This window comes from Streptomyces lacrimifluminis (genome assembly GCF_014646095.1).
In the GTDB taxonomy this organism is placed as follows: domain Bacteria; phylum Actinomycetota; class Actinomycetes; order Streptomycetales; family Streptomycetaceae; genus Streptomyces; species Streptomyces lacrimifluminis.
In genome coordinates, this window is record NZ_BMMU01000036.1 from 1 (window position 1) to 57,671 (window position 57,671).

The 57,671-nt window shown below is 69.8% G+C and carries 47 protein-coding genes and 7 pseudogenes (1 of these 54 running past the window's edge); 21 read left to right on the forward strand and 33 right to left on the reverse strand.

What is annotated here, in order from left to right; genetic code table 11:
- The first annotated feature begins 1,075 nt into the window (after positions 1-1,075).
- A complete protein-coding gene (locus IEY89_RS34585; RefSeq protein WP_189151501.1) occupies positions 1,076-1,555 on the forward strand; it encodes a hypothetical protein in 480 nt (159 codons plus the stop codon).
- 146 nt (positions 1,556-1,701) lie between these two features.
- Here IEY89_RS34585 and IEY89_RS34590 read toward each other — a convergent pair whose 3' ends face one another.
- The 3 genes from IEY89_RS34590 to IEY89_RS34595 all read right to left on the reverse strand — a co-directional run bounded on the left by IEY89_RS34590 (position 1,702) and on the right by IEY89_RS34595 (position 3,953).
- Positions 1,702-2,547: a UbiA family prenyltransferase gene (locus IEY89_RS34590; RefSeq protein ID WP_189151502.1), complete on the reverse strand. Its 846-nt coding sequence runs from the start codon at positions 2,545-2,547 to the stop codon at positions 1,702-1,704.
- A gap of 329 nt (positions 2,548-2,876) precedes the next feature.
- Positions 2,877-3,116 (reverse strand): hypothetical protein, encoded by a 240-nt coding sequence (locus IEY89_RS41745; RefSeq protein WP_308437475.1) that lies wholly within the window; start codon positions 3,114-3,116, stop codon positions 2,877-2,879.
- Positions 3,117-3,197: 81 nt separating this feature from the next.
- Positions 3,198-3,953 carry a polyprenyl synthetase family protein gene (locus tag IEY89_RS34595; protein WP_308437476.1) on the reverse strand — a complete coding sequence of 252 codons (756 nt, stop codon included), beginning with the start codon at positions 3,951-3,953 and terminating at the stop codon, positions 3,198-3,200.
- Positions 3,954-4,639: 686 nt separating this feature from the next.
- On the opposite strand from IEY89_RS34595, the gene IEY89_RS34600 reads away from it, so the two are divergent.
- From IEY89_RS34600 to IEY89_RS34620, 5 genes and pseudogenes are all read left to right on the forward strand, one after another.
- Positions 4,640-4,846 carry a hypothetical protein gene (locus IEY89_RS34600; RefSeq protein ID WP_189151503.1) on the forward strand — a complete coding sequence of 69 codons (207 nt, stop codon included), beginning with the start codon at positions 4,640-4,642 and terminating at the stop codon, positions 4,844-4,846.
- Between the two features lie 332 nt (positions 4,847-5,178).
- Positions 5,179-5,541 (forward strand): ArsR/SmtB family transcription factor, encoded by a 363-nt coding sequence (locus IEY89_RS34605; protein WP_229695578.1) that lies wholly within the window; start codon positions 5,179-5,181, stop codon positions 5,539-5,541.
- Positions 5,538-6,071: an SRPBCC family protein gene (locus tag IEY89_RS34610; protein WP_189151505.1), complete on the forward strand. Its 534-nt coding sequence runs from the start codon at positions 5,538-5,540 to the stop codon at positions 6,069-6,071. The genes IEY89_RS34605 and IEY89_RS34610 overlap by 4 nt, the downstream gene beginning before the upstream one ends.
- Before the next feature lie 2 nt (positions 6,072-6,073).
- Positions 6,074-6,631 (forward strand): TIGR03086 family metal-binding protein, encoded by a 558-nt coding sequence (locus tag IEY89_RS34615; protein WP_189151506.1) that lies wholly within the window; start codon positions 6,074-6,076, stop codon positions 6,629-6,631.
- A gap of 42 nt (positions 6,632-6,673) precedes the next feature.
- Positions 6,674-6,938 (forward strand): annotated as a pseudogene (locus IEY89_RS34620) (carbonic anhydrase); the annotation flags it as partial.
- A 316-nt stretch (positions 6,939-7,254) separates the two neighbouring features.
- On the opposite strand, the gene IEY89_RS34625 reads toward IEY89_RS34620, so the two are convergent.
- Positions 7,255-7,458 (reverse strand): hypothetical protein, encoded by a 204-nt coding sequence (locus IEY89_RS34625; protein ID WP_189151507.1) that lies wholly within the window; start codon positions 7,456-7,458, stop codon positions 7,255-7,257.
- A gap of 229 nt (positions 7,459-7,687) precedes the next feature.
- On the opposite strand from IEY89_RS34625, the gene IEY89_RS34630 reads away from it, so the two are divergent.
- Positions 7,688-8,293: a dihydrofolate reductase family protein gene (locus IEY89_RS34630; protein ID WP_189151508.1), complete on the forward strand. Its 606-nt coding sequence runs from the start codon at positions 7,688-7,690 to the stop codon at positions 8,291-8,293.
- A gap of 350 nt (positions 8,294-8,643) precedes the next feature.
- Here IEY89_RS34630 and IEY89_RS41115 read toward each other — a convergent pair whose 3' ends face one another.
- Positions 8,644-9,198 carry a hypothetical protein gene (locus IEY89_RS41115; protein ID WP_229695588.1) on the reverse strand — a complete coding sequence of 185 codons (555 nt, stop codon included), beginning with the start codon at positions 9,196-9,198 and terminating at the stop codon, positions 8,644-8,646.
- Between the two features lie 58 nt (positions 9,199-9,256).
- Between IEY89_RS41115 and IEY89_RS41120 the strand changes: the two genes are divergently transcribed.
- Complete coding sequence (locus IEY89_RS41120; protein WP_229695589.1) at positions 9,257-9,421, forward strand: hypothetical protein; 165 nt, start codon at positions 9,257-9,259, stop codon at positions 9,419-9,421.
- A gap of 24 nt (positions 9,422-9,445) precedes the next feature.
- Here IEY89_RS41120 and IEY89_RS41125 read toward each other — a convergent pair.
- Positions 9,446-9,706, reverse strand: a pseudogene (locus tag IEY89_RS41125) (ISL3 family transposase); the annotation flags it as partial.
- Between IEY89_RS41125 and IEY89_RS41130 the strand changes: the two are divergent.
- Both IEY89_RS41130 and IEY89_RS34640 read left to right on the forward strand, forming a co-directional pair.
- The gene (locus tag IEY89_RS41130; RefSeq protein WP_229695590.1) at positions 9,678-9,836 is read left to right on the forward strand and encodes a hypothetical protein; all 159 of its coding nucleotides are present in this window, start codon (positions 9,678-9,680) and stop codon (positions 9,834-9,836) included. The pseudogene IEY89_RS41125 and the gene IEY89_RS41130 overlap by 29 nt on opposite strands.
- A 348-nt stretch (positions 9,837-10,184) precedes the next feature.
- A complete protein-coding gene (locus tag IEY89_RS34640; RefSeq protein WP_189151547.1) occupies positions 10,185-10,535 on the forward strand; it encodes a hypothetical protein in 351 nt (116 codons plus the stop codon).
- A gap of 140 nt (positions 10,536-10,675) precedes the next feature.
- Here the strand turns inward: IEY89_RS34640 and IEY89_RS34645 are convergent, their stop codons facing one another.
- From IEY89_RS34645 to IEY89_RS34655, 3 genes are read right to left on the reverse strand one after another with little or no spacing between them, the layout of a single operon-like run.
- Positions 10,676-11,299: a TetR/AcrR family transcriptional regulator gene (locus IEY89_RS34645; protein WP_189151509.1), complete on the reverse strand. Its 624-nt coding sequence runs from the start codon at positions 11,297-11,299 to the stop codon at positions 10,676-10,678.
- A 4-nt stretch (positions 11,300-11,303) separates the two neighbouring features.
- Positions 11,304-12,431, reverse strand: coding sequence for a hypothetical protein (locus IEY89_RS34650; RefSeq protein ID WP_189151510.1), 1,128 nt, complete (start codon positions 12,429-12,431; stop codon positions 11,304-11,306).
- A gap of 15 nt (positions 12,432-12,446) precedes the next feature.
- Complete coding sequence (locus IEY89_RS34655; RefSeq protein ID WP_229695579.1) at positions 12,447-13,955, reverse strand: FAD-dependent oxidoreductase; 1,509 nt, start codon at positions 13,953-13,955, stop codon at positions 12,447-12,449.
- Positions 13,956-15,401: 1,446 nt separating this feature from the next.
- Here IEY89_RS34655 and IEY89_RS41135 point away from each other — a divergent pair.
- The 4 genes and pseudogenes from IEY89_RS41135 to IEY89_RS34670 all read left to right on the forward strand — a co-directional run bounded on the left by IEY89_RS41135 (position 15,402) and on the right by IEY89_RS34670 (position 17,540).
- Complete coding sequence (locus IEY89_RS41135) at positions 15,402-15,668, forward strand: hypothetical protein (RefSeq protein WP_229695580.1); 267 nt, start codon at positions 15,402-15,404, stop codon at positions 15,666-15,668.
- Between the two features lie 78 nt (positions 15,669-15,746).
- Positions 15,747-16,115 (forward strand): annotated as a pseudogene (locus IEY89_RS34665) (transposase family protein); the annotation flags it as partial.
- Between the two features lie 396 nt (positions 16,116-16,511).
- Positions 16,512-16,847, forward strand: a pseudogene (locus tag IEY89_RS41140) (helix-turn-helix domain-containing protein); the annotation flags it as partial.
- 120 nt (positions 16,848-16,967) lie between these two features.
- A complete protein-coding gene (locus IEY89_RS34670; protein ID WP_189151512.1) occupies positions 16,968-17,540 on the forward strand; it encodes a MarR family winged helix-turn-helix transcriptional regulator in 573 nt (190 codons plus the stop codon).
- Positions 17,541-17,762: 222 nt separating this feature from the next.
- Here the strand turns inward: IEY89_RS34670 and IEY89_RS41750 are convergent, their stop codons facing one another.
- From IEY89_RS41750 to IEY89_RS34750, 17 genes and pseudogenes are all read right to left on the reverse strand, one after another.
- A complete protein-coding gene (locus tag IEY89_RS41750) occupies positions 17,763-18,317 on the reverse strand; it encodes a SpoIIE family protein phosphatase (RefSeq protein ID WP_308437477.1) in 555 nt (184 codons plus the stop codon).
- A 73-nt stretch (positions 18,318-18,390) separates the two neighbouring features.
- Positions 18,391-18,588: pseudogene (locus IEY89_RS41755) on the reverse strand (SpoIIE family protein phosphatase); the annotation flags it as partial.
- A 253-nt stretch (positions 18,589-18,841) separates the two neighbouring features.
- Positions 18,842-19,099, reverse strand: coding sequence for a hypothetical protein (locus IEY89_RS34680; RefSeq protein ID WP_189151513.1), 258 nt, complete (start codon positions 19,097-19,099; stop codon positions 18,842-18,844).
- Positions 19,100-19,301: 202 nt separating this feature from the next.
- The gene (locus tag IEY89_RS34685) at positions 19,302-19,748 is read right to left on the reverse strand and encodes a hypothetical protein (protein ID WP_189151514.1); all 447 of its coding nucleotides are present in this window, start codon (positions 19,746-19,748) and stop codon (positions 19,302-19,304) included.
- Between the two features lie 6 nt (positions 19,749-19,754).
- Positions 19,755-20,477 (reverse strand): gamma-glutamyl-gamma-aminobutyrate hydrolase family protein, encoded by a 723-nt coding sequence (locus IEY89_RS34690; RefSeq protein ID WP_229695581.1) that lies wholly within the window; start codon positions 20,475-20,477, stop codon positions 19,755-19,757.
- The gene (locus IEY89_RS34695) at positions 20,474-21,964 is read right to left on the reverse strand and encodes an aldehyde dehydrogenase (RefSeq protein ID WP_189151515.1); all 1,491 of its coding nucleotides are present in this window, start codon (positions 21,962-21,964) and stop codon (positions 20,474-20,476) included. The genes IEY89_RS34690 and IEY89_RS34695 overlap by 4 nt, the downstream gene beginning before the upstream one ends.
- 118 nt (positions 21,965-22,082) lie before the next feature.
- Complete coding sequence (locus IEY89_RS34700; protein ID WP_373287332.1) at positions 22,083-23,540, reverse strand: APC family permease; 1,458 nt, start codon at positions 23,538-23,540, stop codon at positions 22,083-22,085.
- Positions 23,541-23,710: 170 nt separating this feature from the next.
- Positions 23,711-24,634 carry a TIGR03619 family F420-dependent LLM class oxidoreductase gene (locus IEY89_RS34705; protein WP_189151545.1) on the reverse strand — a complete coding sequence of 308 codons (924 nt, stop codon included), beginning with the start codon at positions 24,632-24,634 and terminating at the stop codon, positions 23,711-23,713.
- Positions 24,635-24,712: 78 nt separating this feature from the next.
- Positions 24,713-24,925 carry a ferredoxin gene (locus tag IEY89_RS34710; protein ID WP_189151517.1) on the reverse strand — a complete coding sequence of 71 codons (213 nt, stop codon included), beginning with the start codon at positions 24,923-24,925 and terminating at the stop codon, positions 24,713-24,715.
- A 41-nt stretch (positions 24,926-24,966) separates the two neighbouring features.
- Positions 24,967-26,163 (reverse strand): cytochrome P450, encoded by a 1,197-nt coding sequence (locus IEY89_RS34715; RefSeq protein WP_189151518.1) that lies wholly within the window; start codon positions 26,161-26,163, stop codon positions 24,967-24,969.
- Between the two features lie 231 nt (positions 26,164-26,394).
- Positions 26,395-26,997 (reverse strand): TetR/AcrR family transcriptional regulator, encoded by a 603-nt coding sequence (locus tag IEY89_RS34720; protein WP_189151519.1) that lies wholly within the window; start codon positions 26,995-26,997, stop codon positions 26,395-26,397.
- A 48-nt stretch (positions 26,998-27,045) separates the two neighbouring features.
- A complete protein-coding gene (locus IEY89_RS34725; protein WP_189151520.1) occupies positions 27,046-27,891 on the reverse strand; it encodes a fumarylacetoacetate hydrolase family protein in 846 nt (281 codons plus the stop codon).
- A gap of 10 nt (positions 27,892-27,901) precedes the next feature.
- Entirely contained in the window at positions 27,902-28,837 is a 936-nt protein-coding gene (locus IEY89_RS34730) for a 3,4-dihydroxyphenylacetate 2,3-dioxygenase (protein ID WP_189151521.1), read from the reverse strand.
- Entirely contained in the window at positions 28,830-30,293 is a 1,464-nt protein-coding gene (locus tag IEY89_RS34735; RefSeq protein ID WP_189151522.1) for an aldehyde dehydrogenase, read from the reverse strand. The genes IEY89_RS34730 and IEY89_RS34735 overlap by 8 nt, the downstream gene beginning before the upstream one ends.
- A gap of 33 nt (positions 30,294-30,326) precedes the next feature.
- Positions 30,327-31,133: an acetoacetate decarboxylase family protein gene (locus tag IEY89_RS34740; RefSeq protein ID WP_189151523.1), complete on the reverse strand. Its 807-nt coding sequence runs from the start codon at positions 31,131-31,133 to the stop codon at positions 30,327-30,329.
- Positions 31,134-31,147: 14 nt separating this feature from the next.
- On the reverse strand, positions 31,148-32,365 hold the full coding sequence (locus tag IEY89_RS34745; protein WP_189151524.1) for an NAD(P)/FAD-dependent oxidoreductase: 1,218 nt from the start codon (positions 32,363-32,365) through the stop codon (positions 31,148-31,150).
- A 2-nt stretch (positions 32,366-32,367) separates the two neighbouring features.
- Positions 32,368-32,556 (reverse strand): ferredoxin, encoded by a 189-nt coding sequence (locus IEY89_RS34750; protein WP_189151525.1) that lies wholly within the window; start codon positions 32,554-32,556, stop codon positions 32,368-32,370.
- A 359-nt stretch (positions 32,557-32,915) separates the two neighbouring features.
- Between IEY89_RS34750 and IEY89_RS34755 the strand changes: the two genes are divergently transcribed.
- Positions 32,916-34,235, forward strand: a complete 1,320-nt coding sequence (locus IEY89_RS34755; protein ID WP_373287333.1) for a glutamine synthetase family protein — start codon at positions 32,916-32,918, stop codon at positions 34,233-34,235.
- 17 nt (positions 34,236-34,252) lie between these two features.
- On the forward strand, positions 34,253-35,539 hold the full coding sequence (locus IEY89_RS34760) for a cytochrome P450 (protein WP_189151527.1): 1,287 nt from the start codon (positions 34,253-34,255) through the stop codon (positions 35,537-35,539).
- A 297-nt stretch (positions 35,540-35,836) separates the two neighbouring features.
- Here IEY89_RS34760 and IEY89_RS34765 read toward each other — a convergent pair whose 3' ends face one another.
- Together IEY89_RS34765 and IEY89_RS34770 are read right to left on the reverse strand one after the other, a co-directional pair.
- Positions 35,837-36,328: an SRPBCC family protein gene (locus IEY89_RS34765; protein ID WP_189151528.1), complete on the reverse strand. Its 492-nt coding sequence runs from the start codon at positions 36,326-36,328 to the stop codon at positions 35,837-35,839.
- On the reverse strand, positions 36,325-36,717 hold the full coding sequence (locus IEY89_RS34770; RefSeq protein ID WP_229695582.1) for an ArsR/SmtB family transcription factor: 393 nt from the start codon (positions 36,715-36,717) through the stop codon (positions 36,325-36,327). Before IEY89_RS34770 ends, IEY89_RS34765 begins: the two co-directional genes overlap by 4 nt.
- 73 nt (positions 36,718-36,790) lie before the next feature.
- Here IEY89_RS34770 and IEY89_RS34775 point away from each other — a divergent pair.
- Positions 36,791-36,991 (forward strand): annotated as a pseudogene (locus IEY89_RS34775) (DUF6207 family protein); the annotation flags it as partial.
- Between the two features lie 474 nt (positions 36,992-37,465).
- Here the strand turns inward: IEY89_RS34775 and IEY89_RS34780 are convergent.
- The 4 genes from IEY89_RS34780 to IEY89_RS34795 form a co-directional block, all read right to left on the reverse strand.
- Positions 37,466-38,101, reverse strand: a complete 636-nt coding sequence (locus tag IEY89_RS34780; protein ID WP_229695583.1) for a DUF6461 domain-containing protein — start codon at positions 38,099-38,101, stop codon at positions 37,466-37,468.
- A gap of 376 nt (positions 38,102-38,477) precedes the next feature.
- Positions 38,478-38,816 carry a thioredoxin family protein gene (locus IEY89_RS34785; protein WP_189151531.1) on the reverse strand — a complete coding sequence of 113 codons (339 nt, stop codon included), beginning with the start codon at positions 38,814-38,816 and terminating at the stop codon, positions 38,478-38,480.
- An 83-nt stretch (positions 38,817-38,899) separates the two neighbouring features.
- A complete protein-coding gene (locus IEY89_RS34790; protein ID WP_189151532.1) occupies positions 38,900-39,049 on the reverse strand; it encodes a hypothetical protein in 150 nt (49 codons plus the stop codon).
- A gap of 220 nt (positions 39,050-39,269) precedes the next feature.
- Positions 39,270-40,409, reverse strand: a complete 1,140-nt coding sequence (locus IEY89_RS34795; protein ID WP_189151533.1) for a PucR family transcriptional regulator — start codon at positions 40,407-40,409, stop codon at positions 39,270-39,272.
- Between the two features lie 86 nt (positions 40,410-40,495).
- On the opposite strand from IEY89_RS34795, the gene IEY89_RS34800 reads away from it, so the two are divergent.
- From IEY89_RS34800 to IEY89_RS34810, 3 genes are all read left to right on the forward strand, one after another.
- Positions 40,496-41,554: a ferredoxin reductase gene (locus IEY89_RS34800; RefSeq protein WP_189151534.1), complete on the forward strand. Its 1,059-nt coding sequence runs from the start codon at positions 40,496-40,498 to the stop codon at positions 41,552-41,554.
- Between the two features lie 7 nt (positions 41,555-41,561).
- A complete protein-coding gene (locus IEY89_RS34805) occupies positions 41,562-42,680 on the forward strand; it encodes a fatty acid desaturase family protein (RefSeq protein WP_189151535.1) in 1,119 nt (372 codons plus the stop codon).
- Positions 42,681-43,533: 853 nt separating this feature from the next.
- On the forward strand, positions 43,534-56,094 hold the full coding sequence (locus IEY89_RS34810) for a non-ribosomal peptide synthetase/type I polyketide synthase (protein ID WP_229695584.1): 12,561 nt from the start codon (positions 43,534-43,536) through the stop codon (positions 56,092-56,094).
- 245 nt (positions 56,095-56,339) lie between these two features.
- Here the strand turns inward: IEY89_RS34810 and IEY89_RS34815 are convergent, their stop codons facing one another.
- Positions 56,340-57,083, reverse strand: coding sequence for a YqjF family protein (locus tag IEY89_RS34815; RefSeq protein WP_189151537.1), 744 nt, complete (start codon positions 57,081-57,083; stop codon positions 56,340-56,342).
- Positions 57,084-57,265: 182 nt separating this feature from the next.
- Between IEY89_RS34815 and IEY89_RS34820 the strand changes: the two are divergent.
- Positions 57,266-57,671: pseudogene (locus tag IEY89_RS34820) on the forward strand (IS5 family transposase); it runs 382 nt beyond the window's last position.

Here is a 57,671-nt window from a genome sequence, read left to right on the forward strand (position 1 = left end):
CCCAACACCACCAACACGACCGCCGGATGATCGGCTACACCACGACAAGGGACACGACCCCGCATCTAAGCCAGGCGTGGGACAGATTCGCGCAGAACGGCCTTGATCCCGCACGCGGCGACACGTCTTCCTTCGGGTTGGGGCTCCCCCTGCGGGCTGCCGCTCGAGCCTTCCATTCCAGAGGGTCCGGCATGTCAGGATCCCTGAGCCGCTCGCCACCGGGCTATGTGGCGGCCGGGAGAGGTTCAGTGAGGCGGTCCTTGCGCGGAACAGGCGGCTTGTCGCACCCCTCTTCACTGGGCTTCACCCCTGTCGTGCGGCCATGGAACCACCCCGCTGCCAGGACGAGTAGGGACCTGCACGCCGCTGCTCACCTGCTCAGGTTCGATTCCGCGTCGTCTGATTCGAACGATCCCACTCGAATTCGAGCGAGGCGGTGGTGTGCGTGCTGTCCTCTGTCCCTGGGCTTGCACCGCCTCACCGGTCACCGGCGAAGGTGGAGCGGTTCAGCCATGTCTTCGCAGATGCTCTGAGGGGTCCGCAGGTATCCCAGCTCCACCAGGCGCCTCATGCTGTGACGCGTCTCCTCGGGAGGTAGCGACAGTTCCCTGATGAGCCACTCCCCATCTGCTTCGGGTCCGCACGCATCAAAGAGCGAGAGGCATTTGATGTAGATGGCCAGGTCAGTGAACGACAGCCGGCGGTTGGTCGCGACCTTCGTGCCCGACCGTGAACGCGTACGGTGCACAGTCCTGATGGCGGATGCGTGAAAAATCGGAAAGTTCCGCCATACCTACCCCAACGAGACGGCGCCCCAGCGGGAACGAGCGAGTCCCGTTCAGGTATGCAGCCGGGTGTTGGGGACGGGCTTGCGGTGGTCGGCCATTCCGGCTCCGGGTCCGCGCGTCTGACGGGTGCGGCGACCGTACCGCTCCCTTTGTTCTCCTCCCCCGGTCTTGAGCGCACTTCACCCACGGGGGTGGATTTACATAGTTCTTTCATAGTTTGACCGGTTGCACCGCGATGCACGTTGCTTGCGTGGACAGTGACGTGACGACTGATCAGGGAGGGCGCGATGGCGAACGCTTCCGCCGGAAGAACGGCCAAGACGACCTGGCACGAGCTGTCCGCGGTCACCGACGCCAAGCGCAGGCTGTGGCTGCTGAGCCGGAACCGCACCGGCTGGGCGGTGTGCGGCCGGGAGTGGGACGCGGTGGCCGTCGAACCGATGGCGGCCGGGCTGGAGGCGCTCGCCGCGATGCGCGCGGGCACCCGGCGCGGCTGCCAGGTCCTCGCCGACCACCTGAGCGACCGGCTAAACGTCGCGGTGCCGGCCGACTCCGCGGGCACCTTCGAGGACATCCCCGGTGTCCGGGTGCTGTCCGGCGGGCACCAGCTGCTCACCCCGAGTACGCCGCAGGACGGCACGATCGCGGCCGACTGGGTCAGCCACCCGCACGGCGACGCACCGCCGGCGCTCGTTGCGGCCGACCGGTTCGCCGCCCACCTGCGCAAGCCCGCCTCCCCCGCGCAGGCGAAGGCGCCCGTGTCATGAACGGCCACACCGTGCTGTACGACCCCGAAGGCCGGATCGACACGGAGCTGCCGCTCGATCACGCGACGCACGAACGCGTAGTCCGTCCGCTGCGTGTCCTTCGGGCCGGGGCGTGCTTGGACGTACCCCGCGTGAATGCCATGCCGTCACAGGAGGGCGAGTCCTGCGGTGAGGGAAAGGCAGTAGGCGTACGTGTACATCAGGTAGGTGGTGCGGTCAGCTTTGACGGTGTGGATTGTCAGGGCGCGGATGGCGGTGGTCCAGCTCAGTGCGGCCAGGGCGATGTCGACCATGACGAGGGAGAACGTCGAGGTGCTCGTCGGCGCATAGACGAAGAAGTGCAGGATGGGTGGAACGGCCGCCATGGAGAGTGCGAACCAGATCCTTACGGGCCGGTCGCCGATGATCAGGGCAAGTGTGCGTCGGCCGATTCGGTTGTCGCCGTCCATGTCGCGGACGTCTTCGAAGGACAGGGGGAGGTTGAGGGTGGCTGCGATGACGATGACCCATTTCCATCCGACTGCGTCGAGCGGGTGGACGAGGGACCAGGCGGCCGCGAGCTGGGCGACGGTGCCTGTGAAGGTGACGACCGGCTTGGCGAGGAAGTAGTAGCGGGGTGGAGACCAGAGGTTGAGGGTCACGACAATGACTTGCCAGAGGACGACCCAGGGCAGTGTTCCGGTCAGCCAGCCCAGCAGGGTGTAGACCGGCATCGCGCCCCACAGGCGGCGGTGCATTCCCTGGACGGTGGTCATTCCGGCGGGGATGGGCCGGTAGGGCTTGTTCGTCTGGTCTTCCGCGACCCCGCTGATCTGGTTCGACGCGTCGCACACATAGAGATAGAAGAAGAACAGGAGGGCACTCGCGGCGAGATTTTTTGCCGTGGCCGTGGCGTCGAGGTGGTAGTGGTGGCTGGCTACCGCCGTGAACAGGATTCCGGGTGCGATCGCGGCCGTCGCGTTGTCGCCGAGCATCCGGACGGTGAGTTCCATTTCGAACGCGATGCGGGCGAGAGGGGTGCTCCGGGTTCTCTGGATCGTTTGGTGAGTGCGATTCACGTGGACCTCCGAAGGGGTGAGGTGCGGGGGTGCCAGGTTGTTCCGTTCACCGGCGGGGTCTGGGTCGGCCGGCTGCGACGGTGCGGTTGCCGCCGTTCCAACCGGTGCGGGAGGACCGAAGGACCGAAGCCAGCACCTGGGCCCGGATGCCGAATGCGCGCACGCCCAGTACTTGCCGAGTCCCACGGGTCCTACGCCGTCGCCGACAGCGTGTGCAGGCGATCGCTGCGTCGTTGGCGGTGCAGCGCGGACCGGGGATGGGTTTACGTGGTCCTGGCGGTCGCCGCCCGGGCGATGCGGCGCAGTGCGGCTGCCGCGGCGGGTGGGACCGGTGACTGTTCCAGGATGGTCAGGGCCTGCGCGCGCCGGGTGTGGATCATGTGTTCGACCTCGCGGCTTGCACCGGTCGCGAGCAGTACCTCGCGCAGGCGGCCGGCGCCTTCTTCGTCGAGGCCGGGATCGCCGAGCAGGGTGTGCAGGATGGCGGCCTGGTCACGGCTCACGCTTCGTAGGGCGAGCGCGGTCAGGACGGTGGTTTGCCCGCGCGGAGGTCGTCGAGGCGGGGTTTGCCCGTGGCTGCCGGATCACCGAATACGCCCTAGTAGGTCATCCCGGAGCTGGAAGGCCTCGCCCAGGGGCAGGGCGTAGGCGCTGAGTGCGACCCGCAGCGGGGGATTGCCGCCGGCCAGGGCGATGCCGAGGTGCAGGGGCCGTTCGATCGTGTAGCGGGCTGTCTTGTAGCGGGCGGTCTTCAATGCCGCGTCCACGTCGTCGCAGGGTTGCCCTGCAGCGCAGAGGTCGAGGTACTGCCCGTACATCAGCTCCGTGCGCATTTCGCCGACGACTTCGACTGCCTCGGCGAGCTGGCCTGGGGTGAGGCCAGCGGTGTGGAGGAGCTCGTCGGACCATGCCAGGGCCAGGTCGCCGAGGAGGATCGCGGCGCTGGTGCCGAGACGCTCGGCGTCTCGGCGCCCGGCGTGGTGGGCGGCGAGGGACCGGTGGGTGGTGGGGTGTCCCCGGCGGGTGTCCGAGCTGTCCATGACGTCGTCGTGGATGAGGGCGAAGGCGTGGAACATCTCCAGTGATGCCGCTGCTTGGAGGACCGCGCCGGTGGGAGGCTCATCGGCTGCGGCATTCCAGCCAATGACACACAGCGCGGGTCTCAAACGCTTTCCGCCGGAGAAGAGGAAGCACCGCAAGGTCTGGGCAACTTCGGGCGGAAAGCCCTGCAGGGATGCCTTTCGGGCTTGGCTGTCCACGAACCGGGCCAGGACGGCGTCGACTTCTCTTCGCGTGCCGGGCAGCTCGGCGGCGGCGGCTGCGACAGCGGGGGTACTCAAGTGATATCCATGCGGAGGACCTGGCCTTCGAAGAGCGGTCTCGACTGAGCGGCGTCCTGAGCAAGCTGGCGCGACGGAGCCAGCGGAGCATGGCATCCTCCGGTGTCCTCCGGCGGGCGCGAGGCCGTGCGGAAGACGGTTGGTGGTCATTCCGGGACGGTGGCACGGGCGCGGGTCGGCCCTGGTGGACTAGGGGGTTTCGCCGCGCGGGTAGAACTGCCGGACCCATTTGTGGTGAGTGCCTGTTGAGGATCGCTCCATCGCGCACCTTCCGTTCTGAGCCGGGCAGCGCTACATCAGTCCGCCCAGTTCAGGAGGCAGAATGGCGCAGATCCGGATACCGGGAAAGGGAGTGAAGGGTGCGCGCGCGGGGCGCTCGAAGCACTGACAAGCTGCGGGCCCCTCGGAGGGCTTTGGGTGGCGGTGGTACGGATCGACGCCACGGCATTCGCGACTTCTGCCACTCGCGCCACCCCAGTCGCAGCCGAGCGATCGCCGCATCCTTGGCGCGACATCCATCCCGCACACCCGTCTGTCCCCGTCCCGCCGCCATGAGCCCCGAGCTCCGCGTCAGCCGCACTCTTGCGCGACCGGAGATCCGCACGCAAGCCAAGAAGCGAGCCAGCCACCAGTGTTCGATTCGCCAGGCACCACAGCCGCTCGACTTGACGAGTTAGACACCTAAGGTGTCTGTCCGGTCCTCGCCCGCCAGGTCGTGGCGGGCGAGGACCAGGCGGAGCGACCGGGTACTGCACGAAGCCCTCAGCGTCGGCGCCGACCCGCTGCACCTCGCCCTGGTCTTCAACCTGTCGCACACCGCCGCGAGCCGCTACGCGACCATCGCCCAGAACCTGCTCGACAACCAGATCGAGCAGACCAACGAGAGTGAATGAGCGTCCTGTCGATACAGCGGCGACGAACCGACCGCTCCTTCAAGCACATCCGCAGAAGACGCCGTGGGTTCCCAGTGAAAGTCCCCCAGCCACGCTGAACTCACTGCGGGCGTGCCGGTAGAACCCGGTCACCGATACTGCTGGCCGCCATCCCGGGGCGCGCCCAAATATTGGGATGGGCTGTGAAGCGCCGCCCCATCTCGCGAGTGCCGGCGGGGGCGCCCGTGGACCGTTCCGCCCGGCGAACGACAGCCGCTATTCAACCGAGCGGTTGACGATTCGGGCACCCAGGCGTAAGGTATTTAACCATCCGGTTGAATATGAGGTGTCAGGTGACCGACGACCGACTGTCGCTGGTGTTCTCCGCACTGGCCGACCCGACTCGGCGCGACATCGTGGCCCGGCTCGCCACTGGGGACGCCACGGTCAACGAACTGGCCGAACCGTACGAAGTCACGGTCCAGGCCGTGTCCAAGCACATCAAGGTCCTGCAGGACGCTGGCCTGGTCAGCCGCAGCAGGGAAGCCCAGCGGCGGCCCTGCCACCTGGAAGCAGAGGTCTTCGACCTGATGACGAAGTGGATCGAGCGTTATCGGCGCGAAGCGGAGGACCGTTTCCGCCGGCTCGATGCCCTCCTTGAACAGTTGGACGCGCGGCCCACGACGGAACCTCCCGCGAAAGAGGCGGCATCATGAGCAGCACCGACACTCACCAGCCCAACGAGACACGGATCGTGGCCGAGCCAGATCTGCCCATCATCGTGATCACCCGAGAGTTCGACGCCCCGCCGGAACGCGTGTTCCGGGCATACACCGACCCCGATCTGGTCGTCCAGTGGCTCGGCCCGCGTCGGCTCGAGATGCGAATCGACCGGTATGACGCGCGCAACGGTGGCTCCTACCGATATGTGCACCGGGACGACGACGGCACCGAGTACGGCTTCCACGGCGTGTTCCACGAGGTGCGCCCCAACGAGCGCATCGTGCAGACCTTCACCTACGACGGCTTCCCGGACGGCGTCAGCCTGGAGACGGCCGTCTTCGAGGACCTCGGTGGTCGCACCCGGGTCACCGGCAGGTCCCTCATGGACTCCATCGAAGCCCGTGACGCGATGCTCAAGAGCGGCATGGACGTCGGCGTCCGCGAGGGCTACGAGCGGCTCGACGAGCTGCTCGGCGGCCAGCAGGACGACAGCGCCGACCAGCACACCGAGACAGGATCCTGACCATGACGAGAACAGCGGCCGACGAGCACCGCACCGTGGCCCGCGGCTTCACCGACCGCGTATACGGCACGGCCCCGGGGGCATGGGACAACCCTGCGCCGTGCGAGGGCTGGGTCGCCCGGGACGTCGTCCGGCACCTCGTCGAGTGGTTCCCCGCCTTCCTCAAAGCCGGTGCCGGAGTCGTACTGCCGACGGGACCCCCGGTGGACGACGACCCCGTGGCCGCCTGGGTGACGCACCGCGATGGAGTGCAGGCTCTTCTCGACGATCCGGGCACCGCGCACAAGCTCCTGTCGAACCCGCACATCGGAGACATCCCCCTGGACCAGGCGGTCGAACGGTTCTACACCGCCGACGTGTTCATGCACACGTGGGACCTGGCACGGGCCACCGGCCAGGACGAGTATCTCGATCCCGGCCGATGCGGCCAGTTGCTCGACGGGATGCTGCCCCTGGACGACCTGCTCCGCGCGAGTGGGCAGTACGGACCCCGGGTCGAGGTGCCGGAGACGGCCGACGTCCAGACTCGCCTGCTCGCCTTCATCGGCCGCGAACCCTGACGTCACGCGGGCCGTCACCGGCATCCTCCGAGCCTTCGTGGCAGGCGGTCACGTCCGAGGGCGTGCCCGCGGTCACCCAAGAGTCTGACGTCGGGTCAGCAGCCCTTCGCCGTCGTCCTGGCACGCCTCGACTCCCGAAGATGCCGGAGCTCGTCTTCGACCAGGGTCTCGGTGATCTGCTCACCGTGCGCACCGCCGGGGAAGTCCTGGACGAGGCCGTGCTCGCCCGTCCTGGCCGGGCCATCAGTCGTGCGGTGCCGTGAAGGCCGCCGTCCAGGCGGACACCTCCGGCGAGGAACTGCCCGCCACATCGAGTAGGCCCTCAAAGCTACCAGCGGGTTGCTTGTTCCCCTATGTCCGAGCCAGGACTACTGATGTCGCACACACCGGCCGTTTCGCGAAGGTGCCCCGGCTCGCGAAACGGCCAGTGTGTGCCGGCCCCCGCCGACCGCGGCCGGGGCACCGGTGGGGTTGGACGCGGCCTGATCAGCGGGTCGGCGCGCCAGTGATGGCGCTCTTTGAAATTGGCCGCCCCCTGCTCAGCGGTGTCCCCACACCTGCTCGCGATCCCCAGCTGTGGAATGACCTCCTGGGGCAGGGGCCCGTTTGTCCTCGGCCGATGATTAGGTCTGGTTCGCGATCTGGCGGCCGAGTTGTTCAAGGAACTCCTGCAAGCTGGACGCGGTGACCTCGAAGTCGTCAAACCAGGAGGCCGTGGTGGACTTCCAGACTTGTCCGCTGGCTCCGATCGCGAACAGATGGCCCCCGTCGCTGGCGAAGACCAGCGCGATCGGTTTCACCGTCGATCCAAGCGGGGCCGTATTCACGGAAGTGCTCCGCCGCCGTCGCAGGTGAGTGGATGAGGTACCCGCTGTCGACGTCGGGCAGCGAAGCCTCACCGATCACCCAGTAGAGCGTGGCCCTCCGAAGCAGTGCCGCTCCGCCGACCTGATCGGCTGCAGCGTCAGGGGTTTTCTGGTTACTCCACAGCGCGGCCGATGAGTTTGTGGCTCCCGGCCGGTCCAAGCTCGTGACACCCTTGGAAAGGACACCGCCATGTCGGAGCTTCTCGTCGACTTCATCACCTCCCTCGACGGCCACGCATCGGGAGAGGGATGGCCCGGGTTCTGGGGCCTCGAGGGCCCGGAGTACCTCGCATGGCTCGGCGGGCAACCCGAGGCCACCTACCTGATGGGAGCGAACACCTACCGCCTGATGTCGGGCTTCGCCGCAGGCGAGGTCCCGAATGGCCAAGACGAGTTCAGGCCCGAAGAAGAGGCGTCCGTCGACGAGCTCACGCAAGCGTCCAAGGTGGTGTTCTCCTCCTCACTAGAGGAGCCACTGACGTGGGCCAACTCCACGCTCGTCCGCGACGACGCCGTCGAGGCGGTCCGCGCCATGAAGTCGAGCGGCTCGGGGCTCCTCAGCACGATCGGCAGCCTCAGCCTGTGCCGGTCCCTGCTACGAGCCGGACTCGTCGACCGCTTCCGGGTCGTGATGTTCCCGGTGATCACCGGGGCCACGGGCGATGAACGCATCTACGACGGCTATCCGGACGTTGCCCTCGAGATGATCGAGCACCGCACCTTCGACGGCCGCATCCAGCTGGTCGAGTACAAGCCCCGCGTGCTTGAGCACCCGCCGCTCGGTGTCCCTGCGTGACGTCGCCCCGTCCGCCGGTCTGGACGGCCGCCAGGACGGCGCCGGCGGGCCGGCGCCATCCTGAACTGCCCGCACTGCGATCAGCCCGTCACCAGCGTCGCCCTGCTGGCCACCCCGGAAGCGGCCCGTCCCACCATCGCCAGCAGAGATCGCGAGATCACCTCCCTGCGGCGGACTCCGTGAGCACCGCGGGCAACGACTTCGCCTGACCGTCACCGATCAACAGGGCCCGGCGACCTTCGGGCGCTGGGCCCTCACACGCGCTCTTCACTCCCCACATTCCCCACACGCTTCAAGGCGTGTCCGCGTACTCCTTGAAGTGGCTCTGGCAAGATTTTCGTAGGCGTAGATCATCTGGGGGCCGTGGTCGGCCGGTCCGCGTAACGGCGGCGGAGATGAGCGATCAGGACGACGCGGTGGCGCAGGAGCGGAACGCCGGCGCGTCCTGCCATCCGGCGTTTTTGGAGTTCGACGTCGGGGAGGCGGCCTTCGTTGACGCCGGAGTTGTAGGTGGTGATGATCCCCTGGGCGACGGCGTGCTGGTCCTCGCGCCGGCCTCCGGCGATACCGGCAAGAGGTGGCAGTCCACTGCGGGAGAGCTCGTCGAGCCAGGACAGCAAGGGTGCGGCGTCGCGGTTGGCGAGCATGGCGGCGAACCGGCGAACCAGGTCGTGGGCGTGCTTGAGTTCCGGACAGGGCTCGAGGAGCCGGTGCAGGCGATGGGTGACGTGCAGGCCACGGATGTCCGGGTGGGAGGCGATCCAGCGGGCAGGCTCACGCGGGGACGGCGGGCGCTCGCGGGGCTGGTTCAGCGGCAGCCCGCGTCGCAGGGGCGCGATGGCCATCTTCACGCGCTGGTAGTGCCCGAGGTCGCCCTTGGCGCGGAGTTCCTGATGGAGGATCATCGCGTTGTGTTCCCCCTCGTCCCAGCGTTGTTGCAGGTAGTCGCGGTAGGGATCCAGGGTGGACAGCCTGAAACAGCCTTTGGGCGTGCTGTCCGGCTCGTGTGTCCGCCGCGGCGTTCTCGGTGGTCTTCTCGTCCGGCGCCGGATCGGCCTCTTCGGCCGACGGGAGGGCTGCGGGCAGGCAGCTTCGGTGGGCGGCAGCGATGTCCTGGACGCGACGTGACAGCCCCTGCCACAGGTGGAAACGGTCGCTGACCTGCACGGCCTCGGGGGCGCCCGCGGAGATGCCCTGCCGGTAGGGCAGCGAACCGTCACGGCAGACGAAGCCGACGCCGGGATGCTCACGAAGCCAGCGGCTGAGCTGTCCGGCGTCCTGTCCCTCCCACAGCGTGAGGGGCAGACGCGTGGTGGCATCAACCAGAAGGGTTCCGTAGGTGTCGCCGTAGAGGGCGAAGTCGTCCACACCCAGCACCCACGGAGTGACCAGGGGCGGCAGCGGCATCCGCATCAGCTGCGACAAGACGGTGCACCGCGAGAGCGTGACGTTCAGGACCCGCAGCATCCGGGCCCCACCCCTGCCCGCCAGCAGCACCCCCGCCGCCTCGACCACCCGCTGCAGCAACGGCGTACGCCGTTGATAACGCACGGTCAAACCCGGTACCTGCTCGGCGAACGGCACCTTTCCGCAAGCGGTGTTCTCGCAGTACAGACGGAGCACGCTCAGCTCGATCAACAGGGCCCGGTCGCCCAGCGACGCATCACCCAGCCGTCTGACGTATCGCCTGTGACACCACCCGCTCGGTGCCCCGCAGCTCGTACACGGCGCGGGAACAAGCGACCACGTACGCACACGAACAACCACCACAGGTCCAGAGCCGTCGACCAAAGGAACCGACACGCCCGCCAAGTGCGGTAACAAGTACGGCAGTTCAACAGAGCACACCCAAAGGCTGCCCGTTACCGGACCGGCCGACCACGGCACCCAGATGATCTCCGCCTACGAAAATCTTGCAGAGCCGCGTTCACACGTACGGCGACACCGGCACGTCCGCGACGTCGTCGCCGCGGAGAACCTGACGCCGATCACGTGGACACGGCGGGACGGTTTCATGTTCTCCGACGACCCCGCGGACTGGATCGGGTACGACAAGCGGCAGTTCCGGCAGATCCTCGGCCGTCTCACCGGGGTGCAACAATCAAGAACCACACCTAACGCCACACAGGACCCTGCTGAACTGCTGGACCGGCACCTGCACCACCTGCCACCGCCCTCTGCCCAGAACAGCCCTCACCAGCTCAAACCCAAGAACCAGAACATCCTAACGGGGTCCTACTAGACGCCCCCCAGACCATGGGATGGCGATCTCGCAAGACTTGGCTGACCTCGCCGTGAAGCTCCCACCCTGCGATTGCGTTTCGTTTTGGTTGGCGCCCGACTCGCGATTCCGTGCCGCTTCCTACCTCACCGGGTGAGCGTTCAAGAACGCGGAGGCGCGGATGCTGATGTCCGGACCAGTGCCGGGGCCAGCCAGCGGTTGAGGAAGGTGCGGAGCCGGGTTTCGTCCTGCGGTGGCTCGCTGGGGTGCTGCAGCAGCGACGTCAGGAGTCGCATGATGATCTCGGCGAGGCCGTTGAGGTCGTCCTCGCTGATACCGGCGGCCGCCCAGTCGACGGGAAAGCGCTGCAGCATCTTGGCGCCGTAGGCGATGGTGTCCCCGGTGGTGGCGCCGCGGCCGAAGGCGGTGGTGTCTCCCAGTTGCAGCAGAAGGCTCAGGCGTGGCTCGGTCGGGATGGTCCGTACGCAGAAGACCATGCCTTCGACCACGGCTTCGGCCGGGTCGGTGATCCCTTCCAGGTGCGCGATCATCAGGTCGACGAACGACTCGGCGCCCTGGGCCGCCACCTCGCCGATGATGTCGCTGATACGGCCGAAGTGGCGGTAGACGGTCTGGCGGGTGACGCCGAGCTCGCCGGCGACGTCGGACAGGGTCGTCTTCGTGACGCCGTGCCTGTCGATGCAGTGGGCGGTCGCGTCGATGATGCGCTGCCGGGCCACCGCGTCCGATGCGGGAGGCCTGCCTCCCCAGCCGTGATGCCCCATGGTCTTAGGATCGCACAGGCTCTGTGGTCCGTCGGGACGTGGTCGCGCGGAGTACGGCCACGATGAGCCCGGTTGCGGCTACGGTGCACAGCATGGTGTACCACAGGCTGCCGATCGGCGTGCCCTGCTCGGTGATGCCCTTGGTCGCCGCGAAGTAGGCCGGCAATGCGAGCAGCCATAGGACGATGTGGACGCCGAGGTACAGCGCCGGATAGATCCGCGCGAACAGCGGCGATGCCACCGGAGCCGGATCTGTTCGCCGCGCGCGCCAGGCGTCCGCGAGAAGGCAGAGGCCGACGATCCAGACCAGGGCGAGCTCGGCCCCAAGGATGGCCTGCTGGATCCCAAGGTGGTCACCACCACGGAAGACGTTGCTGGGGACGCCAGCGACCGCCATCGCCAACGGCGTCAGGGCGCCGGCGGCCACGGTGCGCAGGATGGTCTGCCGGCCGGTGAGCTTGCCGCGGCCGTCCTTCGCGCCGACCAGCCGGACGACGAGGTAGGTCATCGCGCCGAAGGACACGGAGGCGAACAGGAACATGCTGTTCATCGGGACCGCGGCGAGCGCCGGTTCGTTGATCATCTCGTTGCCGGGGTTCCAGGCCCACCACTTCAGCTGAGGTCCGAGCTGATCGAAGATCTCGTAGAACGCCTGGCAGGTGAACGCGACCGCCAGCGAACCGAGAAGGAGTCCACGTCGCGCGAAGACACCGAGAGCGCGGACCACCTCGTAGGCGAGTTGCGACAGCGCCGGATAGAAGGCCACGATGTAGAGCGGCAGCCGGTCGTACATGAACTGCACGGTGAACGCGTTGTGGGAGAAAATGAACCCGACGTGCTCCTCCAGGCCGAACCAGCCCGGAAAGTAGAGCGGCGGCTCGATCACCGCCAGGTAGACGAGCGAGGCGAACCACAGAGAGATGTTGACCGGGTCGCCGTCGCGCCGCCACCGCCGCCACGCATGGACGAGGGCGAACACCGCACCGCCGATGATGAGCAGCTCAAGGAACGGCATGGTGCCGTTCTCGAGACCGAACGGGTTCCGGAAGTCCACGATGGGATCGGCGTCATGGCAGGAGAAGCCGAGCTGTCCGGCGAGGCGCTCGGCCGCTGAATCGCATGAAGAGCTCATTTCTCGCTCCTCGGGTCAGTCATTGACGAGGCCGGTCTCGGCGTACGGCGAGCTGCCGGCGCGGGTCTGGCCGGTGAAGTCGGTGCCGGGCGGATCCTGCTGGTCGTCGAACCCGCCGGGCACGACCGTGCGTCCGAGCCGCTGACGCACCTTGTAGCGCGCGATGCCGAACCAGAACCGCACATCGGTGGTCATCTCCCTGAGCGACATGTCGAGGTTGAAGACCTGGGCGAACGTCCGCTCGACGTAGGCGTCCTCGCGACTCGTGGCGTTGATGGCGTTGAAGACCGGCCAGCTGAGGCGCGCGGCCAGCTTGCGGCGCCAGGGAGCGACGACCTCACTCCCGGTCGCGAATTCATATGCCTGGTCACGGGCCATCGCAAGCATCCAGGGCACGTCGAGTGACCTCTTCTGCCGGGTGAGGAACTCGCGGAAGAAAGCGAGGTCGAGGACGTCGTGGCCGTGCAGTACCTCGGCGAGGATGAGCGCGGAGCGGGCCGCCGAGCTCATCCCCTGGGCGTAGAACGGGTTGAACGCGCAGATCGAGTCACCGACGCAGACCAGCCCGAGCGGGGGCTGGTCGAGCAGGTCGAAGCGGCGCCACTTGTTGCCGGTCGAACGAGTGAGGTGCACCCCGGAGGTCGGAGTGCAGGCGCGCGTCGCCCGCCCGAAGGACCTGGCCCGCACGCGGTCCGCCGCGGCCTCGAAGGCGTCGACCTCGCGCGGCATCCGGATGCCCCACGCCCCCATGCACACGATGGCGCGGTTCCCCTCGATCGGGAAGAAGTTGCTGAGGAACTCGTGTTCCTCGGGATGATCGCCGGTGTCCTGGGTCGGAGTGATGACCAGGTGCTTCCACCACCAAGCCTGTGGACGCTGATCGGTGGGCGGCAGGTCGTACCACCGCGACGTGTAGGTGACCTTGGCGTCGAGAGTCTTCTCCGGCGGCGCCGGCCATCCCGCCCTGCTCAGCCAGTCGGCGACGGAGGAGCCGCGCCCCAGCGCGTCAACGACCAGGTCGGCGGACAGGTGGCCCGAGTCGTTGCCCGCGCGGTACTCGACTCCATCGACGCGCCCGCGCGCGGTGCCGCCCCTGGTGGAACGAAGTCCGGTGACGGTCACGCCCTCGCGGATCTCGATGGCCGGGAGCTCGCGCACCTTGTCGCGCAGGACCCGCTCGATGAGCACGCGGGAGCTGTAGACCATCGTCATCGACCCGGCCTTGCGCGGGGCCCAGCCGGCGTGCTCGCAGTACGCCGCGTCCATCGCCGGCATCAGGCGCATCCCGCCCGCGGCGATCAGTGCCTCCTCGAACCCAGGAAAGATCTCGCCAATCGCGCGACGCCCGGAGTTGAGGAGGAAGTGCGGGTGCTTGCTCTGCGGCACGCCCCGCCGATGCTGTGCGTCCGGCGGGAGCCTGTCCCGTTCCAGGACGATCACCTCGTCGAAATGCCTCGCGAGCACTCCCGCGGCGCACAGCCCCGCCACGCTACCGCCGAGCACCACGGCCGTCTTTCCCCGCACGACGTCTCCATTCATACACATAATGGCTGAATGTATGACCGGAGGGGAAGATAACAGGTACGGTCTGAACATGCCACCCCTTCCGCGAGACGTCGGGGCCGGCGAAGTGACCTCCCATGGTCCAGCCGGGGCAACCGCCAGCTGGGACGCCCACGTGGCCTTCGGTGCAGGGAGTCTCCCGCCGCTCCGCTTCCGGTCGGCATCGTCGAGGCAGAAGAACCGCTCACGCTCGGTCCCGGGTCGGCTCGTCGGCGAACTTCCCGTACGCCGAGGCCTTCATCTGTACGCGATCCGGAAGTGTCAGGGACGTTCGCCACGAAGGCCCGGTGAAGTGTCACGTTCTCGTGGCTGACAGCCGGTGGTGACCATTGACCGTGACGGTCGTTTCCCCGCCCGAGCAGCCAACGGGTGGGGAGGTCGGGATGTACGCGCGTCAGGTGGTGGGGACGGGAGCGCGTCGGGTCGGGGGCCCTCGCCGCCGCGGCCATTACTGCTGCAGTGCTGCCGGCCCGGTGGTGGATGACATCCCGCCACACTGCCGGCCGTGCTCACCGGCACGAAACTGCCCTCGCCGGGGACGATCGAAGCGGCGAGTTCCTCTCGGCGATGCCCGACGCCGCCTCCGACCACGCGCTGCGTGAGGCCGAAGAGCACCTCAGCGGGCACTGGAACCATCCGAGGTCGCTCTATCCGTCTCTCCCCGAGGACACCGCGCCCCACTGACCCGCAGCAGATGACGGACGAAGACAGCACCCGTCGTAGGCCCGCAGCTTGAGCGGGTGCTCTGCGGCGGGCGACCGGCTGAGGAGCCGGCCGCGGTTCCTTGCCCGTGAGCGGCAGCAACGCCCACGTAGGGGGCGGTTGTGCTGCGCGCTCGCCGTCGGAACCAGGTCGCCTGCCTGCCGGACGGCTGCCGGATGGCCGAAGCCTTGGAAAGCCGCCCGCAGCCGCAGCACCCGGATATGCCGCGCCGGCGACCCGTCGATACCTGGCTCGCTGCTGGCTGACTGCGCCTGGGAACCCGTGCGCGGGACGAGGGGCACATGGCGCCTGGTCCTGGAATGGCGTGCCGGCCGTTGCGGGCGCAGTCCGCCCGAGCAGCCATTCTTCATAGCGCCCAGAGCCAGGACGAGGCACGTCAGGCTGGGGGCCAGCAGAAAGGCGGCGAAGACCACGACGGTTCGGATCCGCAGATGCTGCGGTTCGGGCCCGTTGCCGCGCTGCACGGCGTCCTGGGCACGGTGGGCGACTCCTACACCGAGGCCGCCGTCCAGGTCCGTACCAACCTGACCGTGCTGGGGCGGAGCGTGTTCTCTCCGGAGCGCGAGGACTCACGGAGGGCATCTACTCCCTCAAACGGGAGGTCCTGGATTTCCGTGACGCCGTCCAGCCCCTGGTCCCGGTGGTGCAGGCCTCGCCGGCCTGCACGCGGGGTGGCCCGAGGAGATGTTGCCGCACTTCCGCGACGTCGCCGACCATCTGCGCCGCACCGACACCGAGGTGCGCTCCCTGGACGAGCTGCTCAACTCCGTCCTCGACGCCCACCTCGCACGGGTGGGCACCTGGCAGAACGACGACATGCGCCGCATCTCCGCCTGGGCCGCGATCCCTGGCCACCCCCACCCTCGTGGCCAGGATCTACGGCATGAACTTCGCCCACATGCCGGATCTGAGACTTTCCCAACCTGGTTGCGTAGCACGTCGGTTGGCTGAGGGCGGTGTTGAGGCAAAGGTGAAGCTCCTGGTAGATGGGTGGTCGACCAAGATCAACCTGCCTGCCCGAAGCTGCGCATGCTTGTCTACCCATCGGTGATCGATCTGTCCACCTCGACCCTGCGCTGCCTGTCCGACCTGCTGAGGGCCCGGCGGCGTGAGCGCGGCACGCGCTGGCGCCGCCTGACCGCGGACCGACAGGCTCTGCCCGCGCTGACCCATCTGCGCTGCGGGCACACGTACGCCCAGCTCGCGGTCGGCTTCCGGGTCGGGCTGGCCACCGTCTACCGGTACATCGTCGAGGCGGTTGAAGTCCTGGCCGCCTTTGCCCCCACCCTCCAGCAGGCCATGACCGTCGCCGCCAACAAGGCATTCGTGATCCTGGACGGCACCCTGCTGCGCATCGACCGCATTGCCGCCGACCGCCCCTACTATTCTGGCAAGCACCCTGTTCGAATTTCTTGCCACACGGACACGCCTCCGGAGCAGCTGACCAGCTGTGGTCGGGGTTGCGGCACGGCGGGACCCATGGTCGGGGTCGTGGTCGGCCCCGGCCGCCGCGACAGGCCGAGCGGGCGCGGACGGCCGTGGGCCCGTCCTCGAACGCGGTGTCTGTCAGCGGTGCGTGGGCCGCGTCGACTCAGCTTCCAGGCAATAGCGCACAGGGGGTAGCGTCGCGCACGTCGAGATCTTCCGGATGGGCAGTGTGAGAACTTCCATCCCCGAGAGACCTCGACCTCTACCCGGCCCTCGACGCGCCGGCCACGGCTGCCCGGACCGACGTCACACTCCGTACACCCTCAACTGTGAAGAGCCGGATCGACAGTGGGAGGGTGAGGTCATGCGCCGGCCAGCCACCTGTTTCGCCCAGGAGGTGCGGTGAAGACCCGCCGCTGGCACTTCATCTGCCGGCACCGTGCCGGCTTCGGCACCAGCGACCGAGCGCCAGGCGGCCGAGGACAAGGCAACCGAGAGATCCGCGCCATTCACGCCGAACACCACGGTGCCTACGGCGTCCCGGGCGTGCATGCCCGAACTCCGCTGGCCGAAGATCAACGGCAAGCGGGTTGCTCGGCTGCTGCGCGTCAACCACATTGTCGGCCGCCACCTGCGGCGTAGGAGCGCACCACGATCGCGGACAAGACCGCACCGCCCGCTCTGGACCTGCTGATGCGCGATTGACGGCGCCACGCGAACCGCGCGAATACGGCCGAGGGCAACGAGGCAGGCACCGTACAATTTGGACCCGAACGATTGCGTTGCCCCATGCCTTCACAGGCGGCCCTAAGGAGTGTGCCCGTGCCCGGCCATCGATCCATCACCGAAGCCGAGAAACTGGCAGAGGCCAAGCTTGGCGGTATCCCCCTCCGGCATGACCAGATGGCCGTCGTCGCCAACATCTATCGCGCCGCCTCGGCGGTGCGGCAGCACTTGGAGAATTCCGTGCTGCGCGGCGTCGACCTGACCTGGACCGCCTTCGTGGTTCTCTGGGTCATCTGGGTCTGGGGTGAGTCGGAAACGCGGCACGTGGCAGAAGAGGCCGGGATCTCCAAGGGCACGCTCACGGGGGTTGCCCGGACGCTGGAAAGGCGTGGGCTTGTACAGAGAGCCGATCACCCCGCCGACGGCAGGCTGGTGCTTCTCAGCCTGACAGATCAAGGTGAGGAGCTGATGCGGCGCGTCTTTCCGGCGTTCAACGAGGAGGAAGCCTTCGTCACGGGACAGCTCAGCGATGAGCAGTGCGGCATCGTCGCTGCCGGGCTGCGTCAGGTGGTGCTGCAGGTGGAGGAGAACGGTGAGACACGCCGCCAGGCTCTCCTGGGCGGTGCGGCCCCCGCGCCACGTCGTAGCGGCCGCCGCCGCAAGGCGTGAGCCCACGCAGTCCCCGACCGCTTGCTTCCATCGGGGGATGTGCCGACGGAGAACCGACCGGCCAGTCGCCCCCCGTCACAGCTCGAATCGCTCGCCTGGGAAGGTTCCCGGCAGGCTGGCCGGCGACAGCGAGATTTCGGTCCAGATGGTCTTGCCTGTTGACGTGTACCGGGTTCCCCAGCGTTGGTCAGCTGCGCGACCAGGAACAGACCTCGGCCGCCCTCACCTTCCGGTAGCCGCCCGCCGAAGGTGGGGCGAGGTGTGGCCGCCGTCGGAGACCTCGACGATGAGACCGCGCTCCTGGATGAGCCGCAGACGCACCGGAGCGTTGCCATAGCGGATCGCGTTGGTGACCAGCTCACTGACGACGAGCTCGATGACGAACGACGCGGCTTCGTCGACTCCCCACGCGGCCAGCTGATCGAGGGCCAGCGAGCGCGCTCTTGCCACTTCTGCGGCGTCGGAGGCCATGTCCCCTGTCGCCACCAGACTCTCGGCCAGGGCGTGGACGCGGAGCAGCAGCAGTGCGGCGTCGTCCTCGGGGGCTTGGGGCAGGAGCCTGGTGATGCCCCTGTCGCATATCCTGTCCAGTCGGCTGTTCCCGGGCCCGGAGTGTGCGGTGCAGAGAGAGCGGATTCCTGCGTCGATGTCCGTCTGACGGTTTTCCACGAGTCCGTCGGTGTACAGCGCGAGCATGGCGTCTTCCGGCAGCTCGATGTCGGCGCATCCGAACGGCAGGCCGCCCAGGCCGAGGGGCGGTCCGGCGGGAAGGTCCACAGGCTCGGTGTGCCCGTCGGGGGGTGACGAGTACGGGCGGGAGGTGGCCCGCCCGGGCCATGACGCGGTGCCGGGAGACCGGAAGGTAGACCGCGTACAGGCAGGTGACGCCCAGTGCCTGGTCCCCGGCCTCAGCGGGCCCGGAAGGCGAGGCGCCGGTCCGCGCCACGAGGTCGTCGAGACGGGCGAGCAGTTCGTCCGGCGCCAGGTCGAGCGCCGCCAGCGCCGCGACGGTGGTGCGCACCCGGCCCATGGTGGCGGCCGCGCCCATGCCGTGTCCGGCGACATCCCCCACCACCAGCCCGACGCGTGCCCCGGAGAGGGGGCCGGACTCCCCGGTCACGCCCTGTGAAAATGCTCGTCATCGCCGCTCCTGAGGTTGGTGCAGGAGAGCTTCGGCTCATTCAATGTACCGCCGGGCGCCCTAGGCGCACGCCTGCACGCGATGGGCGGCGAGGAGTCGGCGCAAGGCATTGCTGCTCTCCTCGGTGCAGCCCGGTGAGCCGGAAGAGCCGCACGCACGCCTACACGCGACCGAAGTAGTCGGTGTAGCACCCCACCGGGTCCCCCTCGTAGCTCCACGGCCAGGGCGTCACCAGTCCGCCGACCGCGGAGAGGACCGGGCCGGCATTGCCGCTGCGGCCCGCCCGGATCAGGGCGTAGGCGAGCGTTCCCAGGTCCGCGACGGCGGCCGCGTGACGCAGGTGACCGGGTTTGCAGCCAGTGGGCGTGGCCTGGTCCAGCAGCCGTGCGGTGTGCGGTTGTGACCAGTACGGGCTCACGCCCAGCGCCTGGATTCCTCCGCTGCTCCTTTCTCGGTGGTGCTGCCGCACAGCCGCGGTCAGGGGCGGGCATGCCGTCGGCGCATCCCACGGCATGACCGCGATGGCGTCGTCGAGGAAGTCCCGCAGCGCGGCCTGGCTGCCCTGCTGCTCCGGGGAGAGGTAGCCCAGGATCTGCAGGTGCGCCTCCCGGTGCCATGGATCACGCGCGTGTTATTCCCTGCCAGGCGGGCGAGAGTTCAGAGCTCGGCCGCCCCAGAAGCCGCAGCGCCGCCAGCGCACCCACCCACGGGGTCGGATCGGCCGGGCGGGCATCGGCGGCGACGCGGCAGAGCGCCAGGGCCCCACGCGGATCGGTCGCCAGTTCGGACCAGGTGGCCAGCAGCAGGGCATCCGGGTCGCGGAGCCGGCGTTCGCGCCAGCCCCGGGCCAGCGCGGGTGCGGCCTGCGCGAGGACGCCGACACGGTGGCAGCGGCGGTCCCAGTCGTCACCGGTGGCCCGCAGGAGCCACTCCACCTGGGCGATGGCGAGGTCCTGCGGTCCGGGGCCGCGGGCGGCGGCGATTCCATTCAGTACCCGGCCCAGCGCAACGTCGTCGAGTTCGGGGGCGAGTCGGGATGCCTGTCGTTTGTGGCCGAAGAGAGCCATGTCTTTTCAGTGTCTGTTGTGGGCGGCCTGGACCAACGCGTCGAACAGGGCCTGCTGGGCCGGGTCCTGGTCCGCGGTGTCCTCGGGGTGCCATTGCACCGCCGTGAACCACCCCGGGTGTCCTGGCAGTTCGAGCCCTTCCACCGTGCCGTCGGCGGCCCGCGCGGTGGGCTTGAGCCCGGCACCGATGCGCTCGACTCGCTGGTGGTGGTAGCAGGAAACCTCCGTCTTCTCCGCGCCGGTAGCCTGTTCGAGCAGAGTGCCGCGCTGGATCGCGACCGGGTGCACGATGTGCCGGTGTTCGCGGTCCGCGCCGCCCATGTCCTGTTCCAGGCTGCCGCCGAGAGCGACGTTCACCACCTGCAGCCCACGGCAGATCGCGAACATGGGCAGGCCCGAGTCCAGGGCCCGCCGGGCGACTTCGAGGTCGAACACGTCCTGGAGGTCGTCGACGTCATACACGCTGCCATGGGTGTCGGCGGCTCCGTAGCGGTGCGGTGCCAGGTCTCCGCCGCCCGGGAGCAACACGCCGTCGAAGCGGGCGAGCCGCTCGGCCACGTCGGCTCCGGCCGGGTCGGCGGGGTGGATGCTCACCGGCTCGCCCCCGGCCCGCCACACGGCCTCGACCAGCGCGCGGGCATTCACCTCGGCGGCGTAGCGGAGCGCGGACGTGATGGCGGCGAACCGAGCCGGAATCGCGATCAGGGGTCGCGTGTGCGTACGGGTCACAGCTGGATCCAGGTGGTCTTCAACTCGGTGTACTTCTCTATGGCGTGGGCGGACTTGTCGCGGCCGTTGCCCGACTGCTTCATGCCACCGAAGGGCACTGTCAGGTCGCCCTCCTCGTAGCAGTTGACCCAGACCGTCCCTGCCTTCAGCGCGCGCGACACCTTGTGGGCGGTGGACAGGTCGGAGGTCCACAGGCCTGCGGCGAGGCCGTACTCGGTGGCGTTGGCCAGCCGTACCGCCTCGTCGAGGTCGTCGAAGGCAAGGACGGACAGGACAGGGCCGAAGATCTCCTCACGGGCCAGCCGCATGCCGGGGTCGACCCGGTCGAACACGGTGGGCCGCAGGTAGCTGCCGCCGGTCTCGGCCAGGGCCCGGCCCCCGCCCACGCGCAGCCGGGCACCCTCGTCCAGGCCGGATGCGACATGCTCCAAAACACTGCCGAGGTGGCCGTCGCCGACCAGTGCGCCCATCTCGGTGGCCGGATCGAGCGGGTCGCCCACCCGCAGGTCGCGCGCCCGCGCCACGACGGCCTCCGTGACCTGTTCGGCGATGGAGGAGTGGACCAGCAGTCGGGAGGGTGCGGTGCACATCTCGCCCTGGTTGAAGAAGATGCCCCAGGCCGCGGTCGCCGCCGCCTTCTCCAGGTCCGGGGCGTCGGGCAGCACGATGTTCGGTGACTTGCCGCCGAGCTCGAGCCAGACGCGCTTGAGGTTGGAGTCGGCGGCGTAGCGCAGGAAGTGGCGGCCGACGGCGGTGGATCCGGTGAAGGCCAGGACATCGACGTCGGGGTGGAGGCCGAGCGCCCGGCCGGCCACAGGCCCGTCACCGGTGACCACGTTGAGGACGCCAGGCGGCAGTCCGGCGTCGGTGGCGACGCGGCCGAGGAGAAGGGCGGACAGCGGAGAGGACTCCGACGGCTTCAGGACGACCGTACAGCCGGCGGCGAGCGCGGGAGCGACTTTCCAACTCGCCAACGTGACCGGGAAGTTCCACGGCACGACGGCGCCGACGACACCTGTCGGCTCCCGGGTGACCAGGGCGAGCGAGTCCGGTGCGGTGTGGGGAGCCTCGTCGGTGAGTTTGTCGGCGAGCTGTCCGTACCAGCGGAAGGTGTTGATCGCGGCGCGCAGCTCGATGGCGTACGCGTCCGTGATCGGTTTGCCCATCTCCAGGCTCACGGTCAGCGCCAGTTCCTCGCGCCGCTCTTCCAGCAGTTCGGCGATCCGCAGCAGGATCCGGCCGCGCTCGGCGGGCGCCAGATGCGGCCACGGCCCTGTGTCGAAGGCGCGGCGCGCCGCCGCGACGGCGAGATCGACCTCTGTCTCCCGCGCGTCCGCGACCTGGACCAGGGTCTGACCGTCGCGAGGGGAGATCACGGCGAACGACGCACCGTCACCGGCTTCGTCCTTGCCGTCGATGTGGTGCTGCGTGGGCAGGTCGAGTCCCTTGGCGCGGCGCAGCAGTTCTTTATGGGTGGCGTTCAGCACGCGCTCTCCATCTCCGTTTCCTCCATGTCATTCGATGACAAACGACTCGCGCTGTTCGGTAGAAGGTCCGATACGGCCGGGACGCGGGCTCCGGCCGTATCGGTGGGGATCGCGGTGTTCAGTCGGTGTTTTCTGCCCTGGGCCGCGTCAGCCGGGCGGCGACGAGGCCGAGGATCAGCACCACCGGAACGGTGGCCTGGAGCCATATGGCCGTGGTCCGGTCGCCGCCGATGAGCGTCGTGAAGTTGGCGACGATGAGCCAGATAGCACCGGCGATGCCGAGCGCGCCCAGTACGGGGGCGATCAGGGTGTTCCAGGGGCGGGTGTCGGCGCCGGAGCGGCGGAAGTACACGATGACCGAGACCGAGGTCAGGAAGTACAGCAGCATGATGCCCAGGACGGCGACTCCGCTGAACCAGGAGAAGAGGGTCAGCACCGGGTCCTTGCCCAGGATCGCGAAGGGCACCACGAGCAGCACCGCGATCACGGTCTGCACGGTGCCCGCCACCCAGGGCGAGTGACGCCGGTTGATGGCGGTCAGGCCCTGCGGCAGGAGCCCTTCGCGGCCGAGCGAGAACAGGTAGCGGTTGGCGGAGTTGTGGAAGGCCAGGAGGCCGGCGAACAGAGAAGTGGCCAGCAGGATCGGCAGTACGTCGTCGACCCAGCCGCCGAACTGGGCGGAGATCGGCGCGAAGACGAAGGCCGCGGCGTCGCCGCTCTCCAGAGCCTTGCCCGCATCGGCCGTGGCTCGAGACGCGCCGTGTGCGGAGACCAGCATCCATGAGACGAAAGCGAAGAAGCCGGTGACCACCACGACGGACAGGTAGGTGGCCCGGGGAACGGTCTTGCGGGGTTCACGGGCCTCCTCGCCGTAGATGGCGGTGGCCTCGAAGCCGAACATCGACGCCACGGCGAACATCAGCGCCACACCGGGAGCGCCCTGGAGCGCGGCGGACGGCGAGAAGCTGTCCGTGAGACCGAGCCCCTCGGGGCCACCGCCCTTGAAGAACGTCACGAGGGCGAAGACGATCAGGACGCTGAACTCCGCCAGCACGAAGACGGCGAGGATCTTCGCGCCCATCTCGATGCCCGAGGCACCGAGCACCTGGACGATCACCATCGTGACCAGGGCCCAGACCCACCACGCCACGTGGGCACCGCTGTGGTACTCGACAAGACCGCTCATGATGCTTCCGTACAGCCCGTACATACAGGCTTGCACGACACAGTAGGAGAAGAGCGCGACAGCGGCGCTGCCGGAGCCGGTCGAGCGGCCGAGGCCCTTGCCGATGTAAGTGTAGAAAGCGCCGGCGTCCACGACGTGGCGGCCCATGGCGACGAAGCCGACCGAGAACAGCAGGATGACGACGCCGGCCGCGAGATAGGCGGACGGAGCGCCCGCGCCGTTTCCGATGGCGATGGCGATCGGCACGGCGCCGGCGATGCCGGTCAGCGGCGCCTGGGCGGAGAGAACGAAGAAGAGGATGCCGAGGACACCGAGCGAGTTGGGCTTGAGGCTGCCTGCCATGGATGCATCTTGTGCGGCTTGTGCGGGAACCACGGTCTGACTGTCCACTCGAATCACCTACCGGGGACGGGGAGGGGGCGGAGTTTGTTTTGGGCCAAACGAGTTGCCCCATGGTGAGCCGGAACTATCCGTTTGACAAGGGGGTATGGGGAGATCCTTTGTGGGGCGGCGGAGTTCTTACACGGTGGTAACCGGGGACTCGCGGCACGGGCGACGGATTACGCGGTCGTCCTCTCCACGCGCCGCATGACGTCCCGGCAGAAGGTTCCGACGCCGTTGGGGTCGTCGATGAACTGGTTCGGCTTGATGCAGAAGGTGGTGAAGCCGAGCTCCATCTGTTCCGGAATGGAGGAAAGGGCATTGCCGAGGTCGGCTGGCGAGTGGTCGTCGGGGAACACGGCCTGGGTGCCGCCGATCATCTCCAGGTCGGCGATGTCGCGTCCTGCTCCGGTCATGGCGTCCCCGAGCTGCCGCACGTCTTCGGGTGTGGGCCGTCCGAGCGGGTGGAAGCCGTGGCCGTACTGCACGAGCCTCCGCAGCAGCGGGCCGTGCATGCCCTGTCCGCCGAACCACAGCCGCGGGCCGTCAGGACGGTACGCCTTGGGCTCGAAGTAGACGTCCTCGAAGGGATAGTGCTCGCCGTCGTGGGAGATCGGGGAGGGTCCCCAGGCCTTCGCCCAGACCTGAAGGTGCTCGTCCAGCAGCCGCCCCCGCTTGCCGAACGGCACGCCCAGGGCCGCGTACTCGTCCCTGCTCCAGCTCACCGTGGGCTGCACCACGAGACGGCCCTCGCTGAGCAGGTCCAGCGTGCCGAGTTCGCGGGCGAGCAGCAGGGGATGGCGCAGCGGTGCGAGGACGGCCGCGGCGGCCAGCCGGAGGCGGGAGGTGACGGAGGCGATGGAGGCGAGCAGGAGCAGGGAGTTCGGCCAGGGGGTGTAGGGGTCCTGGTTGCCCGGGAGGGCGTAGTCGCGGGGGTTTCCCATGACACCGGCGGCCCCGGCGTCCGGTCCGAGCACGATGTGTTCGCTGACCATGACCGCGTCGAAGCCGGCGTCCTCGGCCTCGCGGGCCCACCGTACGGCGGTGGGCAGGTCCGCCCGGTCGCCGGTCAGCGTCCAGTTCTCGCTCAGGACGAGCAGCATGCGGGGAGGGGTGGGTGTGGGCACGTGAGGATGTCCTTCACTCGTGGGGACCGGGTCTGTCACTCGTGGGGACCGGGTTTACTCGTGCACCGTGATGGCCTGGAGCGGACATACGTCGGCGGCTTCGTACAGCTCCTCGGCGCTCTCCTCGTCCACGTCGGCCACGTAGACGTCGGTCGCCCGCGACCGCAGGGACAGGCGTCCGTCGTCGTCGAGTGCGAACAGGTCGGGGGCCGCGTACACGCACTGGCCGTGGTCCTGGCACTTCTTGAGGTCGACTTCGACCTTCATGACGGCTCCTGTCTCTCTCGGTTCTCGGAGGGGTCGGGGGATCAGAGAAAACGGACGGGGAGGTGGGTGATCGTGCGCAGGAACTCGGTGTGCGCATAGGAGGGTTCACCGGCCGGCTCGACACCGGAGAACCGGTTGACGATCGAGCTGAAGACGATGCCGGCCTCGGCGCGGGCCAGGATCTGGCCGGCGCAGCCGTGCATGCCGGAACCGAAGGCCAGGTGCTGACCGGCGGCGACCGGGCGGGTGTGGTCGAAGGTGTCGGGGTCGACGAAGACCTCCGGGTCGCGGTTGGCCGAGGCGACGAGCAGGGCCAGCACCTCTCCGGCCGGTACCGTGGTGTTGCCGATGACCGTGTCCTGCGTGGTCAGGCGCACCACCATCGACTCGGGCGTGTCGATCCGCAGGATCTCGTTGATGATGCCCGGCCGTGCCTCCGGCTCGTCCCGGTAGGCGGTGAACAGCCCGGGCTGCTGAGTCATCAGCCAGATGCCGTGGTTGATCAGGTGCTTGACGTCGAGGTGGCCCACGGCGAAGAACAGGAAGATGGTGTGGACGACCTCTTCCTCGGTCATCCTGCCCTCGTCCTGCGCGGCGATGAAGGCGTCGATCAGGCCCTCGCCGGGGTGGGCTCGTTTGTCTGCCACCAGTCGGCGGATGTGCTCGGCGAACCAGGCGAACGCCTCCGTGGTGGCGCGGGCCTCCTCGTCGTTGCCGCCGGGGCCGAGGCTCAGCCCGATCTCGTAGGTCTTGCGCTGGATGGTGTCCATCTCGGTCGGCTCGATGCCGAAGATGTGGCAGGTGGTGTCGAAGGTGCACTTCAGGGAGAGGCCGTCGGCCGCGTCCAGGGTGCCGTCGCCCTTCTCCACCTCGTCGAGTACAGCCTCCACGGCGGCCCGCATCACCTGGGACCACACCTCGACCGCCTTGGGTGTGAACCAGCGGTTGGTGATCCGCCGCAGCCTCGTGTGGTCGGGGGCGTCCTTGCCGAGCATGGTGTGGTGGATCGGGATGGCCGGCCCGAAGTCGAGCTGTTGCACGCTCAGTGTGGGGTTCCGGATCAGCCGGGCGACGTCCTCGTAGCGGGAGACGACGTACAGGCCGACCGGATGCCTGTAGACAGGGTGCTCCTGCCGCAGCCGCGCGTAGTACGGGTAGGGGTCCGCACGGAAGCCGGGGTCACGGAAGGGCAGCAGATCCTCGGCGGCGGACGCGGGTCCGGCCGTGGTGACGGTCATGTCGTGACACTCCTCGTATCGGTCGCGAGACGGAGGCGGAGCTGGGGAGGAGAAGAGGGAGGGCGACCAGTGGGCCCTGCACCACCGAGAATTATCCACACGGATAATTTCGTCAATGCTTCGCGCGCACGCAATCAACTCTTTACGCCGCCGGAAACAGGCGAGTCCCCGTCGCTGGGCGACGGGGACTCGTCCTGACCTGCTGTTATGGCAGGGATTACGGCATGGCGACTACTCCGTGCCTTCACGCTGCCGGGTCAGCAGTGACCGCAGCTCCTTCAGCGCGGCCTCGGTGACGTCCGGCTCGTCGAGGACCAGCTGGTGCAGTACGAGACCCTCCAGAGCGGCGAAGACGAGCCGGGTCAGGGCAGGGCTGGTGCCGTCAGGCAGGCTGCGGGACAGCTCCCTCTCCGTGGCCTCGAAATACTCGTCGTACAACGCCCGGATCTGCGGCAGTAGCTCGGGCCTGCGCCGGGACTCGAGCATGAGCTCGTACTGGAACATCTGCATGGCCGGCTCGCGGGTGACCATGTCCGCCAGTCCCGCCGCGAAGTCCGCGATGTCACCCGTGCCGGGCTCCAGGGAGCTCGTGCTCGCGCTGGTGCGCACCGAGTGCTCGAGGGCTGCCTCGATCAGCGCGTCCCGTGAACCGAAGTGGTGCACCACGAGCCCGTGCGTGACACCCGCCTCCTCCGCGACGGCACGATAGGTGAGCCTGCGCAGCCCGCCCCGGGCCACCACGCGCACTGCCGCGTTGAGCAGGGCCTCGCGGCCGGTCCCGTAGTCCACGCGCTTGCGGGGCCTGGCGGGGGGCTTCTCGGAGGAGTTACTCATGAACGCGACCCTACCCGCGCGTCGGGACCGGCAGACCGCCCAGGGGCGTCATCGCTTCGGCGGACGGATTCCGCGGAACTCCCAGTCACCGCCGAGCGCGGTGGACAGCACCTCCTCCGATTCGGTGGGCTGGGCGCCGACGTCGGTGCGGATGGAGGTGGGGCCGGTGACGATGTGGTTGGTGAGGCGGCCCAGGCCCTCGACCTCGACCTCGACGACGTCGCCCGGCTGTACCGGGCGGGAGTTGGCGGGGGTGCCGGACAGCAGGACGTCACCGGGGTACAGGGTGATGGTGCGGGCGATGTCGGCGACGAGATAGTGCATGTCCCACTTCATCTCGTCGGTCGAACCGTCCTGGACCACCATTCCATTGACGTAGGTGCGCAGGCTCTTGCCGTGGAAGTCCCAGTCGGCGACCAGGCCGGGGCCGAGCGGGCAGAGGGTGTCGGAGCCCTTGACACGGAGCATGGAGCCGGCGTCGGTGTCGCGGAAGTCGTGCAGGCCGTAGTCGTTGGCGACGGTGTAGCCGGCGATGTACTCGCCCGCTTCGGCCGGGGAGATGTTGCGCGCGGTCTTTCCGATGACGATGGCCACCTCGCCCTCGTAGTTGAGCCACTTGCAGCCTTCGGGGCGGACGATGGCGCCCTGGTGGGAGTTGAGGGCCGAGGTCGGCTTGTGGAAGTAGGTAGGAGTGTCAGGGAGGTCGATATCGAACTCGTCGACACGGCTGCGGTGGTTGAGGTGGACCGCGATGACCTTGGAGGGCACGACCGGGGGGAGGTGCTGGGCGTCCTCGGTCTTGACACGGCGGCCGTCTGCGGCGACGAGTTCGTCACCGTCGACGGTGACCTGGACGACGGCGCCGTCGAGGAGGATGCGGCGGTATTCGGGCATGGCAGTACTCCTAGATACGGCTGTGAGGGTTGTGCGCGGAGGGGGAGGCGGGCATGCCGGCGCCGGTCCAGCCGTCGGTCGGGCGGTCGAACCAGAGGTGGACCTGACCGGTGCCGATGGAGTTCTCGTACTCGCCGTACTGGCGGGCCTTGGCGACGCACGCCTGTTCCCCGAGGGCACCGGCCAACATCAGGTAGTGGAAGAACTTCGCCTCGGGCCTGTACTTCGAGAACTCCGGCATGGTGTCGAGGACCTGGTCGTGACGGCCCTGCTTGAACCAGGCGATCCGCTCGTGGTCGGCCTCGCGCGCCTCGGGCGTGGAGATGTGCACCGGGTCGCTCGACTCGTGGTCGCGCAGCTCGCGCAGCGGCCAGAAGGTGTGCGACAGCGCACCGGAGGCGATAAGCAGGACCCGGCGGCCCGGGGTGGCGGCGATGCCGTCGGCCAGCGCCCGGCCCAGCCGCAGGTGATCCTCCATGTCCCCGGTCTGACAGACCCCGATGGTCACCCACCGCTTGTCCGGCAGCCCCTCCCCGAGGAACTTCCAGAGGTTGATGGTGGCGTAGTAGATCGGCAGGTACTCGTCATCGATCGCGGTGATCCAGGTGCCATGCTTGTCGGCGAACTTCTCGATGTTCTGAGCCAGTTCCTGGTCGCCCGGGAAGTCGTACGGCATCCGGCACATGCCGCGTGGCAGTTCCTCGGAGGTGAAGAGACCGGCCCTGCGCTGCTGGGCGCTGACGACGAACTCGACCGTCGTGGCCCAGTGGGAGTCCAGGACGACGACGGTGTCGTAGTCGTCGCGCTCGAAGACGTCCTTGCGGAGCTGGCGCAGGCCGGTGACGAGGGTGATCTCCTTGCCCCCGTTCAGCTCCAGCCGGTCCTCCTCGGGCAGCACGATGGTGGGGACGTGGGCGAGCAGGCCCGCCCCGACGATCTCACCCATGGTTCTTCCATCCGTCCGGTGCGGTCACGGTGTTCCTGAGGTCGCAGTAGAAGTCGAAGCTCCAGGTGCCGCCCTCGCGGCCGACGCCCGAGTGGCGGGAGCCGCCGAAGGGGGCCCGCAGGTCGCGGACAAAGAAGCAGTTGACCCACACCGTGCCCGCGACGAGCTGCCCGGTGACGCGTTCGGCACGCTCGGGGTCGCCGGTGGCCACGGTGGCGGCCAGGCCGAAGCGGGTGTCGTTCGCGAGGCGGACGGCCTCCTCTTCGGTGCTGAAGGTCTGCAGTGTCAGGACAGGGCCGAAGACCTCCTCCTGCACGATCTCCGAGTCCTGGGCGACGTCGGTGAGCAGGGTCGGCGCGTAGTACCGGCCAGCCACCCGGTGGCCGCCGATGACCGCACGAGCACCGGCCGCCACGGCCCGCTGCACGAAGCCGTCGATCTTCTCCAGCTGGCGGAGATGGATGTTGGGCCCGATGTCGGTGGCCTCGTCGCGCGGGTCGCCCTGCGTCAGCGTGCTCGCCTTCTCGACGAACCGGCGCGTGAACTCCTCGGCGACCGACTCCTCGACCAGGAAGCGCGTCGCGGCCAGGCACACCTGTCCGGCGTTGTCGTACTGCTCCACCGCCAGGTCGACGGCCAGGTCCAGGTCCGCGTCGGCGAACACCAACAGCGGTGACTTGCCCCCCAGTTCGAGACTCAAGGGCGTGAGGTTCGCGGCCGCCGACTCTGCGATGCGCTTGGCCGTGGGCACCGAGCCGGTGAAGCTGATCCGGCGCACGTCGGGATGCGAGGTCAGGGCGTCACCGATCTCCGAGCCGTATCCCTGTACGACGTTCAGCACCCCGGCCGGCACCCCGGCCTCGGCGGCGATGTCGGCCAGCAGGGAGGCAGTCAGCGGGGTCCACTCGGCGGGCTTGAGGATCACCGTGTTGCCGGCCGCGAGAGCCGGGGCGAGCTTCCAAGTGGCCAGCATCAGGGGGGCGTTCCACGGGGTGATCAGCACGGAGGGGCCCGCTGGGTCCCAGCTGACGTGGTTGGTGTGCCCGCGCGTCTCGAAGTCCTCGTGCTCCAGTTTCAGCAGCCAGTCCGCGAAGAAGCGGAAGTTGTGGGCGACGCGGGGCATGACGCCCCGGCGGTGGGAGCGCAGAAGGGCTCCGTTGTCGGTGGTCTCGACGATGGCGAGCTCGTCGATCCGCTTCTCGACCCCGTCGGCGACGGCATGCAGGATGCGGGCGCGTTCCGCGCGGGAGGTGGCCGCCCAGGCGGGGAACGCGGCCTTCGCGGCGGCCACGGCGGCGGCTGCCTCCATGGCCGTGCCTCGGGAGATGCCGCCGATCGTGCTGCCGTCGATGGGCGAGACGTCCGGGAACGTCTGTGTCGAAGCGACGCGCTCGCCGCCGATCCAGTGCCGGGCGTCGACGGCGACCCCGGCAACGGTGATGGTGTGTTCGCTCATGCTCTGCTCCTCCGGTCTCACGGGTGGCGTGGTCTACTCGGCGCCGGAGCTGCCGGATTCCAGCAGTCGGCCGCCGTCCCAGACGACGCCGACCTGGCGGTAGTAGGCGGCGATCGGCTCGCGGATCTCCAGGCGGGCCAGTTCTTCGGTGGGCGCCTCGAACAGCTCCAACTCGGCGTCGCCGCGCCATGCCTGTCCCGCCTCGAAGGACGCGGCGCCCGACTCGATCAGCTCGTCCAGAGCGAGGCCTTTGCCCTTCTCGATGGAGGGCAGCCAGCGGTGGTGTGCCATCGGGTGGGCGTTGACGAAGCCATTCGTCTCCGACGGCCCGCGCAGGGTGACCACGGTCTGGGCCAGGCGCCGGTCGGCGGCGGCGAGCGTGGCGCCGAAACGGGCCCCCGCCTCGATGCGCGGAGCGGGGCCGTACGGGTGCGGGCGGGTCTGGTGGATCGAGCCGAGCTTCTTCGGGTAGCCCTGGTGCAGCCCGCGCGCGATGGCGAAGTCCTTGTCCACCCAGATGTAGACACATCGCGAGTACGTCTCGCCGCGGTACTTGCAGCGGACGACCGCGAACGCCTCCTTGTACTGGGAGAGCACGGGATCGAGCAGCTCCTCGCCGGACGCCGAGCAGGACTGCCAGTCGGCCCAGATCAGCGCCACCGCGCCCGGGTCCTCGTCGGCGAGCTCCAGTGGCTCGGGAAGCAGTTCACGCACGCGTGCCGGGTCGGTGCGGTACTCGACGGTGAGCAGGTCCCCGGAGTACCGCCAGGGCGGTGAGGGGACCAGCGACGAGGCACCGCTCGCCGTCTTGGGGGAGAAGAATCCACGGACGGTGTTCATGATCAGCGAAGTCCTTAGGCGGTGAGGGCGGGCTGCTCGAGCAGTTCGGCGCGGTATCGGGAGGCGGCGGCCGCCGCGGCCTGACCGCCGAGGGCGACGACACCGGCCAGCCGGCCGCCGGCGTGGTAGCCGACGACGACATCAGCGTCGAGGTCGCCGTCCAGGACTCGTACGTCCTCCTTGCCGAGTACCGGTGCGCCGAAGGACTGCAGGCGGAAGTCGTGCTGGTCGCTCCAGAAAGTGGGCAGCGGCGCGAACGGGGACAGCCCGTGGCTGGTGCCGGTCAGCTGGGCGACGAGGGTCTTCGCGGCGTGCTTGGCGGTGTCCGTGGGGATGCACCAGTGCTCCACACGACGCGGTACGCCGTCGTAGCGGGCGTTGGGGAAGCGGGCAACGTCACCGACGGCCACCACGTCGGGCCGTCCGCCGACGCGCAGGTGCTCGTCGGCGAGCACGCCGTCGCTCAGGTCGAGGCCGTTGCCGTCCAGCCACTCGGTGTTGGCGACCGACCCGACCGACTCGACCACCGCGTCAGCGGGAAGGACGGTGCCGTCACCGAGGGCAACGCCGGTGACGTGGTTGTCGCCGGTGAAGCCGGTCACGCCCGTGCCGAGGGCGAAGCGCACGCCGCGCGCCTCGTGGCGCTTCAGCAAGGCCCTGGCGAGGAGCTCGCCGAGGGGGCCGACCATCGGCAGGGGCAGTGGGTCGACGACAGTCACCTCCCGGGCGCCCAGAGCGACGGCGGTGGCGGCGACCTCGCAGCCGATGAAGCCGCCTCCGACGACGACTACGCGGGTTCCGGGCCTGGTCAGGGCCTGCCGCAGATCCTGCGCGTCGTCGATGGTGCGGACCGTGTGCCGGCCCGCGAGCGGGCCGGGGCAGCGCAGGCGCCGGGGCCGCATTCCGGTGGCGACGACCAGACCGTCGTACGAGAGTGCCTCGCCGCCGTCGAACTCGACGATGTTCTCCGCGAGCCGGGTGGCGACGATCTTGGTGCCCAGCCGCCACTCCGCGTCGGCCACGCTCGCGCGAGGGCGGAAGGCGAGTGACTCGAAGGGTGCCTTGCCGGCCAGGACCTCCTTGGACAGGGGTGGCCGGTTGTAGGGCATGTGCGGCTCGTCACCGACGAGCGTGATGGCTTCGGTCCAGCCGGCTGCCCGCAACTGCTCGGCCGCGCGCAGGCCGGCCATGGAGGCGCCGGCCACGACGATGCGTGCATTCCTCGAAGTCATGGTCAGCCCTCGATACGGATGGCCTGGAGCGGACACACGTCGGCGGCTTCCTCGACCTCGTCGCGCAGCGCGTCGTCGAGGTCGGGGACGTAGGCCAGGTGGCCGCTGTCGTCCATGGAGAAGACATCGGGGGCGGCGAAGACGCACTGGCCGTGGTCCTGGCACTTGTTCATGTCGACGACGACCTTCATGGCCGGTCCTCCTGAGAGTGAGGGCGTCAGGGCGGGGGGCGAAGGGAGGAAGAGGGGCCCGACCGCTGTCGGCCGGGCCCCGGCCAAGGGTCCGGCAACTGACCGGGCCCTTACTCATTTGGCTTCAAACAACATAGGAAGCCACTTGACTCTGGTCAATACCTATCCATGCGGATACTTTTTTTCCTGCCCCCTCTTGCGGGGTGCCCGTAGCCCTCATACCGTTTGGCCTCAAACAAGCCGGTCCGTACGCCGCGCCCCCACTCGTACCAACCCTCTGACTCCCCTCACCATCCACACCCCTAGCGCCCGAGGAGACATCGGTGAGCGCAGACCCAACCCCCAGCCTCCGTCAGCACATGCAGCGGCTCGCCGCCGACGGCATCGACGTGGTGCGCGTGACCTATCCCGACCTGATCGGCACCGACCGAGCGCGCGACGTGTTGCTGGACCACCTGCCGTCGGCCTGCGACCACGGCCTGGCCTTCTGCCGGGCCGTGTACCACACCAGCCCCCAGGGCCACGTGGTCCCCGTCTCCGGCGGTCTCGACGCCGGCCTGCCCGACATCACCGTCCGACCGGACCTGGACACCCTGATCCCCCTCCCCTGGGAACCCGGCGTCGCCTCCTGCCTCGCCGACGTCACCGATCCGGCCACCGGCCTGCCCGCGCCCGAGTCACCCCGCGATCTGCTGCGCACCGTCCTCGACCGATGTGCCGAACACGGCATGCGTCCGGTCGTCGGCCCCGAGCTCGAGTACTTCCTCTGCGACGAGGCCCCGGCCTCCCCGAGCGGCTGGAAGCGTTACTCGGGCGCCACCGGCGTCGTCTACACCGCCGGTCTGCGCGCCGACGGCGACAATCACCTGCTTCGCACGCTGCGTCTGCTGCGGGACATGAACATCGGCGTCACCAGCGGAAACCACGAATTCGACGGCGGCCAGTTCGAGATCAACCTCACCCACTCCGACGCCGGGTCCGCCGCCGACCGCGCCTTCCGCTTCAAGTCCGCGATCAAGGAACTGGCCCGGAAGGAGGGCAAACTCGCCACCTTCATGGCCAAGCCGTTCAACGACGCCGGAGGCTCCGGTTTCCACCTCCACCTGTCCTGCGACAACGACGAGGGCGGCAACTCCTTCGACGATCCCGCCGGGCCGTACGGGCTGTCCGCCACCGCTCGCCACGCCGTCGCCGGCATCCTCGCCCACGCCCCGGCCCTGACCGCACTGGCCAACCCGACCGTGAACTCCTACAGGCGTTTCGGCCCGGACACCCTCGCCCCCTGGCTGATCGACTGGGGCCTGGACAACCGCAGCGCCATGGTCCGCATCCCGCCCGAGCGCGGCTCCGGCGCCCGGTTCGAACTGCGCCTCGGTGACGCCAGCGCCAACCCGTATCTACTGATCGCGGGCACGGTCGCCGCCGCGCTGCTCGGGGTTCTGACCGGTGAGGAACCCCCCGCCCCACTGGAGGGGTACGGCTACGACACCGCCAGGGCAGCCGTGCTGCCCATGAGCCTGCCGGCCGCGCTGGACGCCCTGGAAGCTGACACGGAGCTGACCGACGTCCTCGGCAAGGACTTCACCGCCTCGTTCCTCTCCTACAAGCGCAACGAGATCGAACGCTTCCAACGGCACGTCACCGACTGGGAGTTCACCGAGTACGCCTACCACCTGTGACAACTGGGAGCCATACGATGACGACCGAGACCCCGACCGCCGCCGTGAACGAACCGATGCCACTGGCAGACGTCAACCTCGCCGATCTGGACAACTTCACCGACGGCATCACCCCATGGCGGATGTTCCACACCCTGCGCCACCAGGACCCGGTCCACTGGCAGCCCGAGGGGGGCCCCAACTCCGGCTTCTGGGCCGTGACCCGCCACGCCGACATCGCCCGCGTCGACCGTGACGCCGAGACCTTCACCTCCACGAAGTTCGTCAACCTCGAAGAGGTCGACGATGACCAGATCAAGACCCGCGCCTCCATCCTGGAGCTGGACGGTGTCCGCCACCGCGCGCTGCGCAGTCTGCTCCAGCGCCAGTTCGGCGCGAGCGTCATCAACAGCTACACCGACTTCCTGCGTGGCCTGACCGCCACCACGCTGGACGCGGCGCTGGCCAAGGGGACCTTCGACTTCGTCAAGGAAGTCTCCGCCGACTTCCCCATCAACGTCCTCGCCCGCCTCCTCGACGTTCCGCCACAGGACAACCAGCAACTCATCGACTGGGGCAACCGCATCATCGGCAACACCGACCCCGACTACGCCGACGTCCTGCTGGACAGTGCGGAGAGCGAGCAGTACCGGCACCTGCCCTTCCGCTCGCCCGCCTCGCTTGAGGTCTTCGAATACGGCCGTGAGCTGGCCCGGCAACGGCGCGGCGGCGACGGCACCGACCTGGTGTCCAAGCTGGTCAACACCACCCCGAAGGACGGTGTGCCACTCTCGCCACAGGACTTCGACAACTACTTCCTGCTCCTCGTCGTGGCCGGCAACGAGACCACCCGCCACACCATCACCCACTCCATGCTGGCCCTCCTCCAGCACCCCGACCAACTGGCCCGCCTCAAGGACGACCCGTCCCTGATTCCCGTCGCGGTGGAGGAGTTCCTGCGCTGGGCCTCCCCCGTCTACCACTTCCGCCGCACCGCCACCCGGGGCGTCGAACTCGGCGGCAAGCGGATCAAGGAGGGCGACAAGGTCGTCATGTGGTACGCCTCCGGCAACCGCGACGAGGCGACCTTCGGCAACCCGTACGACTTCGACGTGACCCGCGCCGACAACGACCACGTCACCTTCGGCAAGGGCAGCCCCCACCTGTGCCTGGGCAACCTGCTCGCCCGCACCGAGATCCGCATCATGTTCGAGGAGCTGATCCCGCGCCTCGCCGACATCCGCCTTGCCGGCGATGTCCCACGCGTACGCTCCAACTTCGTCAACGGCATCAAGAAGCTGCCGGTCGAGGTGACCCTCGCCTGACCAGCGCCGGGGCCGAGCCGGGCGGAAGCGTGCCGCAGCCCACCGCGTGCGGCCGTCGAGGCCTCGGAGACCGTCCGGGCGGGCTCAGACCTACGAGCCTGTCGCCACAGGTGAGGACGGCTTCGGCTTCCCCGGCCTCTGGCAGCAGACTCACCCTCACGGCCTTCGTCGTGGTCACATGCACCTTGGTCGGAGCACACGATCAAGCGAAGGTCGCCCCCACGTCCGGCGAACCCCCAGGTGAGAGACTCAGCTCGAGACGCCGTTCGAGGCCGGGAGGAAAGAAAGAGGACAAGCTCAGGCCAGGGACTCGAAGTATGCCTTCTGCGCGGGGTAGTAGTCCTCGAAGTCAGGCCGTGGCCCGCCCGTGCGTGCGGCGGTGAGCATGTCCAGGTAGTACTCCCAGCCCGGGCCGGTGTCGCCGAGGTGCTCTGTGGAGGCGAGGTGATGGACCAGCCGGAGTTCGGTGGTGCCGTCGTTCTCGGCCACCAGCAGCTCCATCGACCAGGATCCGGCCTCGTCCTCCATCGAGACGGCGAGTCGGTGCGGCGGTTCACAGGCTTCGATTCGCAGTGGGCACCAGGGCGCCGACTCCTCAAACACCAGCTGCACCTCGACGGTGAGGCCGGCCGCCGCCTGGCCGCGCCACGGGCCGAACCAGCGGCTGGTGCGCTCCGGCTCGGTGACACTCGCCCAGACGTCGTCGGCGGAGGCGCGGTAGCTGCGGGTAAGGATCAGGTCGTGCCCCGTCGGCGTGGGGATGAGTTGTCCGGTGGGCTCAAGGGTCATGCCGTGTCCTCCTTGGAGTGGCGCGCGGTGGGCTGATCGCTAGCGGGCTCAGCCCGATTACGGTCCCGTCGGGTGCGGTAGACCTCCGTCTCCAACGCGGCCAGCCGCTGCGGCCAGTCGACACGCTGGGTGTCGAACTGAGTGAGCCAGGCGGCGAGGTCACCGAGCCGGGGACGGACGAGGGAGTAACGCCGATGGCGTCCGATCTGCTCGTCCCGGACCAAGCCGCTCTCCCGCAGCACGCGCAGGTGACGGCTGACCGCGGGTCGGCTGATGGCGAACCGGGCAGCAATGTCGCCTGCCGTCAGCGGGGTACGGTGCAACATCATCAGGACCTCCCGGCGCACCGGATCGGCGATGGCGTCGGCCACCTTGCTCAGGTCGTCCACACCAGAAGCGTAACCCATAGGTTACGCGTTCAAGAGGGCCAGCCTCTGAAGCCGGCGCGGAGCGCCGGGGACTGCCGTGGTGGAGATCGCCGCGTGCGACGACCAGACCGCCTTCGCCGTCCAGGAACTGCTCGCCGCGCGGTGGGTGACCGCAACGGCGGACCGTACGACCCGGGATCCGAGACAGCCCGGCGTCCGGCTGCGCTGCTACCTGGACGTGCGCCAGGAGCTCCCCCCACAGCACCGGACAGGCGAGGCGGGCGAGGTGTCGTAGCGCGCTGACCTGCCGTGGTCGGGGCGGTGGCCAGCGGTGCCCCGGTCGTGGTCGGGGCGATGGTCGGGGCTCACGCGCCACTCGGTTTGCGGACGGACCGGCTGGGTGGAAGGCATGGAGCTGTGACGTGGACTGCCGCAACCGATGCTCGCCGCCCTCGTGCCCGACCCGGCTCTGCTGCCAGGGTGGGGTGGACAGCCGAAGTGGGAGGGGTTCGGGGCGCTGCTCTCCGCCGACGCGGGGCGGGTGGTGCTGTGTTCGAGGTGCGGCGCTGAGATGGGGCCGGTTCTTTCTCCACTTTGTTCTGTTGCATGTGGGGTGTCAGGTGGTGGGAAAGCAACAGGTCAGATCGGATGTTGGCCCGGCAGGAAGGGACAACAGAGGGACAAGCTCTGTTCTTCGAGGCCTGAATCCACGAAGTTCTGTGGTCGTGTTCCACCAGCGGGACACAGGACGTGGCTATCCGGGGCGTCGTCAGGTGAAAGCGGCTGCCGGAAGCTCGGCCTCCGCCTCCTCACAGGGGAGGTAGATGCCGAGCTCGCCTTCCAGGAACCGCAGGAACGTGACATCGCCCAGCTCGTCACCGTTGTGCACGAAGCCGAGCGCCACCTCGGCTGGGGCCCCGTTCGTCAGGTGCGGCAGGCCAGGCTCGAAGGACGTCACCGCATCGCCGCGGCAGGCATAGTCGACGCGGCTGAAGCCCTTCGCGTTGCGATGCACGCAGAACGCCCGTCCCCGCTCGGACAGCGCCGCGAGGTGCGTGCCCGTCCGGCAGTGGAATTCCTCCAGCGCATACGCCCAGCCCGCCACCGTGCCCGCTCGGACGATGGTGTCGGGCGGGGCGGGCAGAAAGCCGGCGCTTGTCAGCTGGGCAACCGCCGCTTCGTCTTCCCAGTCCAGGAAGTCGAGGTCACTGATGTGGTCCTCCTCATCCCTCAGCAGCAGCTCGTACGCTGCGGAGCGGGTGAGCGGGACGATGTGGCGCTCCTCGGCGCCGACGCGGCGCAGCAGCTCGTACGGCGAGAGGCCCTCGCCGAGGGTGAACGTGAAGCTGGTGCTGTAGGCATCGGCTATCCAGCCCAGCCCGTTCTCCATCTGTCCCCGGTTCATCAAACCGCCCTCGCCGCACGGTGACCGCCTCGATGACGGCCGCTGCCAGCAGAATCTAGCGCTCAGTACCGACACCAACTTGCGGTGGGACAAGCAGAGTCCAGAGGCGATCGGGCACCTGCGGAACCTGCCAACACCGTGCTGGCCGTACGGACGCACTCACCTCCTGCTCATCGGCGCAAGCAACAACAGCCACTCGATACAGAAGGTCGGTCGTCCCCGAGGTAGTCGCCGGTACCGCGCAGCTGCCGGACGCGACAGCGCTGGACGGCGTCATGTGACCTGTGAGGGTGTCTCAGTCCCAAGGTGTCTCAGACGGCGCAGCTCCCACAGACGAGACCTGACGGGCGTCGCGACCACGTTCCGCAGCGGCCGTTCAGAGGTGGCCGTCCAGGAACTTGCGCACCTCGGTGATGGTCATAGGCCCCGCGCCGTGCGCCACCGCCTCCCCCTCCTTCAGCAGGACGTAGGACGGGGCCCCGGTGATCCCGTACCGATCGGTCGCGGCCGGACAACGCGTGATGTCGGCGCGGACGGCCGTCAGGCGGCCCGTGTAGTCGTCGGCGATGCCACCCACGACGAGGTCCATCACCCGGCAGGGCTCGATTGCCTTGGGCCATGTCCCGGTGAAGTATGCGAAGACCGGAACTCCGCTCATCCCGAGGATGAAATTGAACTCCGCGTCCTCACGGGGTCGGTGAACCCACTTCGCCATGGAAGCTCCTGACCTCATGTTCCGTCATTCCATCCCCATCATCCCTCGCGCGGTGTGCCAGGCCGGCCCCGCCGGTCGTCCGGTCACCCACCCGCAGCCCGCCGCGCCCGTGGGTCAGCTTGTTCCAGGACAGCGCCCTCCACGACGGCAGGAAAGCCGTTTTCCAGGGCATACCGGTGCAGGTCGCCGACCAGATCCTCGGTGAGCGCGTCGACGAGCGGGCCGGTGCGCATCGTCCACCGGATCCGGTCGAGCCGTATCCGCCACCGCGCTTCTCAGAGGCAGCGCCCCCGACGGGCTTCCCGAGGCCTTGTCCGGTCGTCGCATCAACCCCGGCTCTCAGCCGGCTGACACCGCTCTTCCCCGGGAAGCACGAGCCAGCTGGTCACACCGAGAACGAGGCACGGTTCCTGGACCGCTCGCGGACGCGGTCATGGACAGTCGACGTACAGGTCAGCTGACCCGAAGACCGACCGCCAGCGTCAGTTCAAGGACCCGGTGTGGCGATGCGAGATCCGGAAACAGCTCCCGCAGCTGCGACATCCGGTACCGGACCGTCTGGGGATGGACGAACAACGCCGCCGCCACCTCGTCCCGCCTGCCCTGGTGCAGCAGCCACGCCCGCAACGTCTCCTCCAGCCGCCGTGCGGTCGCGACAGGCAAGGTCCGCAACGGTGCGAGGGCCCGGGCACGCAGGTCTGCGAACGCGTCCACGTCGGCGCTCAGCACCAGCTCGGGCAGGTGGTCCTCGGTGTCGCGGATATCAGAGGAGAGGGAGCGCGCGCGTACGGCTCGTGCGTACGAGGCGGACGCACGAGTCCATGGCCGGGCCGGGCCGACCACGGCGGTGCGGCCGGTCAGCTGCCGCAAGAGATGTGATCGGTCGGCATCGGGGACGAGCAGCACACCGGTGGCGTCCGGCAGATCGTCGAGGACGAGGGCCCTCGGGTCGAGCGCGCGGTAGGCAGGCCGGGCCTGGGCGGCGGGCAGCAGGACCGCGGTCAGCGAAACCGGAGGCTGCCACCCGGCCCGTTGAACAGAGGCCAGCAGCACGTCCGGGCTCGCGCCGGCGAGGAGGTCGCGGGCCAGGTGTTCCAGGTGGCGCTCGTGGGCCCTGCCCCGAGCGGCGAGTTCGTCGGCGTGGCCCGCGGCGCTCGCGGCGGAGAGCTCGTCGATGTACGCGAAGGTCAGCTCGGCGAACTTGGCGACCTCGGCGGCGGGCAGACCTGCGGGGACGGCACCCGCTGCCAGGCATCGCCAGGCCACGCGGGCGCCGACGCGGTAGGCGCTGAGCAGGGCGTCCATCGAACGGCCGTCGCGCACCTCGCCGCGGCCCAGCTCGTAGGCCGCGTCACCCGCGTCGCCGCCCGTGGCGTTCCCGCTCGCGAGGTCCAGGTAGTGCCCCAGGGCGGTATGGACGGCTCGGCGGATGGTGTCGCCCATACGGCCCGCAAGGGCGTTGGCGTAGGGAGGGACCTCGTCGATGATCGCCTCGACGACCTCGTCGGCGGTGGTCCTCAGCGCGGCCCGAAGCGCGGTGACCGTCGTCTCGTCCAGGGCCAGTTCGCTGGCCCTCCGGATTGCATGGCTCACGTTTTGTTCCCTGCGAACAATTCAGTCGACCAGATTTACGTCCTGCGGTCAGGACTTTACGCCCTGAGGCGCAGCAGGCTGGAGTCATGACGAGTACAGCCCTCCGCAGCAGGGCGTGGAAACTGCTGGAGATGGTCACGACGCCGCTGCTGCCGTCGGACTACCTCGACCTGGTCAGCCCGCTGCGTGCGGGCGCCGACCTGCGTGGGCGCATCGAGGCCGTGCACCCCGAGACGGGTGACGCCGCGACCATCGTGATCAGGCCGGGACGGGGCTGGCGCGGCCACACAGCCGGTCAGTACGTGCGGATCGGGGTCGACGTCGACGGGGTGCGCCTGTGGCGTGCCTACTCCCTCACCTCGCCGACAGACCGCCAGGACGGCCGCGTCACGATCACCGTGAAGGCGATCCCGGACGGCAAGGTCAGCAACCACCTGGTCCGCAGGGCGAAACCGGGCACGCTGATCCAGCTCGACCAGGCGACCGGTGACTTCGTGCTGCCGCAGGCCAAGCCCGCCAAGGTGCTCTACCTGACGGCCGGCAGCGGCATCACGCCCGTGATGGGCATGCTGCGCGACATCGAGTTCGACGATGTCGTCATGATCCACTGCGCGCCACAGCCGCAAGACGTCATCTTCCGCAACGAACTGCACGACCTGGTCGCGGACAGGAAGCTGCGGCTCACCGAGGTGCACACCGACACAGACGGCATGCTCGACATCGCCCGTCTCGACGAACTCGTGCCCGACTGGGCCGAGCGTGAGACCTGGGCCTGCGGGCCCGCGGGCCTGCTCGACGCCGCCGAAGAGCACTGGACCGAGCACGGCCTCCAGGAGTGCCTGCACACCGAACGCTTCCGCCCCAGCATCGTCGTCGCCGGTGACGGCGGCGGTGAGGTCACGTTCAGCGCCAGCGGCAAGACCGTCGACGCGGACGGCGCCACGCCGTTGCTGGACATCGGCGAGGAGGCCGGCGTGCTCATGCCCTCCGGGTGCCGCATGGGCATCTGCTTCGGCTGCGTCACACCGCTCAAGGCGGGCGCCGTCCGCGACCTGCGCACCGGCGAGATCACCGAGGCCGAGCCGGGCGTCCTCATCCAGACCTGCGTGTCCGCCGCGGCGGGCCCCTGCGACATCGAACGGTAGGAGCACCTTGACCGCCACCGACCCCACCGCCCACCTGACCCCGGAGCAGATCGAGGAGCTGGGCCGCGAACTGGACGCGATCCGCGACGAGGTGATCGCCGACCGCGGCGAGAAAGACGCCGCCTACATCCGTAAGGTCATCTCGGCGCAGCGCAAGCTCGAGCTGGTCAGCAGGGGCGTGCTGCTGTTCTCGATCTTCCCGCCCGCGTGGCTGCTCGGCACCGCCGGTCTGTCCGTGGCGAAGATCATGGACAACATGGAGATCGGCCACAACGTCCTGCACGGCCAGTGGGACTGGATGCGGGACCCTAAGATCCACTCCACCACCTGGGAGTGGGATCACGTCTCGCCGTCCGAGCAGTGGAAGCACTCGCACAACGAGCTGCACCACACGTACACCAACGTGATCGGCAAGGACAACGACCTCGGCTACGGCATCATGCGCGTCGACGAGGACCAGAGGTGGCACCCGTTCCACCTCGGCCAGCCGCTGTGGAACTTCCTCAACGCCTGCTTCTTCGAGTACGGCATCGCAGCGTACGACCTGGAGCTCGGCAAGAACCTGCACAAGCGCCGCCGCAAGAACCCGGAGTTCCGCGCGCGGGCCAAGGCCGTGGGCCGCAAGATCCGCAAGCAGGTGCTCAAGGACTACGTGATCCACCCTCTGCTGTCGGGCCCGTCGTTCCTCACCACGCTCGCCGCCACGTTCACCGCGAACCTGGTCCGCAACATCTGGACCCACTCGGTGATCATGTGCGGGCACTTCCCCGAGGGCGTACAGGTCTTCGAGCGCCGGTCGATCAAGGGCGAGACGCGCGGCCAGTGGTACCTGCGCCAGATGATGGGCTCGGCGAACATCAGCGGCAGCAAGGCCATGCACTTCATGACCGGCAACCTGTCGCACCAGATCGAGCACCACCTGTTCCCGGACCTGCCGAGCAACCGGTACGCCGAGGTCGCGGTGAAGGTGCGCGCCCTGTTCGAGAAGTACGAGCTGGAGTACGTCACCGGCCCGCTGCCCAAGCAGGTGTTCTCCGCGTGGCACAAGGTCTTCCGGCTCTCGCTGCCGAACAAGAAGCCCATGGTCAAAACACCGGACCGCGAGCAGGAGCTCGCCGCCGCCTGATTCCCGGTATTGGTTCAGATCTCTCGGCCGTACCGGCGGCACCGCCGGGTTCGGTGAGATCCGTTGCGGACGGTGGGCGGCCGCGACATCAGACCGTACGACACGGGACCCGGACAGCCCGGTGTCCGGATGCGCTGCCCGGACGTACGCCAGGAACTCAGCGCACAGCCCCCGACGAGGTGTTGCAGTGCGCTGACCTGCCGTGGGTCGGGCCGGTAGTCGGGTGCGTACGCGCACTCGGTCTGCCGACGGGCGGGCTGGGTGGAAGGCACGGGGCTGTGACGTGGACACTGCCGCAACCGATGCCCGCCACCCCTGTGCCCGACCCAGCACCCAGCCCTCCTTCCAGGGTGGGCGGGACAGCCGAAGTGCGACAGGTGGCAGGCCCTGGTCTCTACCGACGCGGGGCGGGCGGTACTGCGCTCGATCGAGGCACGGCACCGAGACGGGGTCGGCCTTCCCCTAGGTAATCGCCGGGACCGGAACGACCTCGCCGCCCGGACAAGGCCAGGCGTACGACGGTGCAGTTGGCGTTTCAGGCCAACGGGCCGGTGCCGTCGGCATCGACGGTGACGGCGCTGGTCGTCGGGCTGAGACTGCCGATGGAGGAGCGGCAGGAATGGCGGCCCGTCGCTGTGTCCTCACGTTCTCATCCGGTCCGCAGTGATCGAGCCGAGAGCGTGCCGGCCAGGGAGAGCAGCGGAGCCTGTACCTCCATCCACCGGCCCCCAGCCACACCACGAGCATGGTCTTCCCCGAGACGAAGGCACTGCCCGAGAACTCCCTTGCCCAGGACTCATGGGCGCTCGAAGGCCTCCGTGTTCGTGCCCGCCATTCGAGTAGGGTCCGCAGGGTGGAGAGATCGACTGAAGGTGTGAACGGCGGAGCCGCGTCGACCTTGCTGGACGTACTGCTCGGGGCGGCGCGGGAGGCCCCCGGCCAGACCGTCGTGCATGTCCGGGGAGACGGCGGCGAACACTCGGTCACCTTCGCCCAACTCCGGGACGACGCACTGCGCGTGGCGGGCGGGCTCGTGGCGGCGGGCGTGACACCGGGCACCCCGCTGCCACTGGTCGCCGACCGGGGTGACACCTTCCAGCCGATGTTCTGGGGCGCGCTGGCGGCAGGGGCCGTACCCGTCCCCCTCGCCCCGGAGCCGCGCCGGATCGGCCCGGTGTGGGAACTGCTCGGCAGGCCGCCCGTGGTGGCGGACGAGTCGACGACCGCCGTCGTCACCGGGACGAGCGACGGGCCTGATACGCAACCGGGCGGCACAACAGCGGTGTTGAAGCTGGACGATCTCCGTCGCGGCCGCCCGCTGCAGATCCTCCACCGGCCCGCTACGCACGATGTCGCCTTCCTCCAGTTCTCCTCCGGCAGTACCGGCACACCCAAGGGCGTGGAGCTGACCCACGCCGCGATCCTCGCCAACCTCCGCCAGATCCGGGCCGCGATGGCGATCACCTCGGACGATGTGATCGCGACCTGGATGCCGTACTTCCACGACATGGGCCTCATCGGCACGCATCTCGTCCCCATGGCCGCGCGCCTGAAGCAGATACGGATCGAGCCGCTGTCCTTCGCCAAGCGGCCCGCCCTGTGGTTCGAGGCCGTTGCCCGCCACCGCGCCACGCTCCTGTCGGCCGCGAACTTCGCCCTCTCCCTCGCGGTACGCCGCGTCCCGGCGACCGCGCTCGCCGGTCTCGACCTCGGCTGTGTACGCCTGATGCTCGTCGGCGCCGAGCCCATCGCACCGCGCGTATGGCGGGAGTTCACGGCCCTGACGGCTCCGGCGGGGCTGGACCCGCGCGCCCTGCTGCCGGTGTACGGCCTGGCCGAGGCCACCCTCGCCGTGACCGTGCCACCGCTCGGCGAGACCGCCGCGCCGCTCGTGCTGGACCGGGCCGCACTCAGCCGGGGCCGGGTGACGGAGACCGAAGTGGGGCCGCAGGCCGTGGAGTTGATGGATCTGGGGCGTCCGGTGGAGGGCTGCGAGGTCCGGATCACCGGCGAATCCGGCGTCCTGTCGGGTGATCTGCGGGTCGGGCATGTGGAGGTGCGGGGGCCGCAGTTGGGGCGCGGGTACCACCGGGCGCACGAGGCGAGCGCGGAGGCGTTCGGGGGTGACGGTTGGCTGCGTACCGGTGACCTCGGCTTCCTGCGGGACGGGCGGCTGTGCGTCACGGGGCGCCACAAGGACGTGGTGTTCGTCAACGGCCGCACGTTTCATTCCTCGGACCTGGAGGAGGCGGTCGCCGCGACGCCCGGGCTGCCGGCGGGGATCGTGGCGGTCGTGGGGTCCACGGATTCGGACGGCGGGGGCGAGCGGGTCGTCGCGTTCGTGCAGTGGGCACGGCCCGAGCCGTCCGTCGCCGCACCGGTGCTCCGCGCCGCCGCCGGCCGACTGCGGGAGGTCCTCGGCCACGACGACGTACGGGTGCTGCCGTTGCCGCCGGGGGCGTTCCCCCGTACCACCAGCGGCAAACTGCGCCGGGGGGTGCTGCGGACGCGCTTCGAGGGCGGAACGTACACGGCGGTGGAGGAGCGCTGGGTCGGCACGGCGGCCACGGTGGCGGGCGGGACGGCCGGGGCGGGAGTGGTCGCTCCACGGTCCCTGCGCGAGGTTCAGGAGTCGGTACGGGAAGTCTGGGCGGGCGTGCTGGAGCTGCCCGTGTCCGAAGTCGGGCTTCAGGAGCGGTTCTTCGACCTCGGCGGGTCCTCGCTCAAGGCGATGACTGTGCTCGCCGCGCTGGAGGACACGTTCTCCTTGACGGTGGAGCCGGGTGCGCTGCGGGACCACGACACGGTGGCGGGTCTTGCCGGGCATGTTCTCGCGCTGCTGTCGGCCGCGGAGTCGGACGGGCGCCTCACGGCTCGGGCGGAACCGTCCGGTGGCAGCGGCGGGCACGTCGTGGCTGATCGCCTGGCTCCCCGCGCCCCTGCAGGGCTTACGGCTCCCGCAAGACCCGGTTCCGATGACGGAGCCCTCGCTGTTCTCTCCGCGGCCTGTCGGTTCCCCGACGGCGACACACTTGAGGCCTTCTGGGAGTTGCTCGCAGCCGGTGGTGAGACGATCGGCGAGATACCCGAGGGCCGGCGCGGGAACGAGGGGCACCGCCCGACGCCCCGCTCGGGTTCCTTCCTTCCCGATCCCGCGGCCTTCGACGCCGGGTTCTTCGGCATGGACGAGGTGGAGGCACGGGCGACCGACCCGCAGGCCCGGATCTTCCTGGAACTGGCCCATGAGGCGCTGGAGCGTGCCGGATACGCGGGCCCCCGGCGAGCCGGCCGCAGGATCGGGGTCTTCACGGCGACCGGCGACAGCGGATACCGCGAGATCCTGGCCGAGGCCGCCGAAGGGGACCTCGCCCGCCACCCGGCCGCCCTCACCGGCAACCTCCCCAACCTGATCGCCGCCCGGGTCTCCCAGGTACTGGACCTGAACGGCCCCGCCCTGGCCGTCGACACGGCCTGCTCCTCCGCGCTGGTCGCCCTGCACCTGGCCCGACGCAGTCTGCTGGCCGGCGAATGCGACCTCGCGGTGGTCGGCGGCGTCAACCTGGGCCTGACCCCGACCGGCCACCGCCTCCTCGAGGCGACGGGCGCGCTGTCGCCGACCGGCAGGTGCCGCGCGTTCGCCGCCGACGCGGACGGTTTCGCACCGGGGGAAGGCGGCGCGGCGATCGTCCTTGCCCGCCTCGACGATGCCCGCGCCGCCGACGACCCGGTCCTCGCCCTCGTCCGCGGTACGGCAATGAACAACGACGGCCGCTCGCTCGGCCTCCTCGCCCCCACGCCGCGCGGCCAGCGCGAGGTGATCGTCCGTGCTTACGAGGAGTGCGGCGTCGATCCGGCCGACGTGTCGTACGTCGAGGCGCACGGCACGGGAACGCCGATCGGCGACCCCGTCGAGGCGCAGTCTCTCGGCCAGGCGTTCCCGCCCCGCGCCGACGGCGTCCCACGACGACTCGGCTCGGTCAAGGCGAACCTGGGGCACCTCCTCAACGCGGCCGGCATGCCCGCCCTCGTCAAGGTCGTCCTCGCCCTCTCCCACCGCCGGCTCCCGCCCTCCTCGCACACCGGGCCGCCCGCCCCCTTTCTCGCACACACCGCCCCGGGCTTCCGCCTGGTCACCGGGTACGAGGAGTGGACCGGCGCGGAGGGCCGTCCGCTGATCGCCGGCGTCAACTCCTTCGGCTTCGGCGGCACCAACGCCCACGCGGTCCTGGAAGAGGCACCGAGGGACGTGGCGGGGGCGGCGGCCACCGACGCTACCGCGATACCCCGGACCACCTGCGGCCCACACCTGCTGACCTTGTCCGCCCGCACCGGAGGCGCACTGCGCGTCGCCGCCGCCGAGTTGGCCGCGCATCTGCGGGCTCACCCCGAACTGGACGAGGGGGACGTGTGCGCCACCGTCAACACCGCCCGGGACGAGGGGCCGTACCGACTGGCCGTGGTAGCGCAGGGGGACCTCGCGGAGCAACTCGAGGAAGCGGAAACGCAGAGCGCGGTCGGAGAGACCGGAGGGGTCGGGCGGCTGGGTTCCGCGAGGGCGGCGATGAAGCCCGTGCGGACCCGGCCGCGCACGGTGTTCGTCCTACCCGGCCAGGGGGCCCAACGGCTCGCTCTCGGCCGGGAGTTGTACCGTTCGGCACCCGCGTTCCGTGACGTCCTGGAGGAGGCCTCGTCCCTCACCGGGCCGATTCTCGGCCGTAGTCTGGCCGCCTGGTGCCTGGACGAGGACGCCGACCCCAAGGCCCTGGCCCGCACAGAGGTGACACAGCCGCTGCTGGTCGCGTTCGGGGCGGGTCTGGCCGGGCAGTTGGCCGCGTGGGGCGTGACGCCCGACGCGGTCGTGGGCCACAGCGTCGGCGAGATCACCGCAGCATGTGTCGCCGGCGCCCTGCCGCTGGCCGAGGCGGTCGGTTTCGCCGCCGAACGCGGTCGCCTGGTGGGCGAGCTGGCCGCGCCGGGCGCCATGGCGGCCGTACGGGGTGACGAGGACACCGTCGCCGCCGTGGTCGCCGAATCCGACGGCACGCTCTGCGTCGCCGCCGTCAACTCCCCCACGCAGGTGGTGCTGGCGGGCGAGGCGGAGACCGTCGACCGGGCGGTCGCGGCCCTCACCGCCCGTGGCGTCGCCGCCCGCCGTCTACGCGTCTCGCACGCCTTCCACTCCCCCATGCTCAATCCTGTACTCGGCCCCCTGCACAACGCGGCGAAGGCCCTGACGGTCCACCCGGCCACCGTCCCGATGCTGAGCACGGTCACCGGCCGGTGGGGCCCCGACCTGACCCCCGGTTCCGGCTACTGGCGCGACCACGCGATCCGCCCCGTCCGTTTCGCCGCCGCCGTCTCCCGGCTCCTCGACGAGGGTTACGACACTTTCGTCGAACTCGGCCCGGGCGCCTCTCTCTCCGGCCCGATCCACGCAGCCGCCGCCGCGCGTTCCGGCGTCATGTCCTCCGAAGTGGCGGTCCTGCCCGCCCTTCCGTCCGACGCGGCAGCGGGAGCTGAGGCCCTGCTGCGGACCGTGGGCCGACTCTGGACCCGTGGGGCCCCGCTGTCCCCGTCGTCTCCGGCCCGCAGCACGGTACGTCGACGGGTCCCCGTCCCGACGTACCCGTTCCAGCGCGGCCACCACTGGCCGGACGGACTCCACACGGCGCCCCGGCCCAGTGCGGCAAGTGCATCATCCACGGCACCTCCCTCGCCCGACGGCATACCCGCCCCGCAGCCCCTCCTCTGGCGCGACGCCCCGCTCACCGCCGGCCCCGGCCCCCGTGTCGTACGGCTGACCGGCGCCGACACTCCCCTGCGGCGATCGGTCGTCGCCCGGCTCACCGAGGGCGGAGTTACGGTACTGGCACCGGAACCGGCGTCGGCCCGGAACGGAGCCTCGGAGGAAACCGAGAACACGGCCGCCCCGGACGCCGTGCTGTGGTTCGCCGGGGACACGACCGGGCCGGAGCCGGACACCGGCGCCGCCGTCTCCGCCCTCCGCGAGGTGCTGCGAGCGCTCGGCACGGCTCCCGCCCGCCTGCTGCTGGTCACGGAGAACGCGTGCAGCACCGGCAGCGGCGACGCCTCCGCCCGCACCCGCCCCGCCCAGGCCCTCCTGCACGGTTTCGCCCTGGCCATGCCCGAGGAGCTCCCGGGACTCTCGTCCCTGAGCGTCGACCTGTCCTCCGAGGACGCGCTCGACGCGCAACTCACCGCTCTGGAAGCCGAGTTGCACACCACACCACTCGGCTCCGGCGCGGGCGGCACCGTCGCCTGGAGGGCGGGCCGCCGACTCACCCGTACGCCTGCGGCCGCACCCCTCGTTCCGCCGATCTCCCCGGCGCCACTGCCCCCGAACGGCACGTACCTGATCACCGGCGGTGCAGGCGGCCTCGGCTCCGCGCTCGCCCGTGACCTCGCACAACGCGGCGCCCCGACCCTCGTCCTCACCGGCCGGACCCCCACCCCACCGCGCGCGCTGCTCACCGAACTACGCGCCCTCGGCGCCCGCGCCCGCTACCAGGCGGCCGACGTCGGCGACGCGGACGACGTCGACGAGCTCATCGCCGGCCTGCCGCCGCTGACCGCGGTGTTCCACGCTGCGGGCACGGCCCGCCCCGGCAGTCTGCGCGCCAAGTCGGACCACGAGATAGAAGCCGTACTCGCCGCGAAGGTGCACGGCACCACCATGCTCGCCGAGTCCCTGCGCCGGCACGGCCAGAAGGACGCCCTCCGCATCGTCTTCTCGTCCGTCTCCGCCGTACTGCCCGGCCTGGCCGGCGCCCTCGGTGACTACGCCGCCGCCAACTCCTTCCTCGACGCCTTCGCCACCGCCCAACGCGCCGCCGGCCGCCCCTGGCAGACGATCGCCTTCGGCCCCGTCACCGACACGGGACTGGCGAGCGGAACAGGCGCCCGGAGCCGACTCCGGCCTCACGGGCCCGCACGCGCCACGGCCCCCATGACCGTAGAGGCCGCCCTTGCGGGCCTCCACGCGGCGGTCGGCCTGGACGCGGCGCACGTCCTGGTGACGGGCGTGGACGTCACGGACCCCGCACCCGTTCCGACAGGGGCAGGCTTCAGCACGGCCCACCCGCACACCACCGGCCGACGCGACGACCCGAACCAGCCGCCCGCCCACATCGACCGTGCCCCCTCCGACGACACAGCCGCCCGACGCACCGCCACCGCTCCGTACCCGATCACCGCCGTCATACGCCGGCTCCTGGCCGACGCCCTGCACCGCTCCCCGCAGGACATCGGCGACGACGAACAGTTCCTCACCCTCGGCCTGGACTCGCTCAGCGCCGTCGACCTCGCCCGCCGCCTGGAACGCGAAATCGGCCGCCCCCTGCCGGCCACCCTTTTCTTCGAGCACCGCACGATCGGCGAACTGGCAACCCACCTGGCGACCACCGAGCCACCGAGGGCGAACCCCACCCCGTACCCGCCTGGCCCGACAACCACGACGACCACGGCCGAGGGCCGTCGCACCCTCCCCCTCACCCCCCTCCAACTCGCCTTCCACACCACCGAAACCCTCCACGAGGGCATCACCGCCCACGGCTACGTACGCCAGAGCGTCAGCGGCCCCCTCGACGCCGTCCTTCTGGGCCAGGCACTGGCCCACCTCGCCGCCCGCCACCCGATGCTGCGGATGCGGATCACCGACACCTCCGCCCGCCCACGCCAGTACGCGGCACCCGCCGGTCCCGTCGACACGGCACCTCGCTGGTACGAGGTCCGGGAACCGCAGGACCTGGCACAGCTGGAGCAGACCCTGTGCAACCGCCCGTTCGACCTGACGACGGAGGACCCGGTCCGAGCCGTCCTCGTCCACGACGGTGACGACACGGACCTCGCCCACCTTCTCCTGGTCGTCCACCACGCAGCCGTCGACGGCTACAGCCTCAAACTCCTCGCCGAGGAGCTCTGGTCCCGCTACACGGCCCTCGCGCGCGGCGACGACGCATACGAGAGGAGCGACGCGCTGCCCGCAGCCCAGGCCGAGTTCGCCGACTACGTGGCTGCCGTCACCACCGAGCGCCAGTCCCCGGCGTTCACACAGGACCAGCGGTACTGGCGCGACCGCCTCGCCGAGCACACCCTCGCCACTGCGACGGCACCCCTCTCCCTGCCGTACGACGGCGATCCCGAAGTACCCCCCGTCCCTCCCCTCACCCACCACCGCACCGGCATCGACGAGGAACTGACCGCCGCACTCCGCGAGACCGCCGCGCGCAACGGGGTCTCGTTGTTCCACCTGTTGCTGGCGGCGTACGGCCGTTGCCTGGCCCGGTGGAGCGGGCGGCGGGCCGTCGCGGTCAACGTGGCGCGAGCCCGACGGGAGTCGCCGATCGTCGGCATCGAGCGGCTGGTGGGGCCGCTGGCCGACACGCTGCCGGTGTTCGTGGACGTCGACCCCGACGAGCCGGTCATCTCGCTCGCCGACCGGCTACGGCGGATCTGGCGGGAGGCCGAGGCCCACGCGACCCTGAGCAGCACAGACTTCGCCCGGCTACTGGCCGAACTGCGGCCCGCCAGGGGCCCGGCGCCACGCACCGCGGCCGAGGCCGGGTTCAGCCTCGCCCGCTTCCCTGTGGTCCACGGCCCCGACTGGCCGGTCACCGTCACGCCCACGGCCGCGGCCACCGCGTCCGCCGCCACCCGGCTCGGCCTGCTGTGCTGGGAGGCCGACGCCGCGCTGCGCCTGTCGTGGAACTACCCGGCCCGCCTGTTCCGCCCCGAGACCGTACGCCGCCTCGCCGACGAGTACGTCACCGAACTGCGCGCCGCCGTAACCGGCCCGTCAGCCACCCCGGTCTCCGCCGCACGCGCCTCAACCACTCCGATCTCCGTCGCGGACAGCGCGGACAGCGCAGACACTGCGGACTGCACGGACGGCGGCGGGGTCGTGGCCCGCCTGTGCGCCCGGTTCCGCGCCACGCCCCAGTCCATCGCCGTCGCCACCGACGGCCGGACCACCCTCACCTATGCCGCCCTCGACACCGCGTCCGCCGCCCTCGCCGCCCGGCTGCGCGCCCATGGTGTACGCCCCGGCGACCTGGTCGGACTGCTCACCGAACCCGGCGGCACGGACACGGTGACCGGAGTCGTGGGCATCCTGCGGGCGGGCGCCGGATGGGTGCCGCTGGACGCCACCCACCCCACCGCCCGGCACCGGGAACAGTTGGCCCGCACGGCAGTTCGCGTACTGGTCTGCGACGCGGCGACCCACGAAGCCGCCACCGGCCTGGACGGGATCACGCCGGTCAGCACTGCGGAATCCGTCGACGCCGCACCGCTCGTCGCCCCAGGAGACGGCGACCCCGGCCCCGAGGCCATCGCCTACGTCATCTTCACCTCCGGCTCGACAGGTCGGCCCAAGGCCGTCCCCATCACCCACCGGTCGATGACGAACTACCTCGACTGGTCACTGGCCACCTTCGGCTACGGCCCCGGCGACCGGCTCGCACAGACCGCTTCGGTCTGTTTCGACGCCTCCGTACGGCAGTTGCTGGCGCCTCTGCTGAGCGGCGCAACGGTGCACACCCTCTCGCGCGACCTGCTGCGCGACCCCGAGGCGCTGCTCGACCGCGTCGTCGAGGACCGCATCACGGTGTGGAGCTCGGTCCCGACGCTGTGGGAACGCCTACTGACCGCCGCCGAGGAACGCACCCGCCAAAACGGCGTGGCCCCCGACCTCTCCGCCCTGCGCTGGGTCCACGTGGGAGGCGAGGCCCTGCCGGCGGCCCACGTACGCCGCTGGTTCGACCTCGTCGGCACCCCCACCGGCCACACCCCTCACCACCCGGGCCCCCACCGGATCGCCAACCTCTACGGCCCCACTGAGGCCACCATCAACGCCACCTGCCACATCATCGACACCCGGCCCGCCGACGACGTACGCCACCTGCCCATCGGCCGCCCGATCGCCGGCACTTACCTGACGGTGATCGGCGAGGACGGCCGCGAGCGCGCCCCCGGCGAATCCGGCGAACTCCTCATCGCCGGAACCGGCCTCACCCCCGGCTACCTGGGAGACCCCCACCTCACCAGCGCCGCCTTCACGGAGAGGGACGGCCGCCGCTGGTACCGCAGCGGCGACCGCGTCCGCCGTACGGCCGAAGGGGTACTGGAGTTCCTGGGCCGACTCGACGACCAGGTCAAGGTCCGCGGCCACCGTGTGGAACTCGGCGAGGTCGAGGCCGCCCTGCTCGCTCACCCCGGCGTGGCCCGCGCGGCCGTCCTGCTGCTCGACGGACGGCTCGTGGCGTACGCGGAGCCCAGGACCGGTGCGTACACCCTCGACCCACGCGAGGTGCGCGCCCACCTCTCCCGCACCCTGCCCCCGTACATGCTCCCGGCCCGCATCCACTCCTTGGCGGCCCTGCCGCTCACCGGCACAGGCAAGATCGACCGCAACCGGCTCACGCTCCGGAAGGAGCCCACGGACACCGAATCCCCGGGCAGGCCTCCCGCGACCCCCACCGAGCTCCTGCTGGCGCGCGCCTGGTCCGAACTGCTGGACGTACCGGAGTCCGGCATCAGCGGCCAGGACGACTTCTTCGCACTCGGCGGCGACTCCATCAGCGTGCTGGAACTGTTCTCCCGCCTGCGCCGCGAACACCCCGTGCTGCCTCGTCCGACCACCGTCTACACGCACCGCACACTGAGCGCCCTGGCTGCCGCCATCGACGCCGGCGCCACGGCCACTAGGGCCACGACGGCCACGACGGCCACGACGGCCACGACCGCGAGTCAGCACCCCGAACCAGTGGCCATCCTCGACCCCTTCGCCTCCTACCCCCTCACGCCCTCCCAACAGGGCTTCCTCCTCGCCGACGCCATCGCCTCCGGCACACCTGACACTCCCGGTGCGACCGGGGCTCACGGCGGCAACCCCGCCTGGCTGGCCCGTTTCCGTATCCGCGGCCTCCTCGACCCGGACCTGTTCCAACGCGCCGTCGACGTCCTCATGGCCCGGCACCCCATGCTCCGCACGGTCTTCCCGGCCGGCGCCCGCCCACCCGTGCAGCAGGAACTCCCGGCCTCTCTACGACTCCCCGTCGAGACGGAGACCCTGGCCGACCCCGGACTACTGGAGGATCGGGCCGCCGAGGAGGCACGCCGCCGCTTCGAACCCTGGGCGTGGCCCCTGCTGCGGCTGCGCCTCTTCACCGTCGCGCCGGAAGAGCACGTCCTTCTCGTCCACGCCCACCACCTCATCGGCGACGGCTACAGCGCGGCGCTCCTCACCCGCGAACTCCTCACCGTGTACGGACGTTTCGAACGCGGCCTCCCCCACGGTCTGGAGCTGCTGCAGTCGACCTTCCGCGACCACGTGCTCCAGCGGACCGCTCACCACCGTCCCACCAACATCCCCCGACCACCGGCCTTGGAACCGCAGGCCCCGGAACCGCAGATCGAGGAGTACCGCGCCCGCCACCACACCCCGTACACCCCACCCGTCCTACGCACACTCCGCTCCGGCGCCCTCACCCCCGGCTTCCACACCACGACCTTCACCCTCGGTGCCGACCGCACCCACGCCCTGCGCGGCCTGGCCCGTACCTGCGGCACCACACTGCACGCCCCGGTCCTGACCTCGTACTACCGCGCCCTCGCCACCCTCACCGGCCGCCGTGACCTGGTCCTCGGCCTGGCCGTCACCGGACGGGACGAGACCACGCGGGACGCCCACCGCGTCTTCGGCCCGTTCAGCGAGGCGGTGGCCTTGCGCCCGGACCTCGTCCCCGGCCTCGTCCCCTCCCCCTCCCTCGCTCCCGTCCCCGGATTCGACGAAGACCTCCGCCGTATGTCCACAGAGTCGATCGTGGCCCGCGCCACCGGCCCCCTGGACCTGCGTACGCCCCAAGGACTCCCCCGTACCGCCCAGTTCTTCTTCACCTTCCTCGACTTCACCGCTCTCGGCCCGCCCCCCGACGCCACTCTGACCCTCCAGGCCGACGACACCGACACCGCGCTCGCCCCGCCACCGGTGGGTACCGACGTCCTCCTTGCCGTACGCCCCTCCCCGGACGGCGAAGGCCTGCGCGTGACGGCCCGCGCGGCGGCGACCGCCCTCACGTCGGGCGAACTCCTCGATTTCGCAGGCGAGTTGAGGAAGCAGCTCGAAGAAGCAGTCATCCAGCGCAGCGACGTCTCCACCCCGGCCTCCCCGGCCCTCGACGCCGCCCTCATCGGATACCTCCCCGCCCCTCACCACCTGGCCGCCTTCGCCGGATTCCCCACCCACGCGGCCCCCAGCCGCGAACACATCCGCGCCCTGCTGTTCCCGGAGGGCAAGGCCAGGCTCCTGGAGAGCGTCACCAGTCCGCTGGGCAGATCCGGTTTCGTCTCACTCCCGCTGTTCGCCGACGAACTGACCGGTCCACTCCCCACCGGCAATCCGACCACCCTGGCCGCCCTCACAGCGCACGCCGTCGAACACGCCGCAACCCTCGGCGCCCGCTGCGTCTCGCTGGCAGGCATGATTCCGTCCCTCACCGGCTACGGCTACGACGTCCTGCGCGAGGCCTCGGCGACCAGCACGACCGCAGGCACCTCCCCAACCCTCACCACCGGACACGCGGCCACGACCGTCGCCGTGGTCAAGACCGTCCACGCCGCCCTCACCGCGACGGACCGCGACCTCGCGGAACTCACCCTCGCCGTCGTCGGCTGCGGATCCATCGGCACGTCATCGCTGCGCCTGCTCCTCGCCCGTAGCCCCCACCCGCCGGCCCGTCTCCTGCTCTGCGACGTGCCCGGCAGCGCACCCCGCCTCCACGACCTGGCCGCGGAACTGGCGGCCGAGCACCCCGCGATGCCCGTGAAGGTCGTCGAGTCGGTCGACGCCAGGGCCCTCCCCACCGAGGTCTACGGGGAGGCCGACGTCATCGTCACGGCAGTGAGCGGCAGCACGACGACCCTGCTGGACGTCGACCGGCTGCGGCCCGGCACGATCGTCGTGGACGACTCCTTCCCCCACTGTTTCGACACCACGCGAGCCCTGGACCGTATGCGTCACGAGCAGGACGTGCTGCTCGTCGGAGGAGGCCTGCTGGCCCTGGACTCGACCGAGACGCACCTGTCGCCGGACCTCCCGGCCGCCGCCCTCACCGGCCATGCCACCGCCCGCACCCAGCACCACCTCACGCTCCACCTCCCCGGCACCCTCGCCTCCTGCCGCCTGGAGTCCCTCCTCCACGCCCACCTCTCCGACCCGGACTCAGGTGGTAGGGAACTCCCCCTTGTCCACGGCCTCGTCGACCTCCCCGGGGCCCTCGCCCACTGGGACGCCGCCGAAGCCGCCGGAGTCCGCCCTGCCCCCCTCCACCTCCTCGACCACGCCGTCCCCCCGGAGGCTCTCAGCGCCCTGCCCCCGGCACGCCGGTCGCACTGAACACCCTCATGCGGGACGCCCGGCCGGGAATTGCCCCTGCCGGGCGTTCACGAGATCCGCTCGGCGGCCTCGGCGAATCCGACGAGGCACGCGGCATCTCGCTCGAGCGATGGGGTACTTGCGTGAGGCCAGGCTTGCCAAGGACTCGCAGATCCTTGGTCAGTCCTCGGCCCTCACCCCCTGCCGGGAGACCGTGACCAGAAGGGTGGGGAATGCGCGAGCTGAAGTTTCCCCGTGTCTGCGAATCAGGGTGTGGAAATACCCGCCGGGCGGCCCAGGCGCACGGGTACACCCGGGGAGTACAGCACACTGACCGGCTCCTGGCGTGGCGCAGGCAGCCCGGCCGCGGTGATCAGGTTCTCCTCGCACGTGACCAGCTCGGCGCGGTGCAGGGGCCAGCGTGGATGGTGGTTGGGGAGATGGGCGGCCCCGCCGAAGAAGGTGTTGTGCATCCCCCAGCGCGCGGTGAGGAAGTGCTCCAGCTCGGTCGGCTCCGCGATGCGTTCACCGGGGCGCACCACGAGACGGCTGTAGGCGCCTCGCGGGCCGGGCCAGCGTCGGGAACTCGTGTAGGTGACGGTTCCGGCGGACCTGCGCACTCTCATCCGGGACCATAGGTACGGCAGCCGGAAGGTGGCCCGTCCCATCGCGACGGGGATCAGCCGTGCCGCGTCCATCGACCGGAATACGACCCCTCGCCGGCCATGACCGTCGACCGAGTACAAACGGACGTTGGTCTCCGGAAACGACCCGAGGTACGGCACCCCTGGCAGCCGGAACCAGCCGACCCGGTGCATCCGGAACGCGACGAGACCGATGTACGTCACCCCGTTGTGCGTGTCGGGAACGGTCCCGCGCGGCAGCAGCCCCGCTACCGCCTCTGGGGCGATGGACCAGTGGACAAAGCACAGGTCGAGCCACTGCTGCGTGAGGAGCGGGAAGGCTATGGCGCCGGGGGCGTCGGGAGTGACTGGGGCTGGCTTGTCCACGGCGCCAGCATGCCAGGCGACCAGGGCGCAGCGCTTCCCGCCCGGGTACGCCCCTCTGGTCCCGGCTGCCCCGGTGCCGCCATTCATTCCGGAAAGAGGGCGCCCACGAGCCCAGTCTGAAAGGGTGGAGCCAGGCGAGGGTCTGTCCGACGACCCACCTGGTTTTGCCCACGCAAGTGCCCTTGACGACTCGGCCGTGGACCGTGGAGGACGGCTTGTGGGCGCTGATCGAGCCGTTGCTGCCGCCTTGGCCCGAGCGGTCTCCGGGGCCGAAGCCGGTGGCGGACAGGCTATGTCTGGAGGGCATTCTGTATGTCCTGCACCAGGACGTCGCTTGGCAGCTCCTGCCCCTGGAGCTACGGTTTGGCTCGGGGCAGACCTGCTGGCGGCGCCTGGACCACTGGCAGCAGGCAGGCGTCTTCGACAGGTTGCACCGCATCCTGCTCGCGGAGCTGAACGCGGCCGGCGAACTCGGCTGGACCCGCGCGTGCGTGGACGGCTCCCACGTCCGCGCCAAAGAAGGGGAGACGCGACCGGTCCATCGCGGGTCGACCGGCGGAAGACTGGCAGCAATCACCATCTGATCTG

Excerpts from the sequence above, each read along its gene's own strand:
- IEY89_RS34585 (WP_189151501.1), top strand. The coding sequence starts at position 1,076 with ATGGCGAACGCTTCCGCCGGAAGAACGGCCAAGACGACCTGGCACGAG.
- IEY89_RS34590 (WP_189151502.1), bottom strand. The coding sequence starts at position 2,547 with ATGGAACTCACCGTCCGGATGCTCGGCGACAACGCGACGGCCGCGATC.
- IEY89_RS34610 (WP_189151505.1), top strand. The coding sequence starts at position 5,538 with ATGAGCAGCACCGACACTCACCAGCCCAACGAGACACGGATCGTGGCC.
- IEY89_RS34615 (WP_189151506.1), top strand. The coding sequence starts at position 6,074 with ATGACGAGAACAGCGGCCGACGAGCACCGCACCGTGGCCCGCGGCTTC.
- IEY89_RS34630 (WP_189151508.1), top strand. The coding sequence starts at position 7,688 with ATGTCGGAGCTTCTCGTCGACTTCATCACCTCCCTCGACGGCCACGCA.
- IEY89_RS41115 (WP_229695588.1), bottom strand. The coding sequence starts at position 9,198 with ATGATCCTCCATCAGGAACTCCGCGCCAAGGGCGACCTCGGGCACTAC.
- IEY89_RS34640 (WP_189151547.1), top strand. The coding sequence starts at position 10,185 with ATGATCTCCGCCTACGAAAATCTTGCAGAGCCGCGTTCACACGTACGG.
- IEY89_RS34645 (WP_189151509.1), bottom strand. The coding sequence starts at position 11,299 with ATGGGGCATCACGGCTGGGGAGGCAGGCCTCCCGCATCGGACGCGGTG.
- IEY89_RS34650 (WP_189151510.1), bottom strand. The coding sequence starts at position 12,431 with ATGAGCTCTTCATGCGATTCAGCGGCCGAGCGCCTCGCCGGACAGCTC.
- IEY89_RS41135 (WP_229695580.1), top strand. The coding sequence starts at position 15,402 with ATGTTGCCGCACTTCCGCGACGTCGCCGACCATCTGCGCCGCACCGAC.
- IEY89_RS34685 (WP_189151514.1), bottom strand. The coding sequence starts at position 19,748 with ATGGCTCTCTTCGGCCACAAACGACAGGCATCCCGACTCGCCCCCGAA.
- IEY89_RS34705 (WP_189151545.1), bottom strand. The coding sequence starts at position 24,634 with ATGCTGCTCGTCCTGAGCGAGAACTGGACGCTGACCGGCGACCGGGCG.
- IEY89_RS34710 (WP_189151517.1), bottom strand. The coding sequence starts at position 24,925 with ATGAAGGTCGAAGTCGACCTCAAGAAGTGCCAGGACCACGGCCAGTGC.
- IEY89_RS34715 (WP_189151518.1), bottom strand. The coding sequence starts at position 26,163 with ATGACCGTCACCACGGCCGGACCCGCGTCCGCCGCCGAGGATCTGCTG.
- IEY89_RS34720 (WP_189151519.1), bottom strand. The coding sequence starts at position 26,997 with ATGAGTAACTCCTCCGAGAAGCCCCCCGCCAGGCCCCGCAAGCGCGTG.
- IEY89_RS34725 (WP_189151520.1), bottom strand. The coding sequence starts at position 27,891 with ATGCCCGAATACCGCCGCATCCTCCTCGACGGCGCCGTCGTCCAGGTC.
- IEY89_RS34730 (WP_189151521.1), bottom strand. The coding sequence starts at position 28,837 with ATGGGTGAGATCGTCGGGGCGGGCCTGCTCGCCCACGTCCCCACCATC.
- IEY89_RS34735 (WP_189151522.1), bottom strand. The coding sequence starts at position 30,293 with ATGAGCGAACACACCATCACCGTTGCCGGGGTCGCCGTCGACGCCCGG.
- IEY89_RS34740 (WP_189151523.1), bottom strand. The coding sequence starts at position 31,133 with ATGAACACCGTCCGTGGATTCTTCTCCCCCAAGACGGCGAGCGGTGCC.
- IEY89_RS34745 (WP_189151524.1), bottom strand. The coding sequence starts at position 32,365 with ATGACTTCGAGGAATGCACGCATCGTCGTGGCCGGCGCCTCCATGGCC.
- IEY89_RS34750 (WP_189151525.1), bottom strand. The coding sequence starts at position 32,556 with ATGAAGGTCGTCGTCGACATGAACAAGTGCCAGGACCACGGCCAGTGC.
- IEY89_RS34755 (WP_373287333.1), top strand. The coding sequence starts at position 32,916 with ATGCAGCGGCTCGCCGCCGACGGCATCGACGTGGTGCGCGTGACCTAT.
- IEY89_RS34760 (WP_189151527.1), top strand. The coding sequence starts at position 34,253 with ATGACGACCGAGACCCCGACCGCCGCCGTGAACGAACCGATGCCACTG.
- IEY89_RS34765 (WP_189151528.1), bottom strand. The coding sequence starts at position 36,328 with ATGACCCTTGAGCCCACCGGACAACTCATCCCCACGCCGACGGGGCAC.
- IEY89_RS34780 (WP_229695583.1), bottom strand. The coding sequence starts at position 38,101 with ATGAACCGGGGACAGATGGAGAACGGGCTGGGCTGGATAGCCGATGCC.
- IEY89_RS34785 (WP_189151531.1), bottom strand. The coding sequence starts at position 38,816 with ATGGCGAAGTGGGTTCACCGACCCCGTGAGGACGCGGAGTTCAATTTC.
- IEY89_RS34790 (WP_189151532.1), bottom strand. The coding sequence starts at position 39,049 with ATGCGCACCGGCCCGCTCGTCGACGCGCTCACCGAGGATCTGGTCGGC.
- IEY89_RS34800 (WP_189151534.1), top strand. The coding sequence starts at position 40,496 with ATGACGAGTACAGCCCTCCGCAGCAGGGCGTGGAAACTGCTGGAGATG.